Here is a 57,671-nt window from a genome sequence, read left to right on the forward strand (position 1 = left end):
ATGAATTCATTCTGTCGTAGACTATGGATGGTTTGCGTGGTGCAGCACCGTTCTCATAGTAGTAAATTCCAAGTCGTGCTTCAGGTGACTCATCATAAATAAGATAGTCATCAGATACACCTTCAAAACGGATTCGGTTCTTAATAAAAGTCCCGAGTGCATTCTGTGGAAGTCTTGAAATCACTCCTGTTCTAAGTCCCAAAAGCGCTACACCCGATGCTACGTTAAGTTCTGAGCCACCGGCTCTCTTATCGAAAACATCACCGCGTGTCATACGCTCATAATTTGGCGGAGAAAGACGAAGCATAATCTCTCCAAAAGTTAAAAGATCAAATCTTTCATCTCCCATGTCTGCCTCCTCATAGCCTTACTCGCTTTTGTAATTATTAAGTGCTGTTCACGTTAATTATAATATCTCAAACTTATTCACATTGTAAGTGCTTACATTGTGGCAAACTTTGCAAAAGTTGCACTGGAATTCTCGATTTTTTGTACATATATGAACATCTATAATCTGGATGTATCTCTGTCATTATACTTGGAAAGCACCACTTCTCCTGTTTCCAGTGAAGCCTTTACATCTATGACTCTCTGATTCGATGATCCTCTGAATCTGAGCATCAAATCTCTTTTATCAAGCTCAAACTCCCCATCTACGAGGACATCTGTCATTGACAGTATTGCATCGGTATCATCCCCGTGACACCTCTTATTTGCCGGATCGGTCAGTTCTTCCCACGTATATCCCGAATATATCCAGATAGTGGCTCTCGGAACTTCTTTTTTTATACGCTCAAGAAGTGGCTTTATTTCTTTTTGATTCACAAGCTCCATAGGTTCACCGCCTAGAATGGTTAGTCCGTCTATATAACTTGGTTTAAGTGATTCTACAATCTCATTCTCAACTTCTTTTGTATATTCTTGTCCGTAATTAAAATCCCATGTCATTTCATTAAAGCAACCTTTGCAATGATGGGTACATCCACTTACAAAAAATGCTGTCCTGCACCCTATTCCATTTGCTACATCACTGTAATATATCTGACCGTAATTCATTCTGCGCCTCTCTTTTCCTATGATATCAAATAAAAGCCGGGATAAATCCCGGCTTTTACTTTGTAGGTTTAATTCAGTAACAGATCAAATCTTAGGTGTTGCCATATGGAGCACTCTTTCTTTGATCTCCTGTGTACGTCCCTGATTCCAGAACTGTGTTCCGATATATCCGCAGGTACGCCTTGCTACATTCATCTTGTTCTGATCTCTGTTGCCACAATTAGGGCATTCCCAAATAAGCTTTCCGTCTGTATCTGTAACAATCTTGATCTCCCCATCATAACCGCAGCATTGACAGAAGTCAGATTTGGTGTTGAGCTCAGCATACATGATGTTTTCATATATATATTTCATTACTGAAATAACCGCTTCAATATTGCTATTCATGTCAGGTACTTCTACATAGCTTATAGCTCCGCCGGGTGAAAGTGCCTGGAACTCGGATTCAAATTTAAGCTTAGTAAATGCATCGATCTGTTCTGTTACATGGACATGATAGCTGTTGGTAATATAGTTCTTGTCTGTTACGTCGGGAATCATTCCAAAACGTTTCTGCAGACTCTTTGCAAACTTATATGTTGTTGACTCAAGAGGTGTTCCGTAAAGGCTGAATGAAATATTTGTCTCAGCTCTCCACTTTGCACATTTATCATTGAGGAACTGCATTACTTTTAATGCAAAATCTTTTCCCTTAGCATCTGTATGTGATACGCCCTTCATGTATCTGGTACATTCGCAAAGGCCCGCGTATCCGAGTGAGATTGTTGAATAATTTCCAAAAAGGAGTTTATCAATCTTCTCACCCTTCTGGAGTCTTGCAAGTGCGCCGTTCTGCCAAAGAATAGGTGCAACATCTGAAGGAGTTCCAAGGAGTCTTTCATGTCTGCACATAAGCGCTCTCTTACAGAGCTCTGTTCTCTCCTCCATGATATCCCAGAATTTTGCCTCATCTTTGTTTGATGTACAAGCTACATCTACAAGATTCAATGTAACAACACCCTGGTTGAATCTTCCGTAATATTTATGATCGCCCTCGTTGTAATTCTGGGCATTTGCCTTGTTACCCTTGTTGCAGAATCCTTCCGGAACATTCTCATTGTCGGGAGTAAGGAAGCTTCTGCATCCCATGCAAGGATATACATCTCCGCCCTTGAGCTCTTTCATCTTCTTTGCTGAGATGTAATCGGGAACAAGTCTCTTTGCTGTACATTTAGCAGCAAGCTCTGTCAAATACCAGTATTTGGAATCCTCATGGATATTATCTTCATCAAGAACGTAAATGAGCTTAGGGAATGCAGGTGTGATAAGCTGGCCTTTCTCATTTTTAACTCCCATAATACGCTGCTTGAGCATTTCCTCGATGACCATTGCAAGGTCTTCTCTTGTCTGGCCTTCGGGAACCTCATCAAGATACATGAATACTGTTATAAAAGGCGCCTGTCCGTTTGTGGTCATAAGTGTGATGACCTGATACTGGATAACCTGACATCCTCTCTCAACTTCCTTCTTAACGCGCATTTCTGCGATGTCATTAACCTGCTTCTTGTTGATCTTCATTCCGGCTGTCTCAAACTCGAGCGCTACTTCCTTACGGAATTTCTGTCTGCTGACATCAACAAAAGGAACAAGGTGTGAAAGTGTTATACTCTGTCCGCCGTACTGTGAACTTGCTATCTGCGCGATTGCCTGTGTTGCAATGTTGCATGCAGTAGAGAAGCTCTTCGGGCGCTCTATCATTGTCTCTGAAATAACTGTTCCGTTCTGAAGCATATCCTCCAGATTCACAAGGCAACAGTTATGCATATGCTGTGCGAAATAATCAGAGTCATGGAAGTGAATAAGACCTGCCTCATGTGCTCTTACAACATCTTCAGGCAAAAGAAATCTTCTTGTGATATCCTTACTTACTTCACCTGCCATGTAATCTCTCTGAACGCTATTAACTGTAGGATTCTTATTTGAATTTTCCTGCTTAACTTCCTCGTTATTGCACTCAATAAGAGACATGATCTGCTCGTCAGTTGTGTTGGACTTTCTGACAAGAGCATGTTTATAGCGGTATGTAATGTATTTTCTGGCAACCTCGAACTTGCCTGATTTCATGAGTCCATCCTCAACCATATCCTGGATTTCCTCAACGCTGGCAGCACGAGTAAGAGATGCGCACTGATTCTCTACGCTTCTTTCGATGTCGCTGATCTGGCCTGCGGTTAATTTCTTCTCGTCGGTAACTTCGTTATTTGCCTTCTCAATAGCCGCAAGAATCTTATTGCCATCAAATGCAACTTCTTTACCGCTTCTCTTAATGATCTTCATAAGAACCCCCTTCTTTTATTTTACAAAAAAACTGTTTTCGCAATCACGATATTTTTTAGCCGAATAACAATATATTGTGGTCGCATAACTATGATAATACTTTATCTAGTAAAATACAAGAAGGATATTTCTTATTTTTTTCTTACAAATTCTAACCGATTATGTAGTATTCTCAGGCGTTCCAGTTCTGACGCGTCCGCTATGGGTTTTCCCGAATAATAATATTCTGTTTTTGCTAATTCCAACATCTTGTGCGTGTCATCAAAAGTAACTACATTATCTGGTGTATTAGATAACTCTATTCCGAGAACCTCCGCTAAATGCTTCACTGTACCGTGATTCCCGTCTATAAGAAGGGTATCGTCACCAAAAATCTGTCTGTACGCAGGCTTAAAGTAATTAAAATGTGTACATCCAAGTACAAGCGCACAATACTCTTCCATATTATAAGGTTCAAACTGTTTCTTTATATAATCAATAACATCGTCCGAATCGAACTCTGTTCTCTCTGCAAATTCCACTAATCTGGGCATTGGCAAAAGATCGACTCTGTGATTCTCATCTACTCTGTGAAGCAGGTCTTTAAGCTTGTCTTCTCTGATAGTTACGGGAGTTGCGATAACCATAATCCGCTTCTTCTCCGTACCCTCAACGGCCGGTTTTACAGCCGGTTCCATTCCCAGTATGGGAATGCTGTATCTTTTCCTGAGTTCCTTTATTGCAACACTGGTCGCCGTATTACATGCAACCACTATTGCCTCTACTCCCTTTTCAAGCAAAAACTCCGTGATGCCGATCGAATAACTAAGGATCTGCTCCGGGGTTTTCAGTCCGTAAGGGACGTGCTCTGTGTCAGCGTAAAATATGTAATTTTGCTCCGGAAGATAATGGTATGCCTCGTGAAGTACCGAAAGACCACCTATTCCGGAATCAAAAATACCGATCTTCATTTTTGATTTCCTCTGTATATGCTATACTTTATTTATGAATGATAAAAAAATTGACGAACTTCAGAAATTGTACAACAACTCAAAAGTCGGAGCCTTGGTTCAGGAGATTTGCGAGTATTACGCAACAAGAGAGGACTATGAAGACAACTCCTATCAAGAAGAAATTGAACCTCATGAAGTAGTTGAATCTGTTTATATTCTCTTTTGCCTACAGAGCAGAGAACAGATACTCGATGAATTTTCTCTTATCAGAAAAAAGTATCCTTCTCTGTATACCTGTGTCAGTGCTCTGCACAATAATCTTCTGGTAAATATGGACTATCGCCCGTTAGAGGCAAGCTCTGCCCAAAAAATCGCAGAATATGCCAAGGATACATCTTCCGATGAAGTTCTCTCACACGCAGATACTTTTTCGCGCACAGAAAACTCTCTATCGGAAGCAATGGATAAATTCTACTCTTGGCTTCACTCTGCTACATCTAGATAGCTCATGGCTGCATACACTGTTCCGTCTTTATATTTAAGATATGCCCATTCTCCATCATCACTTACGGCGATTCTCTTAAGTTCCGTACCCTCTTTGGCCTTATCTACAATCTCACTGCTTGTACTGGGCTCAGATCTGAGATTAAGGAACTCATAATTAACAACAACTTTATCATTGGTTGCTGTAAATCCTTCCGGAATGTCTATTTCTTCTTGTTCGGCTTCTGTTGCTGTTCCCTCACTGTCAGGAGAAGCTTCCTTATTATTAAATAATTTCGCTTTTACAATGAAAATAAGGATCATTATGATCAGTATGCCTGTAACAACAGATGCAATTCTGACCATCAAGAGTTTGATGTGCTCATCTTCATCCTCGTAATCGTCATAATCCTCATCATAATCATCTTCATAATAATCTCTGCCACGACGATAGCGCTCGTCGTCACGATAATCATCTCTTTCATCACGACGTCTCGGGCGGTCATCTCTTCTTGGTGCATATTCATCATCACGGCGTCTGGGACGGTCATCTCTTCTGGGTGCATATCCGTCATCACGACGCATTGGACGGTCATCGTCTCTTCTTGATGCATATTCATCATCACGGCGTCTGGGACGATCATCGTCTCTTCTGGGTGCATATCCGTCATCACGGCGCATTGGACGATCTGCGTCTCTTCTCGGCGGATATCCGTCATCACGGCGCATTGGACGATCTCCATCTCTTCTTGGTGCATATCCGTCATCACGACGCATAGGGCGTTCTCCATCTCTTCTTGGTGGATATTCTTCATCTCGACGCATAGGTCGCTCCTCTGATCTTCTTGGCGGGTAGTCATCATCACGACGCATAGATCTAACGTCGTCTCTTCTAGGTGCACGACTTACATCTCTGTTATCTACGCGTTCTCTTCTCTGTGTTTCCTGATTGTTAACCGGATTATCGCCTTGCTCTCTTTGGCGGAAATAAGCTTCACGCTCTTCCTCATTGAAAAAGTTATAGGGATCGGCAATCTGGATATCATCTACTCCTGCCTGTGCAGTCGATGCACTGGGTGTAGCGGACGCAACAGGTGCGGTAGGTGTAGCGGATGCAACGGGTGCAGTAGTTGCCGGCTGTACGTTAGGTGCAGCTTGGGCAGTAGGTGCATTGGTGGCAACAGGTTCAGGTCTGTTATAAACCTGATTGTTGTTTTCCTGCACGATGTTATCCTGCATATCATGCTCCTGCCTGTCATAGCTCAGATTATTCTGACCCGGGTTTTCATATTCACTTCCTTCATAAGGCTGACTATCATATCCCTGATTATCGTAACCTTGATTCTCATAATCCTGATTATCGTAACCTTGATTCTCATACCCATGATCTTCGTAGCCCTGATCTTCATAGCTCTGATCCTCGTATTCCTGATTCACATAGCCTTGATCGTCATAATCCTGGTTGTCATATTCCCGATCATAATAATCCTGGACGTCATCATACCTATCATCCGACTCATATCTGTCATCCGGATCGTAAGTATCATACTCGTCCCTTTTCCTATAATTTTCAAAGTTTGTAATCTTGCTTGGCAAAACTTAATCTCCTCTTTAAAAAGGTGCTGACCGTTAAGCCAGCACTTTGTCGATTATTGACTGTAATTTTGTCTTGTTCTGAGCGCCTACCGCTGTCTCCGCGATTTCTCCATTCTTAAATAAAGCAAACATCGGAATGGACATTACATTATACTTCTGAGCTATGTCGGGTGCCTGGTCAACGTTTATCTTTCCGACTTTGAGCTCACCTTCATAATATTCCGCCAATTCGTCAATAACAGGTGACATCATCTTACATGGTCCGCACCAGTCTGCTGCAAAATCAACCAGAACCGGCATCTTACTTTTCAAAACTTCCTCTTCGAAATTCTGACTGTTCAACGTGTAGTCCATAGGTTAGTCCCCCTTTCTGCTAATAACATACTTAAAAATCGGATTCCCAAGTGACGAAAACTTTTCTTCATACTCAGTCATCACATTTCCTTCATTCATGACTTCATCATTATGAAGGTCATATGTAATGGCATCAATGTTCCAGCCTGCAGGCTCTACCTCATCGCGGGCAAATGTAAAAAGACCTTCATTGTCGGTCTTGAATTCAACTACACCGTCCGCCTTTAATATTTTATCATATCGCTTCAGAAACTCGCGAGAAGGAAGTCGTCTTTTTGCGTGTCTATCCTTCGGCCAAGGATCTGAAAAGTTCAAATAAATTTTACCAACTTCGGATTCATCAAATACTTCCGTAATATCTTCCGCATCCATTCTTATGAAAATAACATTCGGAAGCTGTAACTCTTCCTGTTTCTGTATGGCACGAAGAAGAACGCTCGAATACTTCTCAATACCTACATAATTAATATCAGGATGGAGTGCCGCCATATCCATTATGAATCGACCTTTTCCCATTCCTATCTCGATATGGATTTCATTATTGTTTCCGAATATTTCTTTTTTCCAAAGTCCTTTTTTCTGCTCAGGGTCCTTTACAGTGTACTTACTCTCGGCAATAACTTCTCTTGAACCCGCTATATTACGTAATCGCATTTTTTAAATTCCACCTATCCTTTATAAAGAATTTTACAACATTTGCCCTTGAATGGGAAGTATTGTATTATTTACATACTATGAACTTTTGTGCAGACACTAATCCCAAAAACAGAATAAGATTTCTTGCAACTTCATTTTCCATATTTTTTGCAACATTCTTTGTGTTACAGTCTACCGTACACGCAGAAAATATTGATTATTCCTCGGAAATGCTCAGGCAAAAAGAACTTCCTATTCAGAGTAATTCTATACAAGGATGGCCTGAGGGACCGGCCATATCATCCCAAGCTGCAATTCTTATGGATGCAAACACAAAGACTATTCTCTATTCTAAAAACATTGATGAGAAGCTTTATCCCGCAAGCACAACAAAAATTATGACTTGTCTTCTTGCTGTGGAAAATGCCAAATTGGATGAACAGATTGTTTTTTCTCATGACGCAGTCTTTAGTGTTCCTAATGACGGATCCAATCTTGGAATAGATGAGGGTGAATCAATTTCTCTTGAAGAAGCTCTTTACGGAATCATGGTTGGAAGTGCCAATGAAGTTGCCAATGCTGTCGCAGAACATGTAGGCGGAAGTATAGACAAATTTGTTGACAAGATGAATGCCCGTGCAAAAGAGCTTGGATGTAAAAATACTCATTTTGCAAATGCCAACGGTATTCAGAATGAGAATCACTACACTACAGCCTATGACCTTGCTCTTATTTCTGCGGAATATTTCAGTAACGATCTGCTATGTAAAGTTGGTAATACTCCAAGTCACCACTTTATTGCAACTGAAACCCAACCGGATGATTTCTTTAAACATAACAAGCACAGACTTATAACCGGTGAAATTAAATATGAAGGTATCCTTGGTGGCAAAACCGGATATACAGATCTTGCACGCGAAACTCTCGTAACATGTGCCGAGAGAGACGGTATGAAACTTATATGTGTCGTACTGAAAACAGAGTCACCGGAACAGTTCAATGATACAGTCACTCTTTTCAATTACGGATTTAATAATTTCCGTGCCGAAAAAGTTGCTGATATAGATAAAAGATATATGCCAAATGATTCCCTTTTCTTTGAATCAGACAATGATGTATTTGGAAAGTCGGGAACAATCTTAAGTCTTAATAAAAATGATTACATTATTCTTCCTGTAAATGCATCTGTTGAAGATACAGATTATGAGATCTCATATGATCTTTCTCCTGCAGAACAGACTAAAGCAGGCAATGTTCTTGCAAAGGTTATATATAATTATAACGGTGCTCCCATAGGAAGTGCCCGGGTATGCTTCCTTGAAAGTGAAGGAACACCCTCACAATTAGCCGGTGAATATCACTCAATTTATATCAATGTAAAAATACTTATTTTATCCGCCGGGCTTTTCGTTATATTCATGACCGCAGGTTCTTTCGTTGTAGCAAGAATCGCCGCTAACAGAACTTTCCACAGCAGAAGCGACCGAATTAGATACAACAGGAGAAAGCGAGAATTTAATAAAGGACATATTCGGTATAAAAAAATATATATTATTGTAGCTGTTATAGTTATCGCAATTATCTGCTTCGGTTTGTTTATCTTTTTTAATTCCAAATCACAAAAAGATACTCATACAAAAAATACGGATGAGATTAAACCGGAAACACCTGTTATAGAAGAATCAGCTGATAACATGGATGTGTGGAAAGAAAATCATTTAAAGGTAAAAGGCATATATGTCACAGGTCCAACAGCCGGAACAGATAAGCTTGACGATATCATTAGTCTTATAAACGAAACAGAACTAAATACAATTGTTCTTGATGTTAAAGATGACAATGGAAACATTACCTTTAAAATGGATAATGAAAATGTCATAGAAATGAACTCCGGCATTGCCTACATAAAAGACATTAGTGCACTTTTAAAAAAGCTAAAAGAAAATGATATATATGTAATTGCAAGAATAGCTTGTTTCAAAGATCCTATATTGGCAAAAGCTCATCCTGAGCTTGCTCTTACATCTTCTGACAATACACCTATAACTGATGCCAATGGGAATGCTTGGGTGAACCCATGTAAAGAAGAAGTATGGGATTATATTATTAGCCTTGTGGACAGTTGTTGTGCGCTCGGTTTTGATGAAGTGCAACTTGATTATGTTAGATTTCCGGTTGGACAAAAAGCTGATGATGCCTTATATGATCTCGTTTCAGATGATGATGATGCCCGTAGAAATTATATCACTGAGTTCTTAGCCAAAGTAACTGAAGAGGGGCATAAACATAACATTCCTGTATCAGCTGATGTTTTTGGAACAATAATCAATAGTAACAAAGACTCAAAACACGTCGGCCAGGATTATGTAAATCTTGTCTCCAATTTAGATATCATCTGTCCAATGATCTATCCATCTCATTATGCAGACGGAGAATTTAAATTAGATGTTCCCGATGCCCATCCTTACGATACGGTTAATAAAGCACTTGAAAAATCTAATGAAATCTTAAAGCCAATTTCAAATAATAATCATGCTGTTATTCGGCCATGGCTTCAAGCGTTCACCGCAACCTGGGTAAAAGGACATATAAAATATGAGGGAAAAGAAATACGAGCGCAAATCCAAGCCGTATATGACGCCGGTTATGACGAATGGATACTATGGAATTCTAATAGCAATTACAATATTGATGCATTAACAAAAAGCTGAAAAAAGCAGAACCCATTATATTATGGGGTCTGCCTTTTTTTTACCTTCCTCTGTCTTTGTTTCATGGTCTCAACTTCTTCAGGTGAAATGAACCTGCAAGTTTTGACAACATAGAGTCTTCCGTTCTCGGCTTTTTTTATCCTGACTTTTGCCTTCATAAAACCATGCTTGTCACAACATGCAACTGCATAGTAATGTTTGCCGTTTGGAGAAAACCATTTTATCTTACGTTTTATGTTCTTATGACATATGTAGCACTTGGTGCTCATTATCTCCATATTTTCAAGGATATCTTCTTTGGTATCAAATTCCCTTGAAATATATTTTTCATAGCTGTCAAAAACAATCTTGATTTCCTGCTTCTTGGTCTTAGGTGTTACATAGGTGTCAAAAGATATCCTTTCGAGTACTCTCTCTCCGAACTTCTGAAATATCTTTGCAGTATACTCCGCATCACCCAGTGCTCTGTGGAAAGGATTATCTGTATTAAGTCCCAGCTCTTCTACTGCCGCTGAAAGTGCCTTTCTGGTACGTCCGTCATCAAACGCAAGACTATAGAGTTTTTGTACATCATAAAATGCAAGCGGTCTGTCCGATAAAAGCGGCATTCCAAAGAAGTCTAAATTCCTCTGAAATTCTGTCAGATCAAGCGGCCCCCAACTGCAGAATTTAGGATCCTCTCCGCACCATTCCAAAAACTCTTTTGCCGCATCACAAAAATCTTCTCCGTTTTCAAGGTCTTCCATAGACAGATGAATAAGCTTTCCCGTTATCTTGTGCATCTGCTTGTGAACCTTAGGTTTTATCAGTTTTGAAAACTCGCCTATCTTAACCCTTTTCTCATTTAATTTCACAGCGCCTATTTCAACTATTTCAAATGAAAGAGTTTTGCCGTCTATTGTAACAGGCGCTTCCCCCTGATTCCACTCAAGGTCAAATACAATATAATTGCCCATAAAAAATCGCCTTCCTGTCAGGCTCTATTATACAAAAATTTTTACTTTTATAAACAGTCTGCCTTTTCTGGTCGTATTCTCTGTTCCAAGATAAATAAATTTGCCGTGTCCTCTTACCGAAACTCTGGCCCCTTCTTTGAGGTCATATCCGCCGCTATATGCAGTGCGTCCGTCTATGTATACAGACTCCGCTTCGATAAGCCTCTGCGCTTCCGATCTCGAGAGGTGATAAACAAAAGAAAGAATTGCATCTATTCTCTCCGATGCAACCGTGCCTCCGATTTCTTCGAATTTGGGTTCGATATTGCACTCGGAAGATTTTACTTTTTCACACTTCACTGAAGTGTGCTTTATTCTAATGAGTTCTTTGCATATCATTTCCGCGATGTCACATGTGGCATAAAGATACGCTTCATTTTCTCCCGTAAAGATATCACCGATCTGGTCTCTTTCTATTCCGAGATTCATGACCGCGCCGAGGTAGTCTCTGTGACTTAGATTATCGGCGAATTTTGCATTCACTGGTTTTATCCTCACACAGGCAAGTACAGAAGGCTCTTCCCTCTCCGCTATCATAAAGCTCTCTTCATCCATGTAATCGGGAAGGAAACAGACCATCGCTCTCTCCGCGTCTTTATTACCTCCGTACATAACGAAATGCGCGCCGTGAAATTCGTGCACATTTGCAGGTATTTTTTCACTCGCAAGTATGTTGTAAAAAAGCGCCTGCTCGGATACTGACAAGAAGTCCGTGTGAGTGACAAAATTATTCATATAAGCTCTTGTGGCAAGGTCCTTTGCTCTTCCCGCAAGATAATCCCGTGTTTTTTCTTCGTTCATTTTATATTCTTAAGATATTCCTTGTAATCCATTTTTTTACCGTCAAGATCAGCCTCGATAAGGTTGTCTTTTCCGTCGTAAACAAGCTTTAGTGAAAAGAAGTCTTTTCTCTCTTTAAGGAGTTTAAAAAATATCTTGTCTCCTTCCCAGAGATTGAGTCCGTAAACATCACTCTTTTTTATCCATTCAAGTTTCCCCTCATCACAGTCGTTTGGTTCTGCGTCGGGAGCGGGTGCTGTAAAGAGGGACATAAGCTCATAGTCTCCTCTTCCTGAAACAAAGGTCACAAGTCCTCTGAAATTAAGCTCCTCTTTTGGTATGTCATAACCTGTCTCTTCAAGTATCTCTCTGTGCATACATTCTTCGGGACTTTCACCCTCTTCAAAGTGCCCTCCTACACCGAGCCATTTGTCTTTGCTGATGTCGTTCTTTTTGGAGACTCTGTGGAGCATGAGATATTTGCCGTCCCGTTCTATGTAACACAAAGTTGTAAGTATGTCGTGCATTTAAGACTCCTGATGTAATGTGTTTGTGGTTTTGAATTTGTTCTTTGAATGTTCTGTGGTTCTATATCTGTGTTTCCATACGTATTTTTTAAGTGGATATCAGGGCAAAAACAGTGTCGAAATATATCCGGATTTTATCCCTGCTTTTTACAATGAAAATATTGCTGTCAAAATCCGTGAGGTGCACTATTAGTGCGGCTTTACGCCGTTTTTACAATCTCAAAATTTACCCCAAAATATATCACGATTTTAACTCTGTTTTTTATCCCTGTTTTTCCACCAAAACAATCCTTAAATATATCATCAGATTTACTCTGTACTGTCATATTTTTAGGACTTATTTATTCATCAATGTTTAAGTGATCCCGTCCAGTATTTTTGTCCGTAAATATCTGTGAAACAATATGTCTCAAGAACTGTTCCTTCACCTACGGAAACATTGCTTATTTTCATATCGGACATTGCGCCTTTTACTGTGTACTTTTCACCCAGTAAATATGCGTCCTTAAAGGTCTTGTCATACCCATAGTAATCACAGGTAAAATCAATCTCATCTCCCGCCTGCAATTCTGTGAGGTTCTTTGCTATGGTCTCTGTCTCGCCTTCAACGTAGTCGTAGCAAACACCAGCAACATACCCGTCTTCATTGTCCGAATCAAACACGAGAATGAGGTTCGCTTTTTGTCCGTTTAAAAGACACGGAACTCTGCCTGTTATTGCATAGCTTTCGTCAGTTGCCTGTATGTCTACCACATAGTAGGCCACAACATTACCGTCAATCGCAAGCCATGTCTTGTCGTTCTGCGACCTTAAATTTCCGTTCTCATCAAAGTCGAAAACATTATCTGTTCCAAGGTCTATGTATCCCTCGCCGTCATCATAGAACATATTTAGTTCAAGTTCATGCACCATTTTCCACTGGTCTTCAGTCAGGCTGATAACGTCTTCTCCGGCGCTGTTTTTTGTCCATATAAGAACGGACTCATCAAACCTGTTTGAAGCAATGTAATTTGCTGCCTTTTCCACATCAAGACTTTTACCAAGGAATGATGTGTTGGAAGAATTAAGTCCCGATATGCTGCTAAAGTCGCTTGAAAGGAAGGTCGTAAGAAGCTGTGTTATCATCTCCGCAGAAGCGTCCGAATTTCCGCTTCCCGAAAGCTCTCCAAAAAGCGACGGCATAGGTGTCTGCGAACCACCCGCTGCAACCTGTCCTGCAACCTCCATAGAAGCAAAGCTTTGAATACACTTTGCATACTCTTTATCCATGCCGATATCTTCATAGGTATTTACCATCGAATCTACCTTATTTGTTTTCTTATAAGGGAAGTAGATGGAAAGCCCGTATGAATTGGTCATATTTGAGCTTGTTCTGTTGTATTTTATTGCGCTTTTTAAGGCTGTCACAAGATCTTTTGCATCATCTGTTCCAACCCTGTTTGCAAAGTCCACAAGATCGACCTGATCTATCTTTGAAGAAGCCGCAAATTCTCTCGTGTTTCCTCTGGCATTTGAAACCGTTTTATAGTTGTCACTGTTTATCATTTCAGAGGTGCTTTTTGAGAAGTCCGCAAGCTCTGTCGGAACTGTCTGAGAAAGCTCCGCAAGATCTGTTATTGAAAGTGTAGTTTTTTGACCGGGACAAGTCTGTGCACAAGCACTTGTAAAAGAGTCGATAATATTCTTTCCGATATTTATCGTCTCCATCGATGTATTTTTTCCAAGTTGGGTAAGCCAGTCTGTGTAGTACCAACCAACTCCCGGTTCTGTCTCTTCGGATGCCACGAGATAATCCGCATAATTAGACACTACAAGAGCGTTCTCAACAGTCGCCATAAGACATGTGTCAAAGCCGACAAAATCAAACGTAACTCCGCCGTCTTTAAGTGCCTTATTAATTCCTGCTAAAGACATGGAGCCTGCAGTCTGGAATTTTTCATCGTATCCGTAACCGCCTGTTGAGCCACCGCCGTGGTCCCACAAAATAAGCTCATATCTGTCCGCAGGAAAGTTCTTTGCAGACCACTTGATATACTCCGACAAAGTCTCTGATTTTGTCATAGGTAAGTTACCCACATTATCAACAAGAGGATTAAGCTTACCATCCTTTATCTGATATATCTGATTTGTTGAGCTCGAAACAGCATTATTCTGCCACTGTTTGCAACCGCCTGTATAAACAAGGAGATTTATCTTTTCACCAAGGTCTGCTTTGAGCATCTCCTGAATGTCCTTTGTAGCCATTTCACTTCTGGACTCAAGATCAGTTCCGCACATGTAGACCATAATGGTGATATTATCTTCTCCGTTACCCTTTATTACAGTCCTTTTTTCACGTGCTCTGCTGTCTACATTTGTGTCAAGATTTCCGGTGTTGGGAGTATCACTCCAGGTTGCCGAATTAGCCCCTGATCCTGTGTATGAACCGTAGCCTCCAAAAAGCTGGCTGAGAATCGAGCCGGCTGTCCCTGAATTTCCACCCTGTGTTGTCTGCGTATTCTGCGTGGTATTTGCAGGTGTCTGAGTTGTTGGCGCAGTACCGCTCTGTCCACCTCCGAATATGGCCGATAGTCCGCCGCCTCCTGCCATAAATAAAAGCACTATTATCATAAAGAGTGGATTTATTCCTTTTCCTGAGCGCTTCATACCCCCGCCGTTTTCAGACGGTCCCGATCCCGATGAATACCCGCTACTATTACCTACAGGACCGGTTCCGAGTCCCTCACCTCTTTTGTGTACTCCGGAACCTCCTTCAGTGACATTCTTTTTTCTTCCAACAGGTCTGTTCTCCATTACTTCCCTCCAGACTTTTTTTACATGCAGATTTCTTAGAAAAAATATAATGCATTAATCTCAGAAATTACTTCCGTTCCATCCCCACTGATCTGCAGGTGTATATTTTATATAGATATGATCCGGTTTAATGTCGAGCACATCACCAAAGATTTCTGTTATCTTTTCTGTGAGCTTTTCAAACGCATCCGGATTTGCTTTTCCAAATATCATTACTTCAACGAATGCTGTAGGCAGAGAATTGTCTCCTCTAAAGTACAGATGATATCCGTCTTCGAACCCTGTCATAAGCCAGTTCTCACTCTTTCCGGGAATGAGCTCTATTGCTTTTCCAAGTTCTGTCTTTAACTTGGTCTCCTGTTCCTTTGAAATTGTTATGCTTATTTTTGAATTTATAAAAGGCATATTTTGTCTCCCTTCGTCTTCTTTCTTTTCCAATTTATTATACATTATATTGAGGATCGGTTTCATATTTGTTTATTATTATGCATGGCTTATGCTCCATCTTTGTTGCATTTTGTATTCGATTTCTTCTTTATAATTATTTACTTTAATAAAGTGCATTTTCCTCTTTGCAACACCGCGTCAAAGTGATAAAGTATATATAATCTTTATTTTCAATAAGAATTATTTACTTGTAAGGTGGCTTCAATGGTTACATCCGACGCATATTTGCAAGAACTTCTACGCCGGTATCAGGCAAATTTCGATGTCACAGAAAACTATAAATTTGGTGAAATCCTTTTCCCTGCCTATGCCTTTTTTCATTCGATGAGCGAGAAATATGTTCTTAGAAAAGAAGCTCAGCTTTGGGCTGTCAAAACTTTTGAACATGTTTTTTTTATAAAAGAAACTTCTTTTTCACCGAAAAAAATTGATGAGATAAAAGAGCTGATCATTCAAAAGATAGAACCTGAATTTGTCCGCAAGAATGAGAAGTATCCCGAGAAGGATCACATGATCTCTTATATTACTTTTGTCGTGCTGTGTGATTCTGCTCCCGATTCCGAGACAAAAAAAATGATAAAGAAATTTCATTTTGATAAAGGATATCTTCTTAGCTTCAGAGGTCACAGCGAAGCACGACTCGCCGTTGCGACCATGGACACCAAGGAAGTCTATACCAATTACGTCGGCAAAGAGCTAAAATCTCTGCTCTTTGATATATACAAAAAAATGGAGGAATTGTTATGAATGCAGCAGTAATACTTTTAGTAAGCATTGCGCTTCTTGCTGCCGGATATGTATTCTACGGTAGCTGGCTCGCAAAGCAATGGGGAATTGACCCTTCACAGAAAACACCTGCGCATGAGCTCGAAGATGGTATCGACTATGTTCCTGCCAAAGCACCTGTTCTCATGGGTCACCACTTTTCATCAATCGCCGGAGCAGGCCCTATCAACGGACCTATTCAGGCAGCCGTTTTTGGATGGATTCCCGTATTGTTATGGGTAATCATCGGCGGAATTTTCTTTGGAGGAGTACATGATTTTGGTGCTCTCTTCGCTTCACTTCGTCACAAGGGTCAGTCAATCGGTGAGATCATCGATGATTCTATGGGCAAAAAAGCTAAGAGACTCTTTATCACATTTGGCTATCTTACTCTTCTTTTGGTCGTTGCTGCTTTCAGCTCAATTGTTGCAAGCACATTCGGTGTTACAACCTCAGCCGGCGCAGCAGTTGAAGGACCTACACTTGCAGCTAATCAGTCAACCGCTATGATCTCAATCCTTTTCATCCTTCTTGCGATGGTATTTGGATTCTTCGTTTACAGAAAGAATGCTCCCATCGGAGTTGCTTCTGTTTTCGGATGTCTTGGAATCGTTGCAGTTGTTGCCATCGGTCTTAACTTCCATCCTATCGCACTTTCTTACAATGCATGGATGTGGGTTATCGGTGTATATATTTTGATTGCATCCGTTACTCCTGTTTGGATTTTGTTACAGCCAAGAGATTACCTCAGCTCTTTCCTTCTTTACTTCATGATTGGAGCAGGTGTCATCGCAGTTCTTGGAGCTGTTGTTACAGGTAACGGTTCATTCCAGATTCCTGCTATGGGCGATGCAGCTCTTAAGGGAACAGGCGTATTTACAACAGGTACTGCTTTCCCTGCCCTCTTTGTTACAATCGCTTGCGGTGCTATTTCAGGTTTCCACTCACTTGTTTCATCAGGAACAACCGCTAAGCAGCTTGATAATGAAAAAGACGCTAAGCCTGTAGCTTACGGTTCAATGCTTATCGAGTGTGTAGTTGCGGTTATCTCTCTTCTTGCAGTCGGCTTTGTGTGGGCAGCTGCTTCAGACGGAACATACGCAAGCCCTACTCAGGTATTTGCCGGCGGACTTTCAGCAATGATCGGATCATTCGCTCCCGGTGCAAAAGACATTATGTACCAGATGCTCATCCTTGCGGTTTCAGTTTTCTGTCTCACATCTCTTGATACCGCTACTCGTCTTGCAAGATACATGTTCCAGGAATTCTTCCTTGAGCCGGGACAGACAGCAAAGGATGCAACAGGTTACAAGAAGGTTCTTGCAAATCCTTACGTTGCTACAGCAATCACAGTTGTACTCGGTGTTGCACTTGGTATGACAGGTTACACCAAGATCTGGCCTTTATTCGGTGCCGCTAACCAACTTCTTGCAGCTATCGGTCTCCTTGCAGTTTGCACTTGGCTTGGTGCTGTAGGTAAGAACAACAAGATGTTCTACATTCCTATGGTATTCATGCTTGCAGTTACAATCTGCTCACTGATTCAGACAATCACTGCAAAGCTTACAGCTTACACATCAGGATCAGCAGATGTTTGGGCACTTATCCAGGCACTCATCGCTGTACTTCTTGTAGTACTCTCAGTTGTACTTGCAGTTATTTCTGCAAAGACTCTTCTCAAGCAGAAGTCTGAGAAAAAAAACGATGAAAGCAAAGTAGCTTAATCATTTCTACATACATAAAAAAGCATAAGATTTTGCTGAAACATGGGCAAAATCTTATGCTTATTTTTTATAAAAATCTTTCCTTTAATTCTGACAGACTATTTATCTCTTCATCCGGAATTTCATTTTCTCCGGTTATATTCCAATATTTACCAAATCCTTGTTTGATCCATATCGTTTTCATTCCCAATTCTTTTGCAGGAACTATATCATTATCAATTCTGTCACCAATCATTACCGCATTTTCCGGAATGCAAGAAGCTTTAGACAATGCAATATTAAAGATTCTTTTGTCAGGTTTTTCCACACCTTCTTCAGCTGATGCTATTATCAGATCTATATATTTTTTCAAACGGCTCACCGGCAGCATCCGCGATATCCTGTAACCTGTGGCAATAAACCTTTTCTTCATTTACCAGCGTAGAACCCACATCAAAAAAGATCCATTCAATATTATTTTTCATCAAGCCTTTTCTCCTGCCTTAGTTATTGTGTTATTTAGCTTTTATAAGATAAGAACTTATTTTTTCCATTAGCGTGTTATAGCCTTTGTTTACATATTTATTTCCTGTAACTATAAATGTCAGTGCAGTAATGCCAAGTGCAACTATAATCTGAAGAGGCATCTCTTCTATGGTTATACCTACGTTTGTCATTAGTCTGTGTATTGGAATGATCACAAAACTTGAAAGGACATAGATACAAAGAGTTCGCTGTCCGTATATTGTAACCGGAAATTCCTTATCTGGCATGAGGTTTACTAATGCGAATATGATGACTACGGCTATAATGTAGATTGTTCCCCTCAATATCATTCCGTGAATGTTATCAAGTTTTGTTGCGCTATACGACTGGATAAGTTCATACATTTTGACAGGCATTGTCTGTTTGATATTTAAGTATATAGTAATTGCGAAAGCTACGATGATTGCTACGATACTGTATATCTTAGGAATTTTTCTAATTTTTTCTATACTCTCTTTTTTGAATTTGTAACCGAGTATGAAATACGGGAAAAACGATACGGTTCTGGATATTGAAAAAAACCTCTCCGCTTCTCCTATGCATCCGCAATATATTCCCACAATGAATGCCAGTATTACTATTCCTTTTACTCTGTCAAAATATTTTACGGTAACTCTCCAGAAAAAAAGACTCAGCAAATACCAAAATACATATATAGGTTTAAAGAAATTTATTTTGTTGATCGCATTTCCCTGAGTAAACATCCAGATTGTGTTAAATATAATGAACGGAATAATCGTTGTCTTCAATAATTTCTCCGGCTTTGCATCTGACTTCGAAAAATATCCGGATATAAAAATAAAGAGCGGCATGTGGAATGAATAAATCACCGCCCTTATAAGTCCCAACTTTCCTGTTGTCCCAAACTCCTCAAGTGCATGCCCAAATACTACCAAGGTTATCAGCAGTACTTTCATGTTGTCGAATGAATAATCTCGTTTCATAATACTTCTTTGTCCATTAATCCTGAAATGGAAACTATATCATTACATATGTTTAGCTGTTTAATATCAAATTTCTTAGAAATAAAAGTTTTTTCAGAATATTTTTCCTCATTATATTTCTTTTTCATAATGAGCAGAACTTTATTTTTAGGCGCAATCAGCTTTCTTACATCTTCTTTATATAGAGATACAGGAATATCCGTTTTCCTATTTTTCTTTACACCTAAGCTTAATACAAATTTTGTATCGCCAACAAAATAATCAGCTCTAATCTTTATGCCACTGTTTATAAAATCGCCAATCATACAATTATTGAACAACAACTCATGAAGATAAGGTATCACAGCCAGCTTCTGTTCAACTTTCCCCTTATTGTCTATTGTAATATCCGAATCTGAAAGTTTATTTGCAATACATGCTTTGTAAAATCTCTGTGCAGAAAGCTTAGTTGTTATTCCCGTCAGATGCAAAAAAAACATATCTCTAAAGCTGATTTCAACATATTCCTGAATTCCTAACTTTTCATAAACTATCAAAAATGTATTATTATTGAGGCATTCTTCATACTTTTTAGCCGCCTCCGTAATAATACGAATTGCATCCTTTTTGTTGATTTTCATTAAAACTCCCAAAAAAGAGGTTGTCCATAAGGACAACCTCAACATAGTCTGTACGCTGATTTTTCTGTTGTCTGCCAACTGTCTGGCCTTTAAATCCAGCTTAAATGTCGAGTTTTTCTGTTGCTCGCCAACTGTCCGCCCTTCTATATGCGGCATAAATGTCAGATTTTTAAGGTGTCAGCTCACCTAACATTTCTGTCAATTACATCTTAGCAACGCTCTAATGATTAATCAAGATATCAGCTTAATTCTTCATAAAAGTTTAAGTATTTTCCTGACAGGATCCCCTTTGTATTTGTAAAATGCATTTTTTCACCTTCCAGTTTTACATTTCTTCCGGACATTCCATACCAAGAAGTCCACATCCTTCGGAAATTATCTTTGCAGTAATATTTACCAGTTGTAATTTTGCTTCTTTTTTCTTTTCATTTTTTTCCTTTAAAATCGGGCATTCCTGGTAAAACTTATTAAAATCAGAGCATAAGTTTATCAAATATCTTGCAACTACGGAGGGTTCATAACTTTCAGCTGCACTACTCACGGCCTTTTCATATCCACCTATAGTTTTTATCAGGGCAAAAGAAATATCATCTATAAGTGCCTGATAGTCTGTTACTTCATATTGTATTTCTTTTCCATACTTACGAAGTATACTCTTAGCCCGAGCATAAGTATATTGAACATAAGGACCTGTCGTACCGTCAAAGCTAAGCACTTCCTTCCATGAGAAGTTGATATTCTTTATTCGCTGATTGAACAGATCATGGAATATAACAGCTCCGATTCCTACCTGCTTTGCAACTTCTTCCTTGTTATCAAGCGACGGATTCTTTTCTTCTATTAAATCTTCTGCTCGTTTGATTGCTTCTTTAAGTATATCTTCTGCATAGATGATATTGCCTGTGCGAGTTGAAAGTTTCTCACCATCAAGACTCACCAGACCATAAGGAACATGAACAAGTTCCTTATAAAAATCATATCCCATAAGTTCTATTGCCTTAAACACCTGCTTAAAGTGAAGCGACTGCTCAAGTCCTGTCACATAAAGGCATTTATCAAAGTTATACTTTTCCTTGCGGTAAAGAACAGCGGCAATATCGCGGGAATGATAGATTGAGCTTCCATCTTTTTTGGTAATCATACATGGTGGCATATCATAATCAGAAAGATCTATTACGTTTGCGCCTTGGCTTTCTATGAGAAGCTTTTTCTCTTTTAACAGTTCTACAAGTGCCGGAACCTTTTCGCGATAGAAGCTTTCTCCTGTATATGAGTCAAAAGAAATTCCAAGCATATCATAGACGCGCTCGAATTCCACTATACTGATATCTTTAAACCACTCCCATATTGATAAAGCCTCTTCATCACCATGTTCCATCTTTACAAACCAATCTCGCGCTTCATCCATAAGCTCCGGATGTTCTTCTTTCTCATTGTTGAATTTCACATAGATATCAAGAAGCTCCTGTATTCCTTTTTTCTCAACCACTTCCTTGCTACTCCATTTTTTATATGCCACTATCAGTTTTCCAAACTGCGTGCCCCAGTCTCCGAGATGATTAATCCGGACAACTTTATATCCAAGTTTTTCATGGATTTTATATAATGCATTTCCAATAACTGTAGTTCGCAAATGTCCTACATGAAAGTTCTTGGCGATGTTTGGTGAAGAATAGTCCATGCAGATGGTTTTATTATTTCCGATTTTCTCAACACCAAGATTCTCCTTTACTACTTGTTTTAGTAACTTTTCTGTAAAGAGCGTCCGCTTTACAAATATGTTGCAGTATCCATTAACTGAAAGTACTTCATCCAATCCAAGTTGATTCTTCTTTTGGTCTAATCCTTTTCTTATCTCAGCAGCTATCAGTGCCGGGTTTTTATGTAACAGCTTGGCAAAACCAAAACACGGAATTGCCATGTCACCCATTTTACTATCCGGCGGCGTTTCTATGATAATAGTTACCTCCGAATTTGATAATTCCAAAATTTCTGCAACGGCTTTACAAATTTCTTCTTTCACTCTTCAATTCCTTTCTTGATATTTTTTGATAAAAAAAGAACCGCAATAGATTTACAGCAATCTGCTAAATCAATTACGGTTCTGCTTTATATTACTTATTAACAGCACCGCACGGCAACAAGACATACGTTCTTGCAACCATGCGAATTATCTGCGATAGTTACAAGAACTTATGTCTCCTCTGTCTGCTCCTTAAGCTGTTTGTCAGTAATAAAATCATACGAATCATCCTTTATAATAATATTGAATTTAATATACAATATTCAAAATAATCTGTCAATTTACCTTTCTAATTTTATCCACATAATTGTTATTATCTTTTAAATTCTTCAATGAACTGTTGAAAACGTACCGACTTATTAAATTTTTCATCATATTCATCCCATATCTCCATAAGTCACTCCAATTGAATTGCTAATCCTATTTTTAAACCATCTATTCTTTTGCTAATTGTGTATTATACTTCATCATGCAGACTCTCTCGTATTTTTCTCATAATCAAAACATATCAAATTTCCCATTTCTTTGCGCGCCTTTTTCAGCATATCCAAAAACAACATACGTTAACAGTGCATAAACTAAACCTGTAAATACTTCAGCTGTGATCAATATTGCAAAATCTTTTATATTCCCTTCAAAGAGCTTGTTCATCGCTAAGATAGCTTTTGTAAGCGGCATCATCTGAGCTACTAATTGTCCTGCCACAGGAAGTTGCTTAATCGGAAACTCTGCTCCGGTAAAAATCATAAGTAGATAACTCACTACATTTAATACCAAATGCATGCTGTCATTCATAAGTCCGAATGCTGAGATAAAAAGTCCAAAAAAAGTTGCTGAGATCATGGCGACAATTATTGTTAATGCTACAAGTAACAGATTAACACCTGAAAATGTAACACCAAACACAAGGCATCCAACTACTAATCCGCACACAGATGCACACACTGCAAACAAAGTCGGAAACACTCCGCTTGCCAATATAAGAGAAAGCTTAGAACAGGGAGCAGCAATGATGGAGCGCATTCTTCCATACTGTCTCTCTTTAACAAACATTATTCCTACTCCAAATATGCATGCATTTGTACATAGTAAAAATGCATTTCCAATAACCCACCCCGTCAGATCTGTTGTTTTGAAACTAAATGTTGCAACCAAACAATAAAAAATCATTGTGATAAGCGGATATGTAATTTCCATCAGAACAAATTCCTCAGCTTCAAATGCTGCGCTCCTGCCCTTATGATAAAGATATGCCTGATCAAAAAATCTTTTTATCATCATGCCACCTCCAATGTTGCCGCTATTCGGACGCTTCGATCTATTTTTTTATAAAGAAATACAGATATTACGGCATAGATCAAAGTTAATATCATAAGCACTAAAAGCTTTTCAAAAAATTCTGCTTTATCAGTGATTCCCCATACTGCCATTCGCATAAGTTCTACTGCATATGTCGGTGCTAAAGTGTAGCTTACAATTCTTATTCCAAATGGTAATACCGACACCGGGAAAGCAAATCCACATAATAATATTATTGGTATCTCAATGCAATTCATGTATAACTCTGTTTTTCTCGACAACGTCAATATGCACGCAATCACTGAGGATATTACTATGAATGAAAGTATAGCTGCAAACAATGCAATCAGAAAAAATAGCGGATTTGCCAATTGAAGCTGTATCCTGAAAAAAATGACTGATGTCATAAGTGAGATTATCATTGTAAGTAATGACATTATTGTGTTTCCTATTATTTTTCCCAATATTATTGTTGAAAACCCGGCAGGTGCTGTGAATATCAAAGCCAGAGTTCCGCTAAACCTCTCTCTGTTTATATCGCCTGCAGATGAAAAACAAATACATCCCCAAAGTCCCATAAGACCTGCCCCCAACGTAACATAAGCCATATAGTTTGTAGCCCCTGATTTCCTAAACATTTCGTATAGAAGAATTGTGTTCAAAATCGGATTGGCTATAAGACAAAATCTAAACATCGGCCTGGCAAATGATTGTTTCATCTGAAGAATCATTGTACTGATAATGACTTCTATCATGCCGACACCCCCTTAACAATTTCAACATATGAATCTTCCAAAGAATTGTAATTTCCTTTTATACCTTCAGGTGTTCCTTCTGCAATTACTCTTCCTTTATTTATTATTACGAGACGATCACATAATTCCTCAACTTCTGCAAGATTATGTGTTGTTAAAAGAACTGTCTTCCCTTCATTTTTAAGCCTTCGGATTATATCGCTTAACATCCTTGCGCCTACAGGATCCAGTCCGATTGTTGGTTCATCCATAAAAAGAATTTCAGGATCGTTGATAAGTCCTCTTGCAATCTGCAATCGCTGAATCATCCCTTTTGAATATGTCTCCACAAGGTCATCAGCTCTGTCAGCTAAATCAACTAGTTTTAGTATTTGTTCTATTCTTTCGTTCTGTTCTTTTTGCGGAATTAGATATAGATTTGCAAAGTATCTTAAATTATCTCTTGCGGATAATCTTCTATACACTCCCAGTTCACCGCCAAAAATAAAATTGATCCTGGACCTGATATCTTTTTCTTCTCCAAAAGATTTATATCCAAGCACTTCACATTTTCCGGATGTCGGAGCCAGCAATGTAGTAAGCATTTTTATTGTAGTTGTCTTTCCCGCACCGTTTTGTCCGAGAAGTCCAAAGATTTCTCCTCTCTCAACATCAAAAGAGATTCCATCTACAGCCTTCACAATTTTTATCTCTTTTTTGAACAAGCCTTTTTTACTTACAAATTCCCTCTTTAGATTTTCCACACAGATTACCTGACTCATTTTCATTTCTCCTTTTTTCTTGCACTAATTCGATGGCTATCGAATTAGATTATAATAGAAATAAAAATTATGTCAAATTAATAAGCGAAGCATTTTCTTTAAAAACGCCTCGCTTAACCAATTATTCTTATAAGTTGAAATCTATTTTTATAGTTTGCAATACTTCTTTTAGTCTATTACTTGATAGTCCATAATACTTTGATGTCTTTACAGGTTCCTCAGTGATCAGACCGCATTCCTTTAGTTCACTCATGTGATGAGATATTGTGGATGGAGCAAGCTTCAATTCTTTTACTATGTCCTGCCCTTTCATCGCGCCTTTGTCTGACAACAACCTGAGAATCTGATATCTGGTCTCATCAGAAATAGCTTTTAAGACAGCTACTAGATCTTCCTTACTTTGCTTTTCATTTTTGATATTCCAAAACAATATCTGTCTGTTGTTCTTTGTTCCATTCTCATAGAACAATCTGAATCTTTTTTCCGGCATCATCAAAGAAGGAACAAAATAAAACATCTCATAAGGTCCCCTGTTATGAAAAGTTTTCCCCATAATATCTTGAGAAACTTCAAGCGGACTTCTATTTTTTAATCTGTCGGTCATGTTTTGTTTAAAAGAATCCATATCATCACTACATTTATTTATAGCTTTTTTCAATGCCGGTGTATTCATTTCTTTTGCCAGTTCAAAGAACTCTTTGATAAATCTCTTGTTATCTCTGATAAAAGATGAAAAGCCTAAATAGCTGTGACAATACTCATTTACCTTTGAATATAATTCATCTAGCGAAGTATCATCATTTAAAGCTCTGGAAATCTCACCTTTATTTATCTTCCTAAGATACCATGCTCCCATCCTGTATATTCTTGCATCTTCAGGCATGGACTTATATGCATCATAGAATCTTTGTAAAGAAAAATCCTCGGAAAAGACATCAAGTAGTACGTCTAATAATTCGAAATCCGTAAGTTTTTTTACAGCTTCGTATGTCTCAAATAGAAAGAGATACTTTGTTCGCCAGTCTTTTATTTTCTTTTCACCATAAATTTTAGTACATTCCAAGTTATCCTCTTCTCCATCCAATAGGGAGATCACTCCAAATATTGTCTCTATTTCAGGATCATATGCATATATACAATTCTCTGCGATTTTTTCGAACAGCATCTATTTAATCTCCATACTAACTTTTTCTATATTTATCGAAATAAATTATAACATATATAAAATAACATTTTGTTCTGTAAAGATATGATATCTTAGATGAAATTACAGAAATCCGCACTAGCTGCGGATTTCGTGAGAAAGTGATTCAAGAGTCAACCAAGCCCCATCGACGAAGTCGATTTTAATTGGCTTGGTTGATGCATTCTTGAACTTTATGTTCAAGAATGTATGCAAAAAAAGAGAAGCCCGATTAAAAGCTTCTCTTAATGTTCGCGATGCGATTCGAACGCACGACCTTCCGCTTAGGAGGCGGACGCTCTATCCAACTGAGCTACGCAAACATGACCTTTGTATATTAGCACAATCTGAGGCACAATTCAAGGGAAACGCATAACAAAGCGCTTCCCTGAAAATTGTGTTTTACAATACTTATAAATAATTTTATTTCAAATATTCAATAATCTGATTCACTCTCAAAGCTGGATTGCTGTCTTAAGTGCAATCTCCATCATATCAGTAAATCCTGTCTCTCTCTCTTTTGCAGAAAGTTCTCCTGCCTTGAAGAGATGGTCTGATATTGTAAGGATTGTAAGTGCGTTCTTCTTAGCTTCCGCTGCATTCATGTAAAGAGCAACTGTCTCCATCTCGACTGCGAGTGCTCCCATGTTTTTGTAGAGTTCACTCTCATTGCACTTCTTGTAGAATGCATCTGAAGAAAGTACGTTACCTACATGGAATTTTACATTCTTCTCTCTTGCTATGTTTACTGCTTTTTCCAATAAGTCATAGCTTGCTGTCGGACAGAATGTTCCGGGAAGTCCAAACTGGAATCCGTAGTTGGAATCTGTGTGAGCACCCATTGCGAAGACGATGTCCATTACATTAACATCCTCTTTTAATCCACCGGCGCTTCCAACTCTGATGATGTTATCCACATCATAAAAGTTGAAAAGTTCATAAGTGTAGATTCCGATTGAAGGAATTCCCATTCCGTGTCCCATTACAGACACTTCTTTTCCCTGGTACTTACCTGTGAATCCGAGCATTCCTCTTACTTCGTTAAAACACTTAATGTCTGTGAGGAAATTCTCTGCAATGAATTTTGCTCTGAGTGGATCGCCGGGCATAAGCACGGTCTTTGCAATTTCGCCTTTTTCGGCACTGTTATGAGGTGTAGCCATATCTATTTTCTCCTTCTCTTTTTAATTTGTTCCGGGAAAATTGATATATCCCTGCATCCAAATGTTACCTTTAAATCTTCTTCCGACTGCCGGTTCGCCAAGCAGATCGGCATCGTTTATACACAAATCAAACTCAAGTCCGTTACAATTAATCCTCATTATGTGTATAACTTCTTTTGTCAGATAGTTCTCCGTCTTATCAACTTTGACTATCTCTCCCAAAACGGAGTAGTGATCACACTCAACTCCGTATGGCATAAAATATGTATCTACCAGACTATACACATCCTGCTTTCTGATTTTTCTTGAAAGCGTTGTGTATATGTCCATGTCGTCTAGAGTCAGTGATTCAATTGCTGCTTCATCACCTCGTCTTGCATTATCTATAAGTTTGTTCCTATAACTGGTTTTCCTTTTGGCCACTTGTATTTGTTGTTCTGTCTTTGCAATCGGCATCATTATCTGACCCTTTATTGACAGTGCAGACAAACTAAGTGTTGTTCCTCTGACAGGAAAGTGATCCTCATTCTCATACTTGATGTAAGGAATTATATTCTGAAGATAAAAGATAAGTGAAACGCCAACCCTGTTTTCATTACAGATTCCTGCATATGAATATTGGGCTGCATGGCGTTCTATTGTTATATCTTCTTCCGTACTAATCTGCGAAGGGACTAAGTACGGATAATAATATTCATATATAAACTTATCTTGTTCATCAAATTCCCCACATACCGCGAGTCCTATTTTTTCATTTGCATAGTCATGCATGAACTCCGCAAGAATAACATTATCCTCTATGGACACATATCCTCTTCTTGAAGATTTCTGAATAGAATCGGTAATTAATCCGGTCAACTCATTCCTGTCTTTTATTTTAGAAAAACCGACTGCTCTTAGAAATTTATGCAAGGAATATTTTCACCTTTCTACTGCTGTTATTATTTCTTCTTAGGAATAAGTACTTCTTTTCCTCCCATGTAAGGACGAAGAACTTCAGGAATCTTTACGCTTCCGTCTGCCTGAAGGTTATTCTCAAGGAAAGCAATAAGCATTCTCGGAGGAGCAACTACTGTGTTATTAAGTGTGTGTGCGAGGTAGTTTCCATCCTTACCCTTAATTCTGATCTTAAGTCTTCTTGCCTGTGCATCTCCAAGGTTAGAACAACTTCCTACTTCGAAGTACTTCTTCTGTCTTGGTGACCATGCCTCTACGTCACATGACTTGCACTTAAGATCTGCAAGATCTCCTGAGCAGCACTCAAGTGTACGTACAGGAATATCCATTGATCTGAAAAGATCTACTGTGTTCTTCCACAGTTTCTCATACCAATCTTTTGACTCTTCGGGCTTACAGATTACAACCATCTCCTGCTTCTCGAACTGATGGATTCTGTATACACCTCTCTCCTCGATTCCGTGAGCACCTTTTTCTTTTCTGAAACAAGGTGAGTAACTTGTAAGAGGCATAGGAAGTTCTTCCTCGGGAATAATCTGATCAATGAACTTACCAATCATTGAATGCTCACTTGTTCCGATGAGATAAAGATCTTCTCCCTCAATCTTATACATCATAGCTTCCATCTCAGGGAAACTCATAACTCCTGCTACTACATTTCCATGAATCATGAAAGGAGGAACACAATATGTAAATCCTCTGTCAATCATGAAATCTCTTGCGTAAGAAATTACTGCAGAGTGAAGTCTTGCAATATCACCAAGTAGATAATAGAATCCGTTACCTGCAACTCTTCTTGCAGCATCAAGATCGATTCCGCAGAAGCTCTCCATAATATCAGTATGATAAGGAATCTCGAAATCGGGTACAACGGGTTCACCAAACTTCTCAATCTCAACATTCTCAGAATCATCTTTTCCGATAGGAACAGATTTGTCGATGATCTGAGGAATGATCATCATCTTATTTGTAACTTCTTCATCAAGCTTCTTCTGATTCTCTTCGAGTTCTTCAAGACGCTTTGCTTCTTTTGCAACTTCATCCTTGAGGGCCATTGCTTCTTCTTTTTTGCCCTGTGCCATCATTGCACCGATCTCTTTAGAAATCTTATTCTTATGTGCACGGATTTCATCAGCTTCCTGCTGGTTTGTTCTTCTGGCTTCATCGAGTTTTATTATCTCATCTACAAGAGGAAGTTTCTCATCCTGAAATTTGTTCTTGATGTTCTCTCTTACCACATCAGGGTTTTCACGTAAAAATTTAATGTCGATCATTTTGATCTCCTCCAAGTATGTTTATATATTTATTCATTTTCCTGTTATGGAAAAAATTTATCTTCTTACACTTTCGCGTGCTCTATCCAAAGCTTTCTTTTCCTCATCACTGAGTTCAACATCTGCTATACCGGCGTTGATCATCTTTGAATAAGAATAGTTGAGTCCGTCTGTACTGTGAACTGAATTCATAAGAAATCCATTGTCATTTTCATCGAGCATGCAAAGTGCAAAACTGAGCTGTCCACCCATCTGACTAAATGCATCATATTTCTCAAGTCCGATTTTCTGGAATGTTCTCTGCATTCTCTTATTGATATCTTGGATATCCTTTCGGTTTTTATCATTCTCAGTTCTTATCATTTTGTTCTCATGAAAGAGATCTACGATTTCATCTTCAAGTGACTTCGCATCTTTTCCACTCATGAACTTGTTATACTTCTTAGCCACTTTACTGATTTTACTTCCTTGAATTATCACAATAAGTAAAAGTAACAATATAAGTCCTAAAAGTACAAAGATAAAAATTGCGGGATCTATGTTTCCAAGACCCATAAGATTTAATATGTTGCTCTCCATTTTATTCTGTCTCCGATTATTCTGTGCATAGTCTGTTTATTATTTTTTCAAGATCGTCACTGCTATAGAATTCAATCTCAATCTTTCCTGCTCCACTGCCCTTGGAAGTAATGTCTACTTTTGTTCCAATTGCCTGCTTACATCTTTCGGAAAGATTAGAATAAATAGCATCTAAACTTGGATTGCTCTCAACTACTTTTTTAGGCTTTGGTGTTTTGCCAAGATTCTTTACCAGTTTCTCAGTCTCTCTAACACTAAGCTTTTCATCAAATACTTTCTGAGCAAGCATCGTCTGCTCTTCTTCGCTTTCAACAGATATAAGTGCTCTGGCATGACCTGTTGTAATAAGTCCATCGATAACCATCTGTCTTACTTTTTCACAAAGCTTCAAAAGACGAAGTGAGTTTGTAATCGTCACTCTGCTCTTTGATACTTTCTCTGCAACAACATCCTGAGTATATCCGAATTCATCGATCAGCTTTCTATATGCAAGAGCTTCTTCAATAGGATTTATATCTTCTCTCTGAATGTTATCTATGAGTGAGATCTCTGCAATTTCATGTTCACTAAGATCTTTTATTATAACAGGGACTTCTTTTATCCCGGCCTTCTTAGCTGCACGCCATCTTCTCTCACCACCAACGATTTCATAATGATCTTCTTTATCTGTTACTATAAGAGGATTTATTATTCCATACTGTTTGATTGACTCAGACAACTCAATAAGACTATCTTCATCAAAAGATTTTCTTGGCTGATTTCTGTTAGGTTCAATCTTTGTGATATTAACCTGTACAACCTGTCCCTCAATATTTTGATTTTCCTGCTCTTGTTGTTCTGAGAATTTCAACTCTCTTTCTCTTGGTGTGAAAGATGTCTTAGCCGGTATAATTGAATCAAGTCCTTTTCCTAATCCTCTTTTCACATTCTTAACTGCCATATCTTATGCCCCTCCGCTTTAATCAAATTTTCTGTCGATAACCTCATTTGCAAGAAGCCGATATGCTTCAGCTCCTGCGGACTTTGGTTCATAAACATTTATAGGTAGTCCGTAACTGGGTGCTTCTGCAAGACGAATGTTTCTGGGGATTATTGTCTTATACACATTCTCCTGTATATGTTCTTTAACATTCTCTACAACTTGAAGCGACAGATTGGTACGTGAATCAAACATTGTAAAGACAACACCTTCCATATCAAGTTCAGGATTAAGTCTGTCTTTTACAAGATTAACTGTGTGAACCAACTGGCTGAGACCTTCTAGTGCATAGTACTCGCACTGGATAGGTACAAGAACTGTATTAGCTGTAGTCATTGCATTGACTGTCAGCATACTAAGTGAAGGTGGACAATCTATAATAATAAAATCATAGTCATCCCTTATACCACTTATTGCTTCTCTCAAAATATATTCTTTGTTATCAGAATCTATTAACTCAATCTCTACCGCAGCTAAGTTTACGTTTGAAGGAATGATATCCACTCCGTCAATTCCCTTTACAACATTTCTAGTTATTACTTCATCAATGCTACACTCACCGATCATCAATTCATATATTGTGCGATCGATCTCATTCTTATCAATACCAAATCCACTGGTAGTATTTCCCTGAGGATCTGTATCAATAACCAATACCTTCTTTCCTTTTTCTGCCAAAGCAGATGCTAGATTGATTGAAGTGGTAGTCTTTCCGACTCCGCCTTTTTGGTTTGCAATTGCGATTATTCTTCCCATTACGCCTCCCATCATCGTGAAACACTACTCTGATTTTACCACATTATTAAAACTATAGAACATAAAAAAAGCACAATCTTTAGAAAATATGACATTATTTTCTAGATTGCGCTTTGATTACTATATGTATTTATGGATGTTTCATGGTCCGTTTTTATGTTTCACGGTTTATCACTATATTTTGTATTTTTATGTTTCACGTGAAACAATTAGTTGTGCTTAAATTTTAACATCAGATATGTTTCACGTGAAACATTATTTTGTGTTTTACAAAGGATTTTTTGCAGGTGTTCCTGCCTTACGAGGATACTGCTTTGATGTATGTTCCTTCTTTTCAACGATACAAATTGTACGTGAAATGTCCGTTCCCGGTAAAAAGAAATCGTTACACTCTTTAAGTTTTCCACCAAGAAGATGTATTGCTCCTTTAGCTGCTTCCACTTCTTCAGATCCTTTATCACCTTTAAATGCAATAAACTCTCCGCCAACTTTTACATAAGGAAGACAGTATTCAGAAAGAGTAGACATATTAGCAACTGCTCTCGAAACAGCGAAATCAAATTTTTCTCTGAGTGAACCACTCTTGCTTGACGAATAATCTTCTGCTCTTCCATGAAGAGTTTCAATACTACCTTTCTCATTAAGACCAAGAGTATCTATTACTTCATTGAGAAAGTTAATTCTCTTATTGAGTGAATCGAGTAAGGTAATATGTAAATCAGGGAAAACTATCTTAAGAGGAATTCCCGGAAAACCGGCTCCGGTTCCAATATCAATTATTGAATACTCTTTATCTTTGAAATCTACAAAAGGAACACATGAGATACTATCAACAAAGTGAAGCTTACACACATCATCAAAATCTGTTATCGCAGTAAGATTCATTACTTCATTTACTCTAACAAGAATATCAAAGTACTGATCAAATTGTTCCAGTTGTCTGTCAGTGAGTTCTATTCCGTATGAACGAAAGTCTTCAATCATTTTATTGTATTTATTCCTCATTCTGTTTTCCTCTATTAAGTGAGTCAAGATAAATGATCAGTACAGAAACATCTGCCGGATTAACTCCACCGATTCGAGAAGCCTGTCCAATATTAACAGGTCTGAACTTTTCAAGTTTCTGTCTTGCTTCAAGTCTTAAACTGCTGACATCATTATAATCAATATCCGCCGGGATAAGTTTTCTCTCAAGTTTCTTAAATTGCTCAACCTGTCTTTCCTGTCTGTTGATATATCCTTCATATCTGATGGTAATCTCAACTTGTTCGATAACATCTTTAGGAAGTTCAGGTCTATCAGGATCAATTTCTGCAATCATATCGTAAGTCATCTCCGGACGACATAATAATTCTGCAAGAGAAACTGCAGTCTTCAAAGGTGTACTTCCACACCTTGTCAGGAAATCCTGAATTTTGGAATTGGCACCTATATTAATACTCTTTAACCTGTCGACTTCTTTGGTTATCAGCTCAATCTTATTGATCAGCTTGTTGTACCTATCATCATCTATAAGACCAACTTCATGACCTTTTCCTCTAAGTCTGATATCTGCATTGTCTTGTCTAAGAAGCAACCTGTACTCTGCTCTTGAAGTCATCATCCTGTAAGGTTCAAGATTTTCTTTTGTAACCAGATCATCAACAAGAACTCCGATGTATCCTTCAGATCTGTCTATAGAAAGATAAGGTCTGTTCTCAATCTGCATCACAGCATTAATTCCGGCATACAATCCCTGTGCTGCTGCTTCTTCATATCCACTACTTCCGTTAAACTGCCCTGCTGAAAAAAGTCCTCTGATATTTTTAATCTCAAGAGTTGGATGAAGCTGTCCGGGACAAAGACAATCGTACTCGATTGCATAAGCATTTTTTACAATACGACAATTCTCAAGTCCGGGTACTGTTCTGTACATTGCAATCTGAACATCCTCAGGAAGTGATGAAGACATTCCGTCTATGTACATCTCATTTGTAAATGTTCCTTCGGGTTCAACAAAAACCTGATGCCTTTCATGGTCAGGAAACTTTACAACTTTATCTTCAATTGAAGGACAATATCTTGGACCAACGCCTTCGATGATTCCCGCATAAATTGGGGACCTATCAATATTATTGCGTATTATTTCATGCGTTTTTTCATTAGTGTATGTAAGCCAACATGAAACCTGTGGTCTCTGAACATCAGAAGGATCTGTATCAAATGAAAAAGGAATAACTGGATTGTCACCAAACTGTTCTGTCATCTTTGAATAGTCGATTGTATTTCCATCCATTCTGGCAGGTGTTCCTGTCTTGAATCTTCTGAGTTCTATCCCTGCATCAATAAGTGATTGTGACAAAAGGTTGGAAGGCTGAAGTCCGTTCGGTCCACTGTAAGTGATTGCTTCACCTGTAAGACAACGACTCTTAAGATAAGTTCCTGTACATAAGATAACAGCTTTAGCTTCATAAACAATTCCGCTAAAAATCTTCACTCCGGTAATCACATGTTTATAACCTTCAGCTTTAAGTTCATCAGAAGGTTCATCGTAAATAATTTCTGAAACCTCGGCCTGCTTGATAGTAAGGTGCTCCTGTTTTTCAAGAACTTCTTTCATCTTCTTGGAGTATTCCATCTTGTCAGCCTGACATCTGAGTGAATGAACAGCAGGTCCCTTTGATGTGTTTAACATCTTGGACTGCAAAAAAGTCTTATCAATATTTTTTCCCATCTCACCGCCAAGAGCATCTATCTCTCGAACAAGGTGACCTTTGGAAGATCCTCCGATGTGAGGGTTACAAGGCATGAATGCAATGTTGTCCGCACTCATAGTAAAAATTATAGTTTCAAGACCAAGTCTGCTACAAGCAAGTGCCGCCTCACATCCGGCATGTCCTGCTCCGATTATTACAACATCATATTTTTCAGTAAAAACATTCATAAATTATTTTCCCATACAAAATTTTGAAAATATCTCTTCTACCAGATCATCACCGACTTCTTCTCCGATGATCTCACCAAGGTAGGCATAAGCATTTGAAAGATCCACAGTATAAAAATCTTCCGAAAGATTTTTTGAAATACTGTCCTCAACAAGTTTGAGGCTATCATATACTTTCTGAAGAAGTTCTTTGTGTCTTAAGTTTGTAATGTAGATTTCCTGTTTCGGTAAAATATCTCCATTAAAGAAAAGTTTTGAAAGAGCATCTTTAAGCTCATCTATACCATTACCTTTCAACATAGAAGTTTTTATAACAGGAACGTTATCCACATTTGTGAAAAACTTACACACATTATCCTCATTAATTTTTATATCATCAGAAAGGTCATTCTTATTAAGAAGAACTATTGTTTTCTTACCTTTACACAGATTGATTATCTCTTCATCTTCATCATCGATGTCGCGAGTTGAATCAAGAATGTATAAAACAAGATCTGCTTCTTCTATCTTACTCTTTGCTTTATCCACACCCATCTTCTCAATAATATCATCGGTATCTCTGATTCCGGCAGTATCTATAAGATGCAAAACAATATCACCAAGTCTTACCGTCTCTTCAATAATATCTCTTGTTGTTCCGGCAATGTCAGTAACAATTGCTCTTTCATCTCCGATGAGAGTATTCAAAAGAGATGATTTTCCGGCATTCGGCTTTCCAACAATAACAGTCTTTATTCCATCTTTTCTGATCTTTCCTTCATCCGCAGTACTAAGTAATTTTTCAATTTCATTAGTCAGATCTAAAACTTTGGCATTGAGCTTTTCGGGATATCCGGTAAGATCATAATTCTCAGGATCATCAAGAGCAGATTCAATAAAAGCCATCTCATAAATAATCCGTTCTCTCATACTCTTCACTTTATCATAGATACTTCCACGAAGCTGATTTCTGGAACTGTCCAGAGCAAAATTGTTCTGGGCACTTATGATATCCATTATTGCTTCCGCCTTTGTCAGATCAATCCTTCCATTAAGAAAAGCTCTCTTGGTAAATTCACCGGGATCCGCCAATCGACATCCATTCTTAAGAAGCAACTCTATGATCTGATTCATTATGAGAATTCCGCCATGTGTATTAATTTCCACAACATCTTCTCTTGTAAAACTATGAGGGGCTTTCATAAATGAGACCATTACCTCATCAATGATTTTCTCACCATCACATATGTACCCGTACTTTATAGTATTCGGATCATGTTTTTTTAATGTCTGCTCCATTTTAGCAGAACGATAAATCTTATCACAAATTGAAACTGCATCTCTTCCACTAACTCTTATAACTCCGATTCCGGAATCAGACATCGCGGTTGCAACTGCGCAGATTGTATCATCATTAAAATTATTAAAAACACCTGACATATTTTGTCTCGCTTCTATTTTAATAAATTTTTCTCTACATATAATAATACCCCTCAAAGTATACAACTTCGAGGGGTAAATGTTTATTATTTCTTTAATGTAACAACTACTCTTCTGAATGGTTCTTCACCTTCGCTGTGAGTAGTAACAAACCTGTCTCCCTGAAGAGCTGAATGAATAATTCTTCTCTCATAAGGATTCATAGGCTCTAAAGCTACTGAATGTCTGGACTTTCTAACCTTATAAGAAATGTTCTTTGCAAGATTTTCGAGAGTAGCTTTTCTTCTCTCTCTGTAATTCTCTGTATCAACCTTAACGTGGATGTACTCAGAATAATCTCTGTTAACAACAAGAGAAACAAGGTACTGAACAGAATCAAGTGTCTGTCCTCTCTTACCTATAAGTACTCCCATCTCATCTCCGCTAAGTTCAATATCAAGAATCTTATCAGCCTGATTGAAAGTAGTCTTAACAACAACTTCCATCTTCATTGCATCAAATACTTCTTTTAAGAATTTATTTGCTTTATCGCAGACTTCATCAGCATTAATATCTGAGCTGACAGTCTTTTCTACTTCTTTTACATTCTCTTTTGCTTTATCTTTTTCTTTTTTGCCCTTTACTTCCTGCTTAGATGAAACCTTTGTATCTACCTTGATATCATCAATCTTGATTTCTTCTTTCTTGTCTTCTTTAACCCTTGCCTTAATAATTGCAGGCTTTGCATTTATACCCAAAAAACCTGAAGACCCGCTTGAAACAACCTCATAATCAAGTTTATCACTAGTAACACAGAAGGATTCACAAGCTTCTGTAATAGCATCATCAACATTTTTTGCTGTAAACTCTTTATACTCCATTTTTCCCTCCCAAAAAATACTTCTCTTATTTATTATTCTTCTCGTTGAAATCTTTTACCATATTAGCTTTCGCAAGAAGAGAATCTTTCTTTATCTCTTTTCCGGAAAAAGAATCTCTTACCTTCTGGAGCTCAAGCTCTCTCTTCTCTAAAGAAACAGAATTTGTTGCTTTAGTCTCGATATTCTTTGTAGACATGTTTGCATATCTGTTCATCTGAGGAGTAGCCTTAAGTTTCTCCTGTTTCTTCTTATACTTCTCAATATTCTTTGCAATTTCTGCATCGATATCTTTTTTATCAATGTGCTTGTTGATAAGAACCTGCTGTACCGATCTGATAACCGCACCGATTATCCAGTAAATACCCATACCTGCGGGTAAGCTTAGACAAAATACTGCAGACATCATAGGCATCATGATATTCATTGTCTTCATAGACTGCTGCATCTGAGCTGTCGGATCATCCGGATCAACCTTACCGTCTGCAGGAGCCTGCTGAGGCATAAGTTTTGTATTTACCCACTGCGTAAAGAATGCAAGGAAAGGAATAAGAATCGCACCAATAAGTAAAATGAAATGCTTATCCACAAATGCAGTCTTGATCATATATGTAGGTGTATCACTTATATTAAGTCCAAGGAAATTATTGTATCTGCTCAAAAGCTGATGTGTAGCTGATACTGAATCACCAATACCACTAAAATTAGATGCAATCTTGTCCCAGTCAGATGATGATGCTTTATTCAATACATCGATAATAGTGTTTTCCACATAAGATGTATCACATGAAACAAAAAGCTCATTCTTAAACTGACTTGAATACATTTTTGCACTTGAGATATTATCTCTAAGGAAATCAGTTCCACCCGCTGTTGTTCTGATCTGCTCAGCAAGAGGATAAAAAGCATCCCTTACAGTCTGAACATAAGCAGGAATTGAATAAATAACACGATAAAGTGCAATAAGAATAGGCATCTGAATTAAGAGCTGTACGCAACTTCCCGTCTGTGAAACGCCATATTTTGCATAAACTTCTTTAGTCTCCTGCTGCATCGCAAGCATAGAGTCGTTATCTTTCTTTCCCTTATACTTCTGCTGAATAGCCTTAAGTTCAGGGCTCATCTTTGACTGAAGTTTAGAAAATTTCTGCTGTTTGTAAGTCAAAGGAAAAAGGCAAAGATAAATTACCAAAGTAAATAATAAGATTGCAAGACCAATATTAGGAATACCTATCGAATTAAGAACATTGAAAATAAAACTCATTACATGTCCAAGTAATTTTGCAATAGGTCCTACGATATGTCCCTTATAAGGGGTTAAAAGAACTGGTGTCAAAACAAACCTCCTGTACATTACGGAACGGGATCATATCCGCCACTGGAAAAGGGATTACACCTCATTATTCTCCAGATTGCGAGCAGACTCCCCTTAAATGCCCCATGTTTTTCTATAGCTTCCAGTCCGTACTCCGAACAAGTGGGAATATACGGACATTTTGTTCTCTTTAAAGGAGAAATGTACTTTCTGTACAATTTAATTAAAAAGATAAGTATCTTTTTCATTATTCACCGCCATTTTTCTTTATGCGGGCCTTCCCTGCCAGGCTTAAAAAAGAATCTTCTATATTATGATAGCTAGCATCTCTTGCACAGGCTCTGGCAACGACTACTATATCCAAACCACTATTGAATACATCTTCGTGTAGTCGGTATACTTCTCGAACAAGTCTTGCAAATCTGTGCCTTACAACACTGTTCCCAATTTTTTTACTGCATGAAATCCCAAGTTTATTATAAGAACTGTTATTTTTCCACACATACACAACTAAATATTTATCGGCATAACTCTTACCATTCTTATAAACATTGCGGAAGTCATTTGTCTTTTTCATAGAATCTGAAAAAAGCATATTGTCATCCTTTTTAAATCAGAAAGATGAAAAAAGGTCACAACTTTGTGACCTTTAATATCAAGCAGATAATCTCTTTCTTCCCTTTGCTCTTCTGGCTGCAAGTACTTTTCTGCCGCCCTTAGTAGCCATTCTTGCTCTGAAGCCGTGAACTCTGGCTCTCTGGAGCTTATGAGGCTGGAATGTCATCTTCATATCGTAAACACCTCCTTCTTTACTAATTATACAACGCAATTACATTTAGTAATTACAGATCATATCAGTGTGGAAAAAATCTTTATAATTATAATAAATATACGCAAGGCAGTCAAGCCATAAAAACGCAGAAAATACAAGGAATTCTTAAAAAAAAATATCCAAAAAAATATTAGTCCATATATTGTATTGACAAAACTTATCCACATCAAAATGTTGATTTTGTGGATAACATGTTGATTAATATTTCCCACGTTATTTTATCCACATTTTCTTTAAATTTTGTGGATAACACAGAGCATAATTTTGTGGTTATTAATCGGAAATCCAGTAACCATGCTATTTATAACAGTAGATAGCTTAAAGTGGAAAAAGCACCATTTATCCACAGTGTAAAAATATAATTATGTTTAAAATGATTTTTCGGAGAGTTTTCCACAAAATAACCTTGTTTGATATTTAAAGTTATTTACGTTAAAATAGTACACGTCTATAAATTGCGTAATTGGGGAGTTTTTCATGTATTCAACTAAAGAAATCACAGACAAATTAAAAAACAATTGGGAGTCTATCAAACATACTATTAAGATTGAGTCAGGTATTACAGAAATTTCCTATAAAACCTGGATCGATCCTTTAAGTGTATACAAAGTTGATGATACCACTGTAACTATTTTGATACCTTCCGACAACTCAATGGCTCTTCAGTACATAATCAACCATTACATGGACTTTATTAAAGTTACCATTTCTGAGTTTTTGGAAATAATGGTAGACGTTTCTTTTATTTTAAAGAAAGACACTATTAATAATGAAGAAACTCATGATAATAATTCAGATAATGCTTCTGAAAACGGCTATGCATCTAATAATAACTACGAACATTCGAATCTGAATCCTAAATACAGATTTGATACATTCGTCGTAGGAAGTAACAACAAGTTCGCTCACTCTGCTTCTCTTGCTGTTGCTGAATCTCCGGGAATATCTTACAACCCTCTCTTCCTCTACGGTGGACCGGGACTTGGTAAGACTCACCTTATGCATTCCATCGGTCACTTTATTATGGAACATAACCGCAAAGCTAAGGTTCTTTATGTAACATCGGAGCAGTTTACTAACGAAGTTATCGAATCTATCCGAAGCGGTAAGACAGAGAGTATGTCAAAGCTTCGTGATAAATACAGAACCGTTGATGTTCTCATGGTCGATGACGTTCAGTTTATTATAGGAAAGGAATCAACACAGGAAGAGTTTTTCCACACTTTCAACGAGCTGCATCAGGCAGGTAAACAGATTATCCTTTCATCTGATAAACCGCCTAAAGAGATGGAGACTCTTGAAGAAAGATTCAGATCACGTTTCGAGATGGGACTTATTGCAGATATTCAGTCTCCTGACTACGAGACAAGGATGGCTATCCTGCGAAAGAACTCTGAAAACTATGGCAAGAGTATTGATGATGAAGTAATTAACTACATTGCTACCAATATCAAGTCAAATATCAGAGAACTTGAAGGTGCCTATAACAAGATCATTGCTTATTCAAGGCTTAATAACGTTGATGTTACTCTTGAAAATGCAATGGAAGCTTTGAAAGACATTATTTATCCTGACAAATCAAAGGTCATCACACCTCAACTTATCATAGATACTGTATGTGAACAGTATGGTGTAAAGAAAGATGACATTATTTCTAAAAAGAGACAAGCTGAGATTGTGCTTCCCCGCCAGATAATCATGTATCTTTGCAGAGAAAACACAGAAGCATCTCTTGAAGAAATAGGAAAATTACTCGGCAAGAAAGATCACACAACTGTTATAAGCGGAATCAACAAGATAAAAAAGCTTACAGCACTTGATGACGATCTCAATAAAAACATTGATATTATAATGAAGAAACTAAATCCTTCTTTATAATATTGTGGATATCTATGTAGATAACATGTTATATGAATGTGATTAGCTGTTGATTGAGGGTGGATAATTTTTTTCACCCTCATTTGTCAAAATAAGGCCTGTTTATAACTTTTTACTTTTCAACACCTTATTTTTTGTTTTCAACAGCTAAAAATTTGTAAAAAAGCCGCATAGATTGTATAATGGAATAGGTTTTACACTTTTCAACAGCTATTATTAATTCTTTTACTATTTTTTTATATATATTTTATACTTTTTAAGTTCTGAAGGGAGTATGTGGTTAAATGAAAGTCGTTTGCTCAAAATCTAATCTTATTAGTGGATTGCAGATTGTATCAAAAGCAGTTCCTTCTAAGACAACAATGTCTATTCTTGAATGTATCCTTGTAGATGCAACAGAGGGAGTTATTAAATTTATTGCCAATGATATGGAACTTGGTATACAGACTATAGTTGAAGGTAACATTGAAGAAAGAGGATATATAGCAATCGATGCAAAGATATTTGTAGATATTGTAAGAAAGCTTCCCGATAATGATGTTACGATAGAATCAGACAGTTCAAACAAAGTTATAATCAGTTGTGAAAAAGCAAAATTCAATCTCATTGGAAGAAAAGGTGATGACTTTACTTATCTTCCATCAATCGAGAAAGTAGACGGAGTTTCAGTATCTCAGTTTACTCTCAGAAATGTAATTCAGCAGACTATTTTTTCTATATCAGAGAATGATGCAAATAAAATGATGGCAGGAGAACTTTTTGAAGTTGATGGAGACACTTTAAAGCTTGTTTCTCTTGACGGTCATAGAATCTCTATCAGAAAAGTTAAGCTCTCAGAAGAATACTCATACAAGAAAGTAATTGTTCCGGGTAAAGCACTTGGTGAAATCAGTAAGATTCTCGGTGACAATACAGAGAAGATGGTAAATATCTATTTTACCGATAAGCATGTTCTTTTTGAGTTTGACGATACAGTTGTTGTTTCAAGACTTATTGAAGGCGAGTATTTCAGTATCGACCAGATGCTCTCAAGTGATTACGAAACAAAGATGAGCATTAACAGAAAAGAATTACTTGATTGTATAGACAGAGCTACTCTTCTTGTAAAAGAAGGTGATAAGAAGCCGGTAATTATCTCTATTACCGAAACAAATATGGAATTGAAGATTAAGTCCACTATAGGAAGTATGGATGAAGTAATTGATATTGATAAACAGGGAAAAGATCTTATGATCGGATTTAATCCCAAGTTCCTTATTGATGCTCTGAAAGTTATTGATGATGAGATAGTTGATATCTACCTTGTTAATCCTAAAGCACCATGTTTCATCAGGGATAAGGACTCAACTTATACATATCTGGTATTACCTGTCAACTTTACAACAGTTGATTAATAAATTACCAAAGGACCTGATTAAAGATGGAAATAGTAAAACTTAGAGAACAAGATGAATTTATAAAACTCGGACAGGCTTTGAAAAAAGCCGGTCTCGAGGGCTCCGGAGTCGATGCTAAGATGGATATACAAGCCGGTCTTGTAAAAGTAAACGGTGAAGTTGAGGTAAGACGTGGTCGTAAGCTTTACGATGGAGACAGTTTTGAATACGATGGCATACAGGTAAAGATAGAGAAATGATAATAAAATCATTGGAATTAGCTGACTTCAGGAATTATGAGAATATAAATATAAATTTCAGCAGTGGGACTAATATACTGTATGGTGACAATGCTCAGGGAAAGACTAACATTTTGGAAGCAATTTTTGTTTCTGCAACCACGAAGTCACACAAAGGCAGTAAAGACAAGGAAATTATCAGATTCGGAAAAGAAGAAGCGCATATAAGAACCATCTTGGAAAAAGACAATGCAGAATATCGCGTTGATATGCATCTTCGAAAGAATAAGTCAAAAGGAATTGCTATTGACGGGCAGAAAATAAAAAGAGCATCCGATCTCATCGGAAGATTGAATGTTGTCTTTTTCTCACCTGAAGATCTGAGTATAATAAAAAACGGTCCTTCTGAAAGGCGCAGATTCATGGATATGGAGCTGTGTCAGTTGGATCAGATATATCTTAACAGTCTTTCTAAGTACAACAAACTTGTAATCGAAAGAAATAAGATTCTAAAGGATCTTTTTGAACATCCCGAAAACAGTGTACTTTTGGATGTTCAGGATAAGCAATTATTCGAATATGGATCCGTCATAATAAAGACAAGAGAAAAATTCATCAAAGATCTTAATGAAATAATAAGACCTATTCATGAAAAGCTAACAGGAGAAAAAGAGACCCTGTCGGTTTTTTATGAGCCTAACGTAAAACTGGAAGAATTCGAAGATAAACTGAGGCAAGCAAGAAAAAAAGATACATATACCAAACAGACTACTGTAGGGCCTCATAAAGACGATTTTTCTTTTATGATAAAAAAAATAAATGCGGATGATGCGATTGATATCAGGAAATTCGGATCTCAAGGGCAGCAAAGAACAGCATCCTTATCTCTTAAACTGTCGGAAATAGAGATAGTAAAGAGAGCCAAAAAAGAAAATCCGGTACTGCTTCTTGATGATGTTTTGTCGGAACTTGACAGTAACAGACAGAATTATCTTTTGAACACTATTGGAAATATTCAAACGATAATCACATGTACCGGTCTTGATGAGTTTGTTAATAACAGATTTGAAATAGATAAGCTGTTCAAAGTAACAGATGGAACAGTTAGTAGTGAAAACTAAGAAACGGAGTGGAACATGAGCAACGAAGAAGTACAATATGGCGCTGACCAGATACAGATTTTGGAAGGACTTGAAGCGGTCAGAAAAAGGCCTGGTATGTATATCGGAACTACAGCAAGCAGAGGATTGCACCATCTTGTTTATGAGATCGTGGATAACTCTGTAGATGAGGCGCTTGCTGGATTTTGTGATCATATCGAAGTAACGATTAACGAGGACAATACTATTATCGTAAAAGATAATGGTAGAGGTATTCCTGTTGATGTTAACCACAAGTCGGGATTAACCGGTGTTGAGGTTGTATTTACAATACTTCACGCAGGCGGAAAGTTCGGCGGTGGAGGATACAAGGTATCAGGCGGACTTCACGGAGTAGGTGCTTCTGTTGTTAATGCTCTTTCAGAATGGCTTGAAGTTCAGGTTACAAGAGAAGGAAAAGTATATGAGCAGAGATATGAGAGAGGAAAAGTTTGCTATCCTCTTAAGGTTGTAGGTGATGCTCCGGAAGGTGTTTCGGGAACAAGAGTATACTTTAAGCCTGATGCTCTTATTTTCAAAGAGACAACAATATACGATTACAACGTTTTGAAACAGAGACTTAGAGAAATGGCATTCCTCACAAAGGGACTTAGAATTTCTCTTACCGATATGCGTACTGAAGAAGGCGAAGAGCCTATAGTTCAGACTTTCCACTACGAAGGTGGTATAAAGGAATTTGTTGAATATCTCAACAAGAGTAAGACAGCTCTTTATGAAGACATTATGTATTTTGAGGGAAATAAGAACAACGTACAGGTTGAAGTTTCTCTTCAGCATAACGATTCATATACAGAGAGTATCTATACATTCGTAAATAACATTAATACACCTGAAGGTGGTACTCATCTTGAAGGATTTAAAGCTGCACTTACAAAGACCTTTAATGATTATGCAAGAGCAAACAAGATGCTCAAGGATAACGATGATAATCTCACAGGTGAAGATATCAGAGAAGGTCTTACAGCTATCATAAGTGTTAAGATCGAGGATCCTCAGTTTGAAGGACAGACAAAGCAGAAACTTGGTAACTCTGAAGCAAGAGGAGCTGTTGCTGGAATCGTAGGTGAGCAGCTTACATATTTCCTTGAGCAGAATCCAAGCGTTGCCAAGCAGATTCTTGAAAAAGCAATACTTGCCCAGAGAGCAAGGGATGCAGCAAGAAAGGCAAGAGATCTTACAAGACGTAAATCTCCTATCGATGGATTGGGACTTCCCGGAAAACTTGCCGATTGTTCAGACAAAGATCCTAAGAATTGTGAAATATTCATAGTTGAGGGAGATTCCGCCGGCGGATCGGCTAAGACTGCGCGAAGCAGAGCAACACAGGCTATCCTTCCTCTTAGAGGAAAGATTCTCAACGTAGAAAAAGCCAGAGTTGACAGAATATACGGAAATGCAGAAATCAAGTCAATGATCACAGCATTCGGAACAGGTATACATGATGATTTCGACATCAGCAAACTTCGTTATGACAAGATCATTATCATGACCGATGCCGATGTAGACGGTGCGCATATTGCAACACTTATGCTCACATTCCTTTACAGATTTATGCCTGAACTTATCAAAGAAGGCCATGTATATCTTGCTCAGCCGCCTCTTTATAAGCTTGAGAAGAACAAAAAAGTCTGGTATGCATACAGTGATGAGGAACTCAATAAAATCTTAGCGGATGTAGGAAGAGACCAGAACAACAAGATCCAGCGTTACAAGGGTCTTGGAGAGATGGATCCCGAGCAGCTTTGGGAGACAACAATGGATCCTGAGAGAAGAGTTCTTCTCAGAGTAAATATGGATGAAGAATCTGAATCCGATATAGACGTTACTTTCACAACACTTATGGGTGATAAGGTTGAACCCAGAAGAGAGTTTATTGAAAAAAACGCAAAGTTTGTAAAGAACCTGGATATTTAAAGAACGTAAAAAGGAAAAGAAATGGCTGAAAATAATAACAATAACAACAACGAATTGTCAGATGACGTTTTTGATAAAGTTACTACTGACAGAATAAAGGAAGTAGACCTTCAGAAGACAATGGAAGCGGATTACATTGACTATGCCATGAGCGTTATTGCATCACGTGCGCTTCCTGATGTAAGAGACGGTCTTAAACCGGTACAGAGAAGAATTCTGTACTCAATGATCGAACTTAACAACGGTCCCGACAAGCCACACCGTAAGTGTGCGCGTATTGTCGGTGATACAATGGGTAAATATCATCCTCACGGTGACAGCTCTATCTATGGAGCTCTCGTTAATATGGCACAGCCTTGGTCAATGAGATGCTGTCTTGTTGACGGTCACGGAAACTTTGGTTCTGTTGACGGTGACGGCGCTGCCGCTATGCGATATACTGAGGCACGTCTTACAAAGATCGCAATGGAGATGACTGCGGATATAGGAAAAGATACCGTAGACTTCATTCCAAACTTCGATGATACAGAAAAAGAACCTTCAGTTCTCCCCAGTAGATATCCTAACCTTCTGGTAAACGGAACAACAGGTATCGCGGTCGGAATGGCAACAAACATTCCTCCTCACAACTTAAGAGAAATAATCGCTGCGGTTGTTAAGATGATCGATAACCGTGTACTTGAAGACAGAGAAACAGATATCGAGGAAATTCTTTCAATAGTAAAAGCTCCCGATTTCCCTACAGGAGGAATAATCCTTGGAACAAGAGGAGCAGAAGAAGCTTACAGAACAGGTAGAGGAAAAGTAATTGTAAGAGCCGTAACCGATATCGAGCCTATGCAGAACGGCAAGAACAGAATTGTAGTTACAGAGCTTCCATACCTTGTAAATAAAGCAAACATGATCTCAAAGATTGCTGAGCTTGTTAAGCTTAAAAAGCTCGACGGAATAACAGCACTTCGAGATGAGTCCGACAGAGAAGGTATGCGCGTTGTTATTGAGCTTAGAAACGATGTTAACCCTAACATCATGCTCAATAAGCTTTATAAGCATACACAGATGCAGGATTCATTTGGAATCATCATGCTTGCGCTTGTAAATAACCAGCCTAAGGTTATGAGCATCACAGAGATGCTTAAACATTACATCGCTCATCAGGAAGATGTAGTAACAAGAAGAACAAAGTATGATCTTAACAAAGCTGAAGAGCGTGATCATATCTTACAGGGATTGCTTATTGCCCTTGATAATATTGATGAAGTAATCAAGATCATAAGAGGCAGTGAAACAGTTGCTCTTGCTAAGGAACAACTCATGGCCCGCTTTGGTCTTACAGATGTTCAGGCTCAGGCAATCGTTGATATGAGACTTCGTACTCTCACAGGTTTGGAGAGAGACAAGCTTGAACAGGAACATGCTGAACTCCTTAAGAAAATTGAGGAATTAAAAGCTATTCTTGCAGACAGAAAAGTACTTCTCGGAGTTATCAAGAAAGAGATAACAGAGATTTCCGATAAGTACGGTGATGACAGAAAATCACAGATTGGACATGATGATTCCGATATCGACATGGAAGATCTGATTCCTAATGTAAATACAGTAATTGCAATGACAAATCTCGGATATATAAAGAGAATGTCAATTGATAACTTTAAAGCTCAGAACCGTGGAGGAAAGGGAATAAAAGGAATTACCACAATCGACAATGACTTTGTGGAAGATATCCTTATGACAACCACTCACAACTATGTAATGTTCTTCACAAACACGGGAAGAGTATACAGACTTAAAGTTTATCAGATTCCTGAAGCATCAAGAACATCAAGAGGAATGGCTATTGTTAATCTCTTGCAGCTTGCTCCGGGAGAGAAGATTACAGCAATGATTCCTGTTAAGGGATTTGAAGATGAGGATAAGAGCCTCTTTATGGTAACTAAGAAAGGTACTGTAAAGAAAACTCCTATAACTGATTTCGTAAATGTCAGAAAGACAGGACTTGCAGCAATCAACCTCAGAGATGATGATGAGCTTATTGAAGTAAAGAGTGTTCAAAAGGGCGCTGAAGTATTTCTTGTTACAAAGAACGGAATGTGCATTCACTTTGATGAGGAAGATGTAAGAGCAACCGGAAGATCATCAATGGGTGTCAGAGGAATGACTCTCGACGATACAGATGAGATTGTCGGAATGCAGCTTAATACTCAGGGCGATTCGCTTCTTATAGTTTCTGAAAAAGGATACGGAAAGAGAACAGTTTTAAGTGAGTTCAATAACCAGTTCAGAGGCGGTAAAGGCGTAAAGTGCTATAAGATAACCGAGAAAACAGGAGCTGTTGTAGGTGTTAAGGCAGTTAATGCAGAAAATGAGATCATGATGATCACAAATGCCGGAATCATTATACAGCTTCGTATGGATGAGATAACCGTACACGGAAGAGTAACATCCGGTGTTAAGATGATAAATCTCGACAAGGGAGTTACAGTAGCAAAAATTGCCAAAGTCAGAGAAAAAATTTCTGACGGAGACAAAGAACTCGATAATATCGACGAAGTAAACGACGGAGAAATCGAAGAAGACGTTTAATATATTTCGAGTGTGGGGGAAGTATGAAAATCGGACTGGTAATCTCTGAACTAGAGGATAAAGAAGTAAAAAAAATCTGTATAGGTGCAAATAAAGCGGCAATTGACAAGGGGATAACCCTTGTCATCCTGCCGGGAAAATATCTTTTTAACAACGATGATGTTGATGAAAAGCATCCTTACAGATATCAGAACACAGCTCTTTTTGACTATGCCGCAAAGCTAGGTTTTGACGCGCTTGTTATTGATATAGAGCGAATTGGTAAGAATGTTGCCATTTTGAAAAAAGAAGCTCTGTTAAAGAGCTTTTTTGACATCCCATTTCTTACTCTTACGGAGCAGGAAGGATATGTGGCTTCAAAGAAAGTAATGTCCGATCACGGACATCTTGAACAACAGGGATACCAGGCAATCTGTGATGCAGTGTCATATGTAAAAACAGGGGGACTTTCCGTAGAGGAAGCTCCTTGTGTTTTTTCATTCATAGAAGAGTCTGAATCAAAGGCTCTGTCAGTTATTTCTGAGATAAGCACAAGACTGTTTAACAGAAAGTTCGAAGTTGACGGACTATACAGATCGTTTAGCGAGATAAACGGGGAACTTGGAGTACAGAATTGTGGTCTTTTCCTTTATGACAAAAAAATAAGAAATACCTTTAAACATCCATGGGTATTCCCTGAGAAAATCAGCATGAAGAGTGTTGTTGTGGATGGAAAAGAGATTGCTGGCGACAAGGGAGCCGAGATAGAAACAGATAAGATATTGTCTGTTTTTGAAAATGATAAACCTAAGGTTCTTATTGCCAGCAATATATTTGTTTGTGAATATCAGATTGGACTTATGATCACTGAGTTTAATCCAAGGATACTTATAGACAATTATTTTGACAGTCTTATTGGGCTTGCTACTATCAGCTCAAGAGTTTCATACCTTGAAAACGAACTTGAAAAGACAAGAAAAGATCTTCTTGAAGTTCAGGAAGAACTTGCAAGAGACGATTCTGTACTGGATCATATCGGTGGACAGGATTATCTCACAGGCGGTCTTAACAGAAGAGGATTTTTCTCCAAGGCATATGATTATCTCAAAGAAAACTTTGGTATCGGTAAATATGCAGTTGTAGCGTACATCAGGATGGATTCGCTTAAGAAGATAAATGATGTATACGGTCACAATGAAGGAGATCAGGCAGTAAGAGAAGTATCCGAAATACTGGATAATGTATTTAAGGGCTGTGTATACGGAAGAATTCGCGGTGATGAATTTGCAGCCATTTCAGTATCTTCAGAAGAGGGAACGGCAGAAACATTTAGAGAAGAAATGTCATCTCAGAATGCCGCACTTCTTGAAAGATCAAAAAGATATATAAATTACCTGCAATACTCAGTTTGTGAATTTAGCTATGAAGATAATCTTTCACTTAGAGAAATGCTAAAAGAAACAGATGAAAGTTTGCAGAGAGTAAAAGGAAATTTCTAAAATGGGATTAAAGCTTGTATCATGGAATGTCAACGGACTGAGAGCATGCGTTTCAAAGGGATGCTTTCAGGATTTTATGGATAAAGAACAACCGGATGTAATCTGCCTTCAGGAGACAAAGCTTCAGGAAGGACAGATTAAAATGGACCTTCCCGGATATGAAGAGTATTGGAACTATGCAGAGAAAAAGGGCTACTCCGGAACAGCTATTTTTACAAAAGAAAAGCCAATCTCTGTTACATACGGACTTGGAATAGAAGAACATGACCACGAGGGAAGAGTCATTACTGCCGAGTATGCAGACTACTATCTCGTTACAGTCTATGTTCCTAATGCAAAAGAGGACCTTTCAAGGCTTGAATACAGACAGGTTTGGGAAGACGATTTTCTTAAGTACATCAAAAAGCTTGAAGAAACAAAGCCTGTAATTTATTGTGGAGACTTGAATGTAGCCCACAAGGAAATTGATCTTAAGAATCCTAAGACAAACAGAGGACATGCTGGCTTTACAGATGAAGAGAGAGCAAAGTTTGATAATGTTCTTGCAGCAGACCTTGTGGATACTTTCAGACATTTTTATCCTGACCTTGAGGGAGCTTATTCCTGGTGGTCATACAGGTTCCATGCAAGAGAAAAAAATGCCGGATGGCGTATTGACTACTTTGTTGTATCCAGATCACTCATGCCTATGGTGGAAGATGCCAAAATCTACAGCGAGGCACTTGGATCGGATCATTGTCCTGTTGGACTTATACTGAAATAAAGGGCATTAGAAACAAATAATGAATAATTTGATCTTTAGTTTAAATGCAACATTTCCTGTTTTTCTTTTGATGATCTTTGGGTATTTCCTGAATAAAATAGGATTTATAGATGATAAAGCAGCTTCGTGGATGAACAAATTTGTTTTTAAGATTGCGCTCCCCGTGCTGGTTTTTGTAGACCTTGCAGATCAGGATTTTAAGGGAACATGGAATGGAAAATTCGTACTATTCTGCTTTCTTGTGACAATAACAAGTATAGGAGTTATATCTGTTTTTTCTCGTGCTTTGATAAAAGAGAAGGGAAAAAGAGGAGAATTCATCCAAGGCGCATACAGAAGCAGTGCTGCACTACTTGGACTTGCATTTATCCACAATATCTACGGCGATGCAAGTACAGGAATGGGACCGCTTATGATACTTGGAAGTGTCCCTCTTTACAATATCTTCGCAGTTATAATACTGATGTTCACTGCAGAAACTGAAAGTGAAACAGATGATAAGAACGAGCTTATAAAAAAGACTGCAGTCGGAATAGCCAAGAATCCAATAATCATTGGAATAGCAATTGGACTTATATGGTCATTGTTCAGAATACCAAGACCTGTAATATTTGAGAACTTTACTGAGAATATTGCCAGACTTGCAACTCCCATGGGGCTTATGTCTATGGGAGCATCTTTTGACATAAAAAAAGCGCTTAAGGAAATAAAACCTGCGCTCATTGCTTCGTTTATAAAATTATTTGTTCTTGCAGGAGTGTTCCTGCCCATAGCGGTAAGTCTTGGATTTGCCGGAGAACAGATCGTTGCGATACTTATAATGCTTGGCTCTTCAACTACCGTAAGTTGTTATATTATGGCTAAAAATATGGGCCACGAGGGAGTTCTGAGCAGCAGTATAATCATGATGACTACCTTTGGATGCTCATTTTCCCTCACGTTTTGGCTCTATATTCTTCGTTCCTTAGGAATAATCTAAAGGAACGAAGAATTAAATCAATTAAAAATCTGTCTTTGACAGGAAAGATCTGATCTTTCCCCAATAATTTGTTGGATCTGTAACGACTCCGCGAATGTGCTCCGAACCGAGGATCATGCAATATTGCTTTTCACATTTTGCGGCCTCGTAGAGACGTGAGCACATCAAAGGATCGATCACCGAATCTTCATCTCCGTGTATAAATAAAGTGGGTGTCTTTGACTTTGTTACGGCATCCAAAGGACGGACGTCATTAATATCAAATCCTGAACGAATAAATATTATAAATCTTGCTATTGCAACAACCAGAGATGCCGGAAGAATCGCACCTTTCATAGTCTTGTATGTTTTTGCAAACTGCTTCTTCAAAGTTGAGTATGAACTATCAGAAATAGCTGCTTTTACATTAGCAGGAAGATGTTCACCTGTGGTCATAAGAACCGTTGCAGCACCCATGGACATTCCGTGAAGAAGAATGGAAGCCTGAGGATCTCTTTTTATGATCCAGTAAATCCACTCCATAATATCAAGCCTGTCATCAAGGCCATATCCGACATATTTGCCTTCGCTCTTACCAAATCCGCGAAGATCCGGAAGAAGACAATTTACATCAAGTGAAAGATAATACTGAGCATAAATACCGTTATATTCGTGATTATCTTTGATTCCGTGAACAAGGATAACATATCTGTGAGAATTGTTTTCTGTAGGAATATAAGTAGCGTGCAGCTTAAGCTGGTCGATACTGTCTATATACATATCCTGCTTGTTCTTATGATTTCTGATAAACATTCTTCCCGCTGTAACAGCCTTATCGTAATCGGGACTTTCGTCGGTGTGCTGAACAGGAACAGATGTAAGCTTGTAGATATAATTTGTAAGAGCATATGCTCCACCTAGAATTGCGGATAAAATGCCGAGTTTTACAACAGAATTCTTTTTGCTCATTAAAAACACCTCGTGTCTATAGTTTTTAAGGCATTATTAAGCCTCTCCAATATATATTATCATTTTTTTTACAAATAAACGCATTTTTCGGTTTTCTTTTTGCAAAGAATGGAATATTATATTTATATAAATATAAAATATTTTAGGAGAAAGTAAAATGGGAAAAGAAAACAAAGTAACATTGTGCATAGATAAAAGTTTTACCGTAGGAAAGGTTGATAAGAGAATCTACGGATCTTTTATAGAGCACCTGGGAAGAGCGGTTTACGAAGGAATATATCAGCCCGGCAATAAATTCGCTGATGAGAACGGCTTTAGAAAAGATGTCATCGAACTGGTAAAAGAAATTGATGTACCGATTGTCAGATATCCCGGCGGAAATTTTGTCTCTGCGTTTAAGTGGGAAGACAGCGTAGGACCTGTAGATGAGAGACCTGCAAGACTTGAGCCCGCATGGGGAGTGATTGAGAGCAACAGATTCGGACTTGATGAATTTATGAATTGGTGTAAAAAAGTCGGATCAGAGCCAATGTATGCGATCAACCTCGGAACAAGAGGAATCGAAGATGCCAAGAATGTAGTTGAATATTGCAACATTGAGAAAGGCACATATTACAGTGACCTTAGAATCAAGCATGGAGTAAAAGATCCTTACAAGATAAAACTTTGGTGTCTTGGAAATGAGATGGACGGACCTTGGCAGATAGGACATATGACACCTGAGGAATACGGACTTAAGGCAGGACGTGCGGGACACCTTATGAAGATGATCGATCCCGAGATAGAGTGCGTAGTATGCGGATCTTCAGGAATCGGAATGCCTAAATTCGGCGAGTGGGAGAGAGTCGTACTTGAGAATAGCTATGATAATGTCGATTACATCTCACTTCACACATATTATGACAACGAAGAGGACAACACTCCGAACTTCCTTGCAAGCAGCGTATCAATGGATAAGTTCATTCAGAGCGTTGTCAGCATTTGTGACTGTGTAAAAGCTACAAAGAGATCCGATAAGACGATCAACCTCTCTTTTGACGAGTGGAATGTATGGTATCATTCAAAGAAAAAAGATGCTGAGCTTGAGAAATGGACTGAACACCCTCATCAGCTCGAAGAGGACTATAACCTTGAAGATGCGCTCCTTGTGGGCTCCATGATGATAACACTTTTAAGGCATGCAGACAGAGTAAAGATTGCCTGTCTTGCACAGCTTGTAAACGTATTGAGCCCCATTACAACAACAGATGACGGAGTATATAAGCATACAATCTTCTATCCGTTCATGCAGTCAAGCAGATACGGAAGAGGCGAGGTTCTCAATACTATCGTTAAGGTACCCACATATGAGTCAAAGCACGGAGATGCTCCCTATGTTGATTCTGTAGTTGTAAGCGATGAGGAAAACGGAGCACTTACAGTATTTGCAGTAAATAAAAATCTTGAAGAGGACTTCGAACTTACCTGCGACCTCAGACAGTTCGCAGATTACAAAGTTGTTGAGCACAGCGTACTTACTCATAAGGACGTTAAGGCAGGAAATACAGCAGAGAATCCTGAAGAAGTAAAGCTCTCAGACAACACAAGTGCTGCATCAACAGAAAGCGGAGTACTTAAGACAACCCTTCCCGCAAAGAGCTGGAACGTTATAAGACTTAAATTATAATTTTCTTTCACAATATGTTATACTCTCTATGATGTAAGAAAATGGAGAGTAGTAATGGGTTTTAATTCATTTACATTTATATTGGTGTTTCTTCCGATACTGTTGTTTGGCTGGTATTCACTCAACAGATTGCAGAAGTATACATTGGCAGATGCATTACTTGTTATTATGTCATTGTATTTCTATTACACTTTTGGCGTAAACTTTTTGATCATTCTTGCAATAAGTATCGGCGTCAACTACGCATTAAGCGTGCTTGTTAACGAGATAGATTCAAGAGACACCGCTCAGAACAATTTATATAAAAAGCTAATAAAGACAATAGGAGTGCTATTTAATTTAGGACTCCTATTCTACTTTAAATATCTTGGCTTTTTCGCCGACAATCTCAATGCTGTTTTCAAAACAGGTATAACGGTCGAACAGATAATAATGCCCATAGGTATAAGTTTTTTTACCTTTGGACAGATCTCTTATATCGTCGACAGAACCAATAATGAGGCGCCGCATTACAGCTTCATTGAGTATGCGCTCTATACCGTATATTTTCCCAAACTTATTCAGGGCCCCATCGCTTTCCACAAAGAGATGATAGAGCAGTTTAGAGATAAGTCCTTAAGAACATACGACTCCGTAAAATTTGCGGGAGGACTTATGTCATTTGTGATTGGGCTCTCCAAGAAAGTTCTTCTCGCCGATATCATTTCAAGAGTTGTAAATTACGGCTTTGAGCAGACATATTATCTGGACACACTGACAGTTATCGCTGTTATGCTTGCTTATACATTTCAGATTTATTTTGACTTTTCCGGATATTGCGACATGGCAAACGGAATAAGTCTCATGCTGGGATACAAGCTTCCGACAAACTTTAATTCGCCTTATAAGGCAGCTTCCGCAAAAGAGCTGTGGCAGAGATGGCATATGACTTTGTCTCGCTTTTTTATCAAGTACGTTTATATACCGCTTGGAGGAAGCAGAAAAGGAAGATACCGCACGATAGCTAATGTACTTATAGTCTTCATACTCAGCGGATTGTGGCACGGTGCGGGCTGGACATATGTATGCTGGGGACTTATGCAGGGACTTCTTGTAGTATGGGATGATCTCGGAATTGTGAGTGTGGAAAAAGAAGGCAAATTTCTTTTTAGAAAAGAACCACTCCTTGTAATCCCAAGAGCTCTTGGAAGAGCACTTACATTTACGGCATTTGTGGTTTCACTTGTGTTCTTCAGATCGGAATCTGTGGAAAAAGCTCTGGCAATGTTCAGAAGACTATTCTTTTTTACCTATCCCGGATTTCTTACAAGAACAGCCTCGAACCTTGATATAGCTGAGAACTACATTTTCAGACAGTTCCTGTCACAGATGGGAGGAATCAATGAAAATGTAGTTTATATGATTACTATGGTGATATATCTTGTGGTAAGCGGATATATCATAACAAGGAAAAATACACAAGAAATAATAGAAGCGACGACTTTTGACAAAAAGACACTTATAGGAATCACGGTTCTTTTCCTGTGGTCATTTGTATCTTTGTCAGCAGTAAGTACATTCATATATTTTCAGTTTTAATTTTTATCAGATAAAAGAAATATGGAAAAAGAAAGCATATCAAATAATTTCATAAAAAGATTTATCATAGCAACACTTGCGGTGCTATTGGCTATTGCAGGAACAGTCTTCTTTTTTGACCCGTTCTATCACTATCACAAGCCGTGGTGCGGACTTAAGGCAGTATTAAATGACAAGGAATACCAGTGCGTTGGTACACTGAGAAACTTTGACTATGATGCGCTTATAGTCGGATCTTCAGTCATGGAGAACAATAACAATGCGTGGTATGATGAGGCATACGGGGTAAAATCCGTAAAAGCTATAAGATCTTACGGTGCAACAGCGGATTTATGCTATCTTATGGATATTGCTTACGAGAAGCATGATCTAAAGTACGTTTTTTACAATATAGATCCGTCATCGCTTGTCGCAGATGCGCAGACAACCTATGAGTCAACGGGTTGCCCCATGTATCTTTATGATAAGAATCCTATAAATGACGTGAATTATTTGTTTAACAAGGACGTTTTATTTGAAAAGATTCCCTATCAGGTTGCAAACTCATTTAAAGGGGATTACGACGAAGGACTTTCCTATAACTGGGCGAAATGGAAAGTATTTAGTGCAGAACAGACGCTTTCAATTTATTTCAGACAAAAAAAAGCAGATCCGATGCTTGATAAAAATACGCATGAAGATAAAGTAAAAGAAAACATCGAGTTACTAACAAAGCAAGTAAAAGAGCATCCCGATACACAGTTCATTTTCTTTTACCCCGCATATTCCATGCTTTGGTGGGACGGAGCGTACAGGTCGGGAGAACGTGATGCGTTTATCTACAGTGAGATTATGATGACGGAAGAACTGCTTAAGTATGACAACGTGAGAGTTTTCTGTTTCCAGGGTGAAGAAGATATCGTGACAAACCTTGATCATTACATGGATTCAATACATTTTTCACCTGAAATAAACAAGTACATGCTTGATAAGATGATTGAAGGAAAAAACGAACTTACAAAGAGCAATTATGTGGATAAACTCTATGAAGTCAAAGGATTATCTGAAAAGATAGTTAAGACGATAATGCCGACTTATGAAGCAGAGGGACGCTTTGTTTACGACGAGACGGAATAAGGAATATAAGTTTTTTATGTTAATGTAGTTTAATTTATAAAAAGATGGTATACTAACTGCACATAGTTAAGAATTTTTTTACGGAAGAAGGAATAATCGTGAGTGAGTCTGTTACAAAGAAAATAGTACTTACAGGAGGCGGAAGCGCAGGACATGTAACTCCCAATATTGCGCTTATACCCGCACTTAGAAAAGCAGGATATGAAATCTACTACATTGGTTCATATAACGGAATAGAAAAGAAGCTTATTGAGGACTATAACGTACCTTATTTCGGTATAGCAACAGGAAAGCTCAGAAGATATTTCGATCCGAAAAACTTTACGGATCCTTTTAGAGTATTAAAAGGATTTGCAGAAGCAAAAAAGATTTTAAAGAAAATTAAGCCTGACATAGTTTTTTCAAAAGGAGGCTTTGTAAGTGTGCCTGTAGTAAGAGCGGCAGGAGCACTTAAGATTCCATATATCGTACACGAATCCGATATGACACCGGGACTTGCAAACAAACTCAGCATGGCAGGAGCCAATAAGATATGCTGTAATTTCCCTGAGACAATGAGACTTTTGCCTGCAGAAAAGGCAGTTCTTACCGGAACACCCATAAGAGATGAGCTTGGAATGGGAGATGCCGCTGAAGGCAAGAAAGTATGCGGATTTGAAGACGACAAGCCGGTACTTATGGTAATCGGCGGGAGCTTGGGAGCACAGTCTGTAA

Annotated in this window: 53 protein-coding genes and 1 tRNA gene (2 of these 54 cut by a window edge); 17 read left to right on the forward strand and 37 right to left on the reverse strand. The window is 38.2% G+C overall.

What is annotated here, in order from left to right; translation table 11 throughout:
• The 4 genes from T356_RS0104100 to murI form a co-directional block, all read right to left on the reverse strand.
• Window positions 1-349: the start of a sugar kinase gene (locus tag T356_RS0104100; protein WP_026513403.1), read on the reverse strand. Its footprint begins 674 nt before the window's first position; only the first 349 of its 1,023 coding nucleotides appear in the window; the start codon lies at window positions 347-349; its stop codon lies beyond the left edge, outside the window.
• A 158-nt stretch (window positions 350-507) separates the two neighbouring features.
• Window positions 508-1,056, reverse strand: coding sequence for an anaerobic ribonucleoside-triphosphate reductase activating protein (gene nrdG, locus T356_RS0104105; RefSeq protein WP_026513404.1), 549 nt, complete (start codon window positions 1,054-1,056; stop codon window positions 508-510).
• An 84-nt stretch (window positions 1,057-1,140) separates the two neighbouring features.
• Window positions 1,141-3,372: an anaerobic ribonucleoside-triphosphate reductase gene (gene nrdD / locus T356_RS0104110; RefSeq protein WP_026513405.1), complete on the reverse strand. Its 2,232-nt coding sequence runs from the start codon at window positions 3,370-3,372 to the stop codon at window positions 1,141-1,143.
• Between the two features lie 131 nt (window positions 3,373-3,503).
• Window positions 3,504-4,322 (reverse strand): glutamate racemase, encoded by an 819-nt coding sequence (gene murI, locus T356_RS0104115; RefSeq protein ID WP_026513406.1) that lies wholly within the window; start codon window positions 4,320-4,322, stop codon window positions 3,504-3,506.
• Between the two features lie 34 nt (window positions 4,323-4,356).
• On the opposite strand from murI, the gene T356_RS0104120 reads away from it, so the two are divergent.
• A complete protein-coding gene (locus tag T356_RS0104120; protein WP_026513407.1) occupies window positions 4,357-4,809 on the forward strand; it encodes a hypothetical protein in 453 nt (150 codons plus the stop codon).
• On the opposite strand, the gene T356_RS20145 is transcribed toward T356_RS0104120, so the two are convergent.
• Genes T356_RS20145 through trmB form a run of 3 tightly spaced genes read right to left on the reverse strand, consistent with a single transcriptional unit; the run spans window position 4,788 to window position 7,391 of the window.
• Window positions 4,788-6,383, reverse strand: a complete 1,596-nt coding sequence (locus T356_RS20145; RefSeq protein ID WP_026513408.1) for an SH3 domain-containing protein — start codon at window positions 6,381-6,383, stop codon at window positions 4,788-4,790. The two genes, T356_RS0104120 and T356_RS20145, sit on opposite strands and share 22 nt — an antisense overlap.
• 33 nt (window positions 6,384-6,416) lie before the next feature.
• Entirely contained in the window at window positions 6,417-6,737 is a 321-nt protein-coding gene (gene trxA, locus T356_RS0104130; protein ID WP_026513409.1) for a thioredoxin, read from the reverse strand.
• 3 nt (window positions 6,738-6,740) lie between these two features.
• Complete coding sequence (gene trmB, locus T356_RS0104135; protein ID WP_026513410.1) at window positions 6,741-7,391, reverse strand: tRNA (guanosine(46)-N7)-methyltransferase TrmB; 651 nt, start codon at window positions 7,389-7,391, stop codon at window positions 6,741-6,743.
• 62 nt (window positions 7,392-7,453) lie between these two features.
• Between trmB and T356_RS20150 the strand changes: the two genes are divergently transcribed.
• Window positions 7,454-10,084 carry a putative glycoside hydrolase gene (locus T356_RS20150; protein WP_155838971.1) on the forward strand — a complete coding sequence of 877 codons (2,631 nt, stop codon included), beginning with the start codon at window positions 7,454-7,456 and terminating at the stop codon, window positions 10,082-10,084.
• 20 nt (window positions 10,085-10,104) lie between these two features.
• Here the strand turns inward: T356_RS20150 and T356_RS0104150 are convergent, their stop codons facing one another.
• The 5 genes from T356_RS0104150 to T356_RS0104170 all read right to left on the reverse strand — a co-directional run bounded on the left by T356_RS0104150 (window position 10,105) and on the right by T356_RS0104170 (window position 15,584).
• Window positions 10,105-11,040 carry a 3'-5' exonuclease gene (locus tag T356_RS0104150; protein WP_026513411.1) on the reverse strand — a complete coding sequence of 312 codons (936 nt, stop codon included), beginning with the start codon at window positions 11,038-11,040 and terminating at the stop codon, window positions 10,105-10,107.
• A gap of 27 nt (window positions 11,041-11,067) precedes the next feature.
• Window positions 11,068-11,880: a YlmH/Sll1252 family protein gene (locus tag T356_RS0104155; protein ID WP_026513412.1), complete on the reverse strand. Its 813-nt coding sequence runs from the start codon at window positions 11,878-11,880 to the stop codon at window positions 11,068-11,070.
• The gene (locus tag T356_RS0104160) at window positions 11,877-12,386 is read right to left on the reverse strand and encodes an NUDIX hydrolase (RefSeq protein ID WP_026513413.1); all 510 of its coding nucleotides are present in this window, start codon (window positions 12,384-12,386) and stop codon (window positions 11,877-11,879) included. The genes T356_RS0104155 and T356_RS0104160 overlap by 4 nt, the downstream gene beginning before the upstream one ends.
• A gap of 348 nt (window positions 12,387-12,734) precedes the next feature.
• A complete protein-coding gene (locus T356_RS0104165) occupies window positions 12,735-15,179 on the reverse strand; it encodes a clostripain-related cysteine peptidase (RefSeq protein ID WP_026513414.1) in 2,445 nt (814 codons plus the stop codon).
• Between the two features lie 60 nt (window positions 15,180-15,239).
• Complete coding sequence (locus T356_RS0104170) at window positions 15,240-15,584, reverse strand: phenylpyruvate tautomerase MIF-related protein (RefSeq protein WP_026513415.1); 345 nt, start codon at window positions 15,582-15,584, stop codon at window positions 15,240-15,242.
• A gap of 246 nt (window positions 15,585-15,830) precedes the next feature.
• Between T356_RS0104170 and T356_RS18320 the strand changes: the two genes are divergently transcribed.
• Both T356_RS18320 and T356_RS0104180 read left to right on the forward strand, forming a co-directional pair.
• Window positions 15,831-16,373 (forward strand): hypothetical protein, encoded by a 543-nt coding sequence (locus T356_RS18320; protein WP_051563136.1) that lies wholly within the window; start codon window positions 15,831-15,833, stop codon window positions 16,371-16,373.
• Window positions 16,370-18,115, forward strand: a complete 1,746-nt coding sequence (locus T356_RS0104180) for a carbon starvation CstA family protein (protein ID WP_026513416.1) — start codon at window positions 16,370-16,372, stop codon at window positions 18,113-18,115. The genes T356_RS18320 and T356_RS0104180 overlap by 4 nt, the downstream gene beginning before the upstream one ends.
• Window positions 18,116-18,182: 67 nt before the next feature.
• Here T356_RS0104180 and T356_RS0104185 read toward each other — a convergent pair whose 3' ends face one another.
• From T356_RS0104185 to rpmH, 24 genes are all read right to left on the reverse strand, one after another.
• Window positions 18,183-18,467: an HAD family hydrolase gene (locus T356_RS0104185; protein WP_242846550.1), complete on the reverse strand. Its 285-nt coding sequence runs from the start codon at window positions 18,465-18,467 to the stop codon at window positions 18,183-18,185.
• On the reverse strand, window positions 18,430-18,579 hold the full coding sequence (locus tag T356_RS21455) for a hypothetical protein (protein WP_242846551.1): 150 nt from the start codon (window positions 18,577-18,579) through the stop codon (window positions 18,430-18,432). Before T356_RS21455 ends, T356_RS0104185 begins: the two co-directional genes overlap by 38 nt.
• 30 nt (window positions 18,580-18,609) lie before the next feature.
• Window positions 18,610-19,584, reverse strand: coding sequence for an acyltransferase family protein (locus T356_RS0104195; protein WP_026513418.1), 975 nt, complete (start codon window positions 19,582-19,584; stop codon window positions 18,610-18,612).
• The gene (locus T356_RS20155) at window positions 19,581-20,204 is read right to left on the reverse strand and encodes a PBECR4 domain-containing protein (RefSeq protein WP_051563137.1); all 624 of its coding nucleotides are present in this window, start codon (window positions 20,202-20,204) and stop codon (window positions 19,581-19,583) included. The genes T356_RS0104195 and T356_RS20155 overlap by 4 nt, the downstream gene beginning before the upstream one ends.
• A 325-nt stretch (window positions 20,205-20,529) precedes the next feature.
• Window positions 20,530-22,227 (reverse strand): arginine--tRNA ligase, encoded by a 1,698-nt coding sequence (gene argS, locus T356_RS0104210; RefSeq protein WP_026513419.1) that lies wholly within the window; start codon window positions 22,225-22,227, stop codon window positions 20,530-20,532.
• Window positions 22,228-22,725: 498 nt separating this feature from the next.
• On the reverse strand, window positions 22,726-23,508 hold the full coding sequence (locus T356_RS18330) for an ABC transporter permease (RefSeq protein WP_081777739.1): 783 nt from the start codon (window positions 23,506-23,508) through the stop codon (window positions 22,726-22,728).
• Window positions 23,505-24,281: an ABC transporter permease gene (locus T356_RS0104225; RefSeq protein ID WP_026513420.1), complete on the reverse strand. Its 777-nt coding sequence runs from the start codon at window positions 24,279-24,281 to the stop codon at window positions 23,505-23,507. Before T356_RS0104225 ends, T356_RS18330 begins: the two co-directional genes overlap by 4 nt.
• Entirely contained in the window at window positions 24,278-25,042 is a 765-nt protein-coding gene (locus tag T356_RS18335; RefSeq protein WP_035780384.1) for an ABC transporter ATP-binding protein, read from the reverse strand. The genes T356_RS0104225 and T356_RS18335 overlap by 4 nt, the downstream gene beginning before the upstream one ends.
• A gap of 127 nt (window positions 25,043-25,169) precedes the next feature.
• Window positions 25,170-26,207 carry an ArsR/SmtB family transcription factor gene (locus T356_RS20160; protein ID WP_051563139.1) on the reverse strand — a complete coding sequence of 346 codons (1,038 nt, stop codon included), beginning with the start codon at window positions 26,205-26,207 and terminating at the stop codon, window positions 25,170-25,172.
• Window positions 26,208-26,474: 267 nt separating this feature from the next.
• Window positions 26,475-26,548 (reverse strand) — tRNA-Arg (locus T356_RS0104240).
• Window positions 26,549-26,680: 132 nt separating this feature from the next.
• Window positions 26,681-27,388: a purine-nucleoside phosphorylase gene (gene deoD / locus T356_RS0104245; RefSeq protein WP_026513422.1), complete on the reverse strand. Its 708-nt coding sequence runs from the start codon at window positions 27,386-27,388 to the stop codon at window positions 26,681-26,683.
• A 21-nt stretch (window positions 27,389-27,409) separates the two neighbouring features.
• Window positions 27,410-28,300 (reverse strand): DUF3881 family protein, encoded by an 891-nt coding sequence (locus tag T356_RS0104250; protein WP_026513423.1) that lies wholly within the window; start codon window positions 28,298-28,300, stop codon window positions 27,410-27,412.
• Between the two features lie 29 nt (window positions 28,301-28,329).
• On the reverse strand, window positions 28,330-29,619 hold the full coding sequence (gene serS / locus T356_RS0104255; protein WP_026513424.1) for a serine--tRNA ligase: 1,290 nt from the start codon (window positions 29,617-29,619) through the stop codon (window positions 28,330-28,332).
• Between the two features lie 57 nt (window positions 29,620-29,676).
• Window positions 29,677-30,198, reverse strand: coding sequence for a DUF4446 family protein (locus T356_RS0104260; protein ID WP_026513425.1), 522 nt, complete (start codon window positions 30,196-30,198; stop codon window positions 29,677-29,679).
• 16 nt (window positions 30,199-30,214) lie between these two features.
• Window positions 30,215-31,138: a ParB/RepB/Spo0J family partition protein gene (locus T356_RS0104265; protein ID WP_026513426.1), complete on the reverse strand. Its 924-nt coding sequence runs from the start codon at window positions 31,136-31,138 to the stop codon at window positions 30,215-30,217.
• Window positions 31,139-31,156: 18 nt separating this feature from the next.
• Window positions 31,157-31,933: a ParA family protein gene (locus tag T356_RS0104270; RefSeq protein WP_026513427.1), complete on the reverse strand. Its 777-nt coding sequence runs from the start codon at window positions 31,931-31,933 to the stop codon at window positions 31,157-31,159.
• 267 nt (window positions 31,934-32,200) lie between these two features.
• Window positions 32,201-32,938 (reverse strand): 16S rRNA (guanine(527)-N(7))-methyltransferase RsmG, encoded by a 738-nt coding sequence (rsmG, locus tag T356_RS0104275; RefSeq protein WP_026513428.1) that lies wholly within the window; start codon window positions 32,936-32,938, stop codon window positions 32,201-32,203.
• Window positions 32,928-34,856 (reverse strand): tRNA uridine-5-carboxymethylaminomethyl(34) synthesis enzyme MnmG, encoded by a 1,929-nt coding sequence (gene mnmG, locus T356_RS0104280; RefSeq protein ID WP_026513429.1) that lies wholly within the window; start codon window positions 34,854-34,856, stop codon window positions 32,928-32,930. Before mnmG ends, rsmG begins: the two co-directional genes overlap by 11 nt.
• Window positions 34,857-34,859: 3 nt before the next feature.
• The gene (mnmE, locus tag T356_RS0104285) at window positions 34,860-36,275 is read right to left on the reverse strand and encodes a tRNA uridine-5-carboxymethylaminomethyl(34) synthesis GTPase MnmE (protein WP_026513430.1); all 1,416 of its coding nucleotides are present in this window, start codon (window positions 36,273-36,275) and stop codon (window positions 34,860-34,862) included.
• Window positions 36,276-36,361: 86 nt separating this feature from the next.
• Window positions 36,362-37,135, reverse strand: a complete 774-nt coding sequence (gene jag, locus T356_RS0104290; RefSeq protein ID WP_026513431.1) for an RNA-binding cell elongation regulator Jag/EloR — start codon at window positions 37,133-37,135, stop codon at window positions 36,362-36,364.
• 25 nt (window positions 37,136-37,160) lie between these two features.
• On the reverse strand, window positions 37,161-38,468 hold the full coding sequence (locus tag T356_RS0104295) for a YidC/Oxa1 family membrane protein insertase (RefSeq protein WP_026513432.1): 1,308 nt from the start codon (window positions 38,466-38,468) through the stop codon (window positions 37,161-37,163).
• Window positions 38,469-38,485: 17 nt separating this feature from the next.
• The gene (gene yidD, locus T356_RS0104300) at window positions 38,486-38,695 is read right to left on the reverse strand and encodes a membrane protein insertion efficiency factor YidD (protein ID WP_026513433.1); all 210 of its coding nucleotides are present in this window, start codon (window positions 38,693-38,695) and stop codon (window positions 38,486-38,488) included.
• Window positions 38,695-39,042, reverse strand: coding sequence for a ribonuclease P protein component (gene rnpA / locus T356_RS0104305; protein ID WP_026513434.1), 348 nt, complete (start codon window positions 39,040-39,042; stop codon window positions 38,695-38,697). The genes yidD and rnpA overlap by 1 nt, the downstream gene beginning before the upstream one ends.
• Window positions 39,043-39,102: 60 nt before the next feature.
• A complete protein-coding gene (gene rpmH, locus T356_RS0104310) occupies window positions 39,103-39,237 on the reverse strand; it encodes a 50S ribosomal protein L34 (protein WP_013282343.1) in 135 nt (44 codons plus the stop codon).
• Between the two features lie 519 nt (window positions 39,238-39,756).
• Here rpmH and dnaA point away from each other — a divergent pair.
• The 9 genes from dnaA to T356_RS0104355 all read left to right on the forward strand — a co-directional run bounded on the left by dnaA (window position 39,757) and on the right by T356_RS0104355 (window position 51,649).
• Window positions 39,757-41,157, forward strand: a complete 1,401-nt coding sequence (gene dnaA / locus T356_RS0104315; RefSeq protein WP_026513435.1) for a chromosomal replication initiator protein DnaA — start codon at window positions 39,757-39,759, stop codon at window positions 41,155-41,157.
• Between the two features lie 284 nt (window positions 41,158-41,441).
• On the forward strand, window positions 41,442-42,551 hold the full coding sequence (gene dnaN / locus T356_RS0104320) for a DNA polymerase III subunit beta (RefSeq protein ID WP_026513436.1): 1,110 nt from the start codon (window positions 41,442-41,444) through the stop codon (window positions 42,549-42,551).
• A gap of 26 nt (window positions 42,552-42,577) precedes the next feature.
• Window positions 42,578-42,793 carry an RNA-binding S4 domain-containing protein gene (locus tag T356_RS0104325; protein ID WP_026513437.1) on the forward strand — a complete coding sequence of 72 codons (216 nt, stop codon included), beginning with the start codon at window positions 42,578-42,580 and terminating at the stop codon, window positions 42,791-42,793.
• Window positions 42,790-43,893, forward strand: a complete 1,104-nt coding sequence (gene recF / locus T356_RS0104330) for a DNA replication/repair protein RecF (RefSeq protein WP_026513438.1) — start codon at window positions 42,790-42,792, stop codon at window positions 43,891-43,893. The genes T356_RS0104325 and recF overlap by 4 nt, the downstream gene beginning before the upstream one ends.
• Window positions 43,894-43,908: 15 nt before the next feature.
• A complete protein-coding gene (gene gyrB, locus T356_RS0104335; protein ID WP_026513439.1) occupies window positions 43,909-45,846 on the forward strand; it encodes a DNA topoisomerase (ATP-hydrolyzing) subunit B in 1,938 nt (645 codons plus the stop codon).
• Window positions 45,847-45,867: 21 nt separating this feature from the next.
• Window positions 45,868-48,429: a DNA gyrase subunit A gene (gene gyrA / locus T356_RS0104340; protein ID WP_026513440.1), complete on the forward strand. Its 2,562-nt coding sequence runs from the start codon at window positions 45,868-45,870 to the stop codon at window positions 48,427-48,429.
• A gap of 23 nt (window positions 48,430-48,452) precedes the next feature.
• On the forward strand, window positions 48,453-49,907 hold the full coding sequence (locus tag T356_RS0104345; RefSeq protein WP_026513441.1) for a GGDEF domain-containing protein: 1,455 nt from the start codon (window positions 48,453-48,455) through the stop codon (window positions 49,905-49,907).
• Between the two features lies 1 nt (window position 49,908).
• Entirely contained in the window at window positions 49,909-50,670 is a 762-nt protein-coding gene (locus T356_RS0104350; RefSeq protein ID WP_035780389.1) for an exodeoxyribonuclease III, read from the forward strand.
• 19 nt (window positions 50,671-50,689) lie between these two features.
• Window positions 50,690-51,649: an AEC family transporter gene (locus T356_RS0104355; protein WP_026513443.1), complete on the forward strand. Its 960-nt coding sequence runs from the start codon at window positions 50,690-50,692 to the stop codon at window positions 51,647-51,649.
• Between the two features lie 21 nt (window positions 51,650-51,670).
• Here the strand turns inward: T356_RS0104355 and T356_RS18340 are convergent, their stop codons facing one another.
• Window positions 51,671-52,597 (reverse strand): alpha/beta hydrolase, encoded by a 927-nt coding sequence (locus T356_RS18340; protein WP_051563140.1) that lies wholly within the window; start codon window positions 52,595-52,597, stop codon window positions 51,671-51,673.
• A 157-nt stretch (window positions 52,598-52,754) separates the two neighbouring features.
• On the opposite strand from T356_RS18340, the gene arfA reads away from it, so the two are divergent.
• From arfA to T356_RS0104380, 4 genes are all read left to right on the forward strand, one after another.
• Window positions 52,755-54,263 (forward strand): arabinosylfuranosidase ArfA, encoded by a 1,509-nt coding sequence (gene arfA, locus T356_RS0104365; protein ID WP_026513444.1) that lies wholly within the window; start codon window positions 52,755-52,757, stop codon window positions 54,261-54,263.
• A 54-nt stretch (window positions 54,264-54,317) separates the two neighbouring features.
• Window positions 54,318-55,841 carry an MBOAT family O-acyltransferase gene (locus T356_RS0104370; RefSeq protein WP_026513445.1) on the forward strand — a complete coding sequence of 508 codons (1,524 nt, stop codon included), beginning with the start codon at window positions 54,318-54,320 and terminating at the stop codon, window positions 55,839-55,841.
• Window positions 55,842-55,862: 21 nt separating this feature from the next.
• Complete coding sequence (locus T356_RS18345; RefSeq protein WP_035780391.1) at window positions 55,863-56,957, forward strand: hypothetical protein; 1,095 nt, start codon at window positions 55,863-55,865, stop codon at window positions 56,955-56,957.
• Between the two features lie 98 nt (window positions 56,958-57,055).
• Window positions 57,056-57,671, forward strand: partial view of an undecaprenyldiphospho-muramoylpentapeptide beta-N-acetylglucosaminyltransferase gene (locus T356_RS0104380; RefSeq protein WP_026513446.1) — the 5' portion only. Its footprint extends 470 nt past the window's final position; the window shows 616 of its 1,086 coding nt (coding positions 1-616); its start codon is at window positions 57,056-57,058; its stop codon lies beyond the right edge, outside the window.

Source organism: Butyrivibrio sp. LB2008, assembly GCF_000621565.1.
Taxonomy (GTDB): domain Bacteria; phylum Bacillota; class Clostridia; order Lachnospirales; family Lachnospiraceae; genus Butyrivibrio.

What these genes read in the sequence shown, in the direction of transcription:
- T356_RS0104270 (WP_026513427.1), bottom strand. Translation starts at nt 31,933, where the DNA reads ATGGGAAGAATAATCGCAATTGCAAACCAAAAAGGCGGAGTCGGAAAG.
- arfA (WP_026513444.1), top strand. Translation starts at nt 52,755, where the DNA reads ATGGGAAAAGAAAACAAAGTAACATTGTGCATAGATAAAAGTTTTACC.
- T356_RS18330 (WP_081777739.1), bottom strand. Translation starts at nt 23,508, where the DNA reads ATGATGATAAAAAGATTTTTTGATCAGGCATATCTTTATCATAAGGGC.
- T356_RS0104195 (WP_026513418.1), bottom strand. Translation starts at nt 19,584, where the DNA reads ATGAAACGAGATTATTCATTCGACAACATGAAAGTACTGCTGATAACC.
- dnaN (WP_026513436.1), top strand. Translation starts at nt 41,442, where the DNA reads ATGAAAGTCGTTTGCTCAAAATCTAATCTTATTAGTGGATTGCAGATT.
- rsmG (WP_026513428.1), bottom strand. Translation starts at nt 32,938, where the DNA reads ATGAGGAATAAATACAATAAAATGATTGAAGACTTTCGTTCATACGGA.
- T356_RS0104345 (WP_026513441.1), top strand. Translation starts at nt 48,453, where the DNA reads ATGAAAATCGGACTGGTAATCTCTGAACTAGAGGATAAAGAAGTAAAA.
- gyrB (WP_026513439.1), top strand. Translation starts at nt 43,909, where the DNA reads ATGAGCAACGAAGAAGTACAATATGGCGCTGACCAGATACAGATTTTG.
- trxA (WP_026513409.1), bottom strand. Translation starts at nt 6,737, where the DNA reads ATGGACTACACGTTGAACAGTCAGAATTTCGAAGAGGAAGTTTTGAAA.
- murI (WP_026513406.1), bottom strand. Translation starts at nt 4,322, where the DNA reads ATGAAGATCGGTATTTTTGATTCCGGAATAGGTGGTCTTTCGGTACTT.
- T356_RS21455 (WP_242846551.1), bottom strand. Translation starts at nt 18,579, where the DNA reads ATGAAAAATAATATTGAATGGATCTTTTTTGATGTGGGTTCTACGCTG.
- T356_RS20155 (WP_051563137.1), bottom strand. Translation starts at nt 20,204, where the DNA reads ATGAAAATCAACAAAAAGGATGCAATTCGTATTATTACGGAGGCGGCT.
- recF (WP_026513438.1), top strand. Translation starts at nt 42,790, where the DNA reads ATGATAATAAAATCATTGGAATTAGCTGACTTCAGGAATTATGAGAAT.
- gyrA (WP_026513440.1), top strand. Translation starts at nt 45,868, where the DNA reads ATGGCTGAAAATAATAACAATAACAACAACGAATTGTCAGATGACGTT.
- T356_RS0104165 (WP_026513414.1), bottom strand. Translation starts at nt 15,179, where the DNA reads ATGGAGAACAGACCTGTTGGAAGAAAAAAGAATGTCACTGAAGGAGGT.
- T356_RS0104350 (WP_035780389.1), top strand. Translation starts at nt 49,909, where the DNA reads ATGGGATTAAAGCTTGTATCATGGAATGTCAACGGACTGAGAGCATGC.
- T356_RS18320 (WP_051563136.1), top strand. Translation starts at nt 15,831, where the DNA reads ATGGTTACATCCGACGCATATTTGCAAGAACTTCTACGCCGGTATCAG.
- rpmH (WP_013282343.1), bottom strand. Translation starts at nt 39,237, where the DNA reads ATGAAGATGACATTCCAGCCTCATAAGCTCCAGAGAGCCAGAGTTCAC.
- serS (WP_026513424.1), bottom strand. Translation starts at nt 29,619, where the DNA reads ATGATCGACATTAAATTTTTACGTGAAAACCCTGATGTGGTAAGAGAG.
- T356_RS18340 (WP_051563140.1), bottom strand. Translation starts at nt 52,597, where the DNA reads ATGAGCAAAAAGAATTCTGTTGTAAAACTCGGCATTTTATCCGCAATT.
- nrdG (WP_026513404.1), bottom strand. Translation starts at nt 1,056, where the DNA reads ATGAATTACGGTCAGATATATTACAGTGATGTAGCAAATGGAATAGGG.
- dnaA (WP_026513435.1), top strand. Translation starts at nt 39,757, where the DNA reads ATGTATTCAACTAAAGAAATCACAGACAAATTAAAAAACAATTGGGAG.
- T356_RS0104155 (WP_026513412.1), bottom strand. Translation starts at nt 11,880, where the DNA reads ATGAACGAAGAAAAAACACGGGATTATCTTGCGGGAAGAGCAAAGGAC.
- mnmG (WP_026513429.1), bottom strand. Translation starts at nt 34,856, where the DNA reads ATGAATGTTTTTACTGAAAAATATGATGTTGTAATAATCGGAGCAGGA.
- trmB (WP_026513410.1), bottom strand. Translation starts at nt 7,391, where the DNA reads ATGCGATTACGTAATATAGCGGGTTCAAGAGAAGTTATTGCCGAGAGT.
- T356_RS0104170 (WP_026513415.1), bottom strand. Translation starts at nt 15,584, where the DNA reads ATGCCTTTTATAAATTCAAAAATAAGCATAACAATTTCAAAGGAACAG.
- T356_RS0104260 (WP_026513425.1), bottom strand. Translation starts at nt 30,198, where the DNA reads ATGGAGAGCAACATATTAAATCTTATGGGTCTTGGAAACATAGATCCC.
- T356_RS0104355 (WP_026513443.1), top strand. Translation starts at nt 50,690, where the DNA reads ATGAATAATTTGATCTTTAGTTTAAATGCAACATTTCCTGTTTTTCTT.
- T356_RS18335 (WP_035780384.1), bottom strand. Translation starts at nt 25,042, where the DNA reads ATGAGTCAGGTAATCTGTGTGGAAAATCTAAAGAGGGAATTTGTAAGT.
- T356_RS0104160 (WP_026513413.1), bottom strand. Translation starts at nt 12,386, where the DNA reads ATGCACGACATACTTACAACTTTGTGTTACATAGAACGGGACGGCAAA.
- T356_RS0104265 (WP_026513426.1), bottom strand. Translation starts at nt 31,138, where the DNA reads ATGGCAGTTAAGAATGTGAAAAGAGGATTAGGAAAAGGACTTGATTCA.
- yidD (WP_026513433.1), bottom strand. Translation starts at nt 38,695, where the DNA reads ATGAAAAAGATACTTATCTTTTTAATTAAATTGTACAGAAAGTACATT.
- T356_RS20160 (WP_051563139.1), bottom strand. Translation starts at nt 26,207, where the DNA reads ATGCTGTTCGAAAAAATCGCAGAGAATTGTATATATGCATATGATCCT.
- T356_RS0104325 (WP_026513437.1), top strand. Translation starts at nt 42,578, where the DNA reads ATGGAAATAGTAAAACTTAGAGAACAAGATGAATTTATAAAACTCGGA.
- T356_RS18345 (WP_035780391.1), top strand. Translation starts at nt 55,863, where the DNA reads ATGGAAAAAGAAAGCATATCAAATAATTTCATAAAAAGATTTATCATA.
- deoD (WP_026513422.1), bottom strand. Translation starts at nt 27,388, where the DNA reads ATGGCTACACCTCATAACAGTGCCGAAAAAGGCGAAATTGCAAAGACC.
- rnpA (WP_026513434.1), bottom strand. Translation starts at nt 39,042, where the DNA reads ATGCTTTTTTCAGATTCTATGAAAAAGACAAATGACTTCCGCAATGTT.
- T356_RS0104180 (WP_026513416.1), top strand. Translation starts at nt 16,370, where the DNA reads ATGAATGCAGCAGTAATACTTTTAGTAAGCATTGCGCTTCTTGCTGCC.
- nrdD (WP_026513405.1), bottom strand. Translation starts at nt 3,372, where the DNA reads ATGAAGATCATTAAGAGAAGCGGTAAAGAAGTTGCATTTGATGGCAAT.
- T356_RS0104370 (WP_026513445.1), top strand. Translation starts at nt 54,318, where the DNA reads ATGGGTTTTAATTCATTTACATTTATATTGGTGTTTCTTCCGATACTG.
- T356_RS0104225 (WP_026513420.1), bottom strand. Translation starts at nt 24,281, where the DNA reads ATGATAGAAGTCATTATCAGTACAATGATTCTTCAGATGAAACAATCA.
- jag (WP_026513431.1), bottom strand. Translation starts at nt 37,135, where the DNA reads ATGGAGTATAAAGAGTTTACAGCAAAAAATGTTGATGATGCTATTACA.
- mnmE (WP_026513430.1), bottom strand. Translation starts at nt 36,275, where the DNA reads ATGTCAGGTGTTTTTAATAATTTTAATGATGATACAATCTGCGCAGTT.
- T356_RS0104120 (WP_026513407.1), top strand. Translation starts at nt 4,357, where the DNA reads ATGAATGATAAAAAAATTGACGAACTTCAGAAATTGTACAACAACTCA.
- T356_RS0104150 (WP_026513411.1), bottom strand. Translation starts at nt 11,040, where the DNA reads ATGGGCAATTATATTGTATTTGACCTTGAGTGGAATCAGGGGGAAGCG.